At 62.1% G+C, this 44,810-nt stretch carries 36 protein-coding genes (1 of these 36 only partly in view); 13 read left to right on the top strand and 23 right to left on the bottom strand.

Annotated features, from left to right (window positions below; genetic code table 11):
• Window positions 1–57: 57 nt before the first annotated feature.
• Window positions 58–1,260: a serine hydrolase domain-containing protein gene (locus RBA40_RS24440; protein ID WP_306650694.1), complete on the bottom strand. Its 1,203-nt coding sequence runs from the start codon at window positions 1,258–1,260 to the stop codon at window positions 58–60.
• Between the two features lie 247 nt (window positions 1,261–1,507).
• Here RBA40_RS24440 and RBA40_RS24435 point away from each other — a divergent pair, with 247 nt between their 5' ends.
• The 4 genes from RBA40_RS24435 to RBA40_RS24420 all read left to right on the top strand — a co-directional run bounded on the left by RBA40_RS24435 (window position 1,508) and on the right by RBA40_RS24420 (window position 5,905).
• Window positions 1,508–2,974 (top strand): sigma-54-dependent transcriptional regulator, encoded by a 1,467-nt coding sequence (locus RBA40_RS24435; protein ID WP_306650692.1) that lies wholly within the window; start codon window positions 1,508–1,510, stop codon window positions 2,972–2,974.
• A 59-nt stretch (window positions 2,975–3,033) separates the two neighbouring features.
• Window positions 3,034–3,723 (top strand): hypothetical protein, encoded by a 690-nt coding sequence (locus RBA40_RS24430; protein ID WP_306650690.1) that lies wholly within the window; start codon window positions 3,034–3,036, stop codon window positions 3,721–3,723.
• Between the two features lie 101 nt (window positions 3,724–3,824).
• Window positions 3,825–4,565 carry a response regulator gene (locus tag RBA40_RS24425; RefSeq protein WP_306650688.1) on the top strand — a complete coding sequence of 247 codons (741 nt, stop codon included), beginning with the start codon at window positions 3,825–3,827 and terminating at the stop codon, window positions 4,563–4,565.
• Window positions 4,532–5,905 carry an ATP-binding protein gene (locus tag RBA40_RS24420; RefSeq protein ID WP_306650686.1) on the top strand — a complete coding sequence of 458 codons (1,374 nt, stop codon included), beginning with the start codon at window positions 4,532–4,534 and terminating at the stop codon, window positions 5,903–5,905. The genes RBA40_RS24425 and RBA40_RS24420 overlap by 34 nt, the downstream gene beginning before the upstream one ends.
• Before the next feature lie 26 nt (window positions 5,906–5,931).
• On the opposite strand, the gene RBA40_RS24415 is transcribed toward RBA40_RS24420, so the two are convergent.
• The 4 genes from RBA40_RS24415 to RBA40_RS24400 all read right to left on the bottom strand — a co-directional run bounded on the left by RBA40_RS24415 (window position 5,932) and on the right by RBA40_RS24400 (window position 9,850).
• Window positions 5,932–7,008 (bottom strand): thioredoxin family protein, encoded by a 1,077-nt coding sequence (locus tag RBA40_RS24415; protein ID WP_306650684.1) that lies wholly within the window; start codon window positions 7,006–7,008, stop codon window positions 5,932–5,934.
• A gap of 20 nt (window positions 7,009–7,028) precedes the next feature.
• On the bottom strand, window positions 7,029–7,460 hold the full coding sequence (locus RBA40_RS24410; protein ID WP_306650682.1) for a cupin domain-containing protein: 432 nt from the start codon (window positions 7,458–7,460) through the stop codon (window positions 7,029–7,031).
• 190 nt (window positions 7,461–7,650) lie between these two features.
• Window positions 7,651–8,781, bottom strand: a complete 1,131-nt coding sequence (locus tag RBA40_RS24405; protein WP_306650680.1) for a sensor histidine kinase — start codon at window positions 8,779–8,781, stop codon at window positions 7,651–7,653.
• Between the two features lie 58 nt (window positions 8,782–8,839).
• Window positions 8,840–9,850, bottom strand: a complete 1,011-nt coding sequence (locus tag RBA40_RS24400) for a formylglycine-generating enzyme family protein (RefSeq protein ID WP_306650679.1) — start codon at window positions 9,848–9,850, stop codon at window positions 8,840–8,842.
• Between the two features lie 221 nt (window positions 9,851–10,071).
• Here RBA40_RS24400 and RBA40_RS24395 point away from each other — a divergent pair, with 221 nt between their 5' ends.
• On the top strand, window positions 10,072–10,815 hold the full coding sequence (locus RBA40_RS24395) for a LytR/AlgR family response regulator transcription factor (protein WP_306650699.1): 744 nt from the start codon (window positions 10,072–10,074) through the stop codon (window positions 10,813–10,815).
• Between the two features lie 390 nt (window positions 10,816–11,205).
• Here RBA40_RS24395 and RBA40_RS24390 read toward each other — a convergent pair whose 3' ends face one another.
• A complete protein-coding gene (locus RBA40_RS24390) occupies window positions 11,206–12,840 on the bottom strand; it encodes an ATP-binding domain-containing protein (RefSeq protein ID WP_306650678.1) in 1,635 nt (544 codons plus the stop codon).
• Window positions 12,841–13,074: 234 nt separating this feature from the next.
• Here RBA40_RS24390 and RBA40_RS24385 point away from each other — a divergent pair, with 234 nt between their 5' ends.
• Window positions 13,075–13,626 carry a PEP-CTERM sorting domain-containing protein gene (locus RBA40_RS24385; protein WP_306650677.1) on the top strand — a complete coding sequence of 184 codons (552 nt, stop codon included), beginning with the start codon at window positions 13,075–13,077 and terminating at the stop codon, window positions 13,624–13,626.
• A 121-nt stretch (window positions 13,627–13,747) separates the two neighbouring features.
• On the opposite strand, the gene RBA40_RS24380 is transcribed toward RBA40_RS24385, so the two are convergent.
• The 3 genes from RBA40_RS24380 to RBA40_RS24370 form a co-directional block, all read right to left on the bottom strand.
• Window positions 13,748–14,434 carry a response regulator gene (locus RBA40_RS24380; protein WP_306650675.1) on the bottom strand — a complete coding sequence of 229 codons (687 nt, stop codon included), beginning with the start codon at window positions 14,432–14,434 and terminating at the stop codon, window positions 13,748–13,750.
• A complete protein-coding gene (locus RBA40_RS24375) occupies window positions 14,431–16,071 on the bottom strand; it encodes a 7TM diverse intracellular signaling domain-containing protein (RefSeq protein ID WP_306650673.1) in 1,641 nt (546 codons plus the stop codon). The genes RBA40_RS24380 and RBA40_RS24375 overlap by 4 nt, the downstream gene beginning before the upstream one ends.
• Window positions 16,072–16,164: 93 nt before the next feature.
• A complete protein-coding gene (locus RBA40_RS24370; protein WP_306650672.1) occupies window positions 16,165–16,590 on the bottom strand; it encodes a 7TMR-DISMED2 domain-containing protein in 426 nt (141 codons plus the stop codon).
• 516 nt (window positions 16,591–17,106) lie between these two features.
• Here RBA40_RS24370 and RBA40_RS24365 point away from each other — a divergent pair.
• A complete protein-coding gene (locus RBA40_RS24365; RefSeq protein WP_306650670.1) occupies window positions 17,107–18,894 on the top strand; it encodes a S8 family peptidase in 1,788 nt (595 codons plus the stop codon).
• A 224-nt stretch (window positions 18,895–19,118) separates the two neighbouring features.
• Here the strand turns inward: RBA40_RS24365 and tnpC are convergent, their stop codons facing one another.
• The 8 genes from tnpC to RBA40_RS24325 all read right to left on the bottom strand — a co-directional run bounded on the left by tnpC (window position 19,119) and on the right by RBA40_RS24325 (window position 32,046).
• Window positions 19,119–20,666 (bottom strand): IS66 family transposase, encoded by a 1,548-nt coding sequence (gene tnpC / locus RBA40_RS24360; protein ID WP_374710545.1) that lies wholly within the window; start codon window positions 20,664–20,666, stop codon window positions 19,119–19,121.
• Window positions 20,667–21,054: 388 nt separating this feature from the next.
• Window positions 21,055–21,423, bottom strand: coding sequence for an immunity protein Imm33 domain-containing protein (locus RBA40_RS24355; RefSeq protein WP_306650669.1), 369 nt, complete (start codon window positions 21,421–21,423; stop codon window positions 21,055–21,057).
• Window positions 21,424–21,425: 2 nt separating this feature from the next.
• The gene (locus RBA40_RS24350; RefSeq protein ID WP_306650668.1) at window positions 21,426–25,769 is read right to left on the bottom strand and encodes an RHS repeat-associated core domain-containing protein; all 4,344 of its coding nucleotides are present in this window, start codon (window positions 25,767–25,769) and stop codon (window positions 21,426–21,428) included.
• 19 nt (window positions 25,770–25,788) lie between these two features.
• Window positions 25,789–26,856 (bottom strand): hypothetical protein, encoded by a 1,068-nt coding sequence (locus RBA40_RS24345; protein ID WP_306650667.1) that lies wholly within the window; start codon window positions 26,854–26,856, stop codon window positions 25,789–25,791.
• 48 nt (window positions 26,857–26,904) lie between these two features.
• Window positions 26,905–28,239: a hypothetical protein gene (locus RBA40_RS24340; protein ID WP_306650665.1), complete on the bottom strand. Its 1,335-nt coding sequence runs from the start codon at window positions 28,237–28,239 to the stop codon at window positions 26,905–26,907.
• Window positions 28,226–28,684 carry a hypothetical protein gene (locus RBA40_RS24335; protein ID WP_306650663.1) on the bottom strand — a complete coding sequence of 153 codons (459 nt, stop codon included), beginning with the start codon at window positions 28,682–28,684 and terminating at the stop codon, window positions 28,226–28,228. Before RBA40_RS24335 ends, RBA40_RS24340 begins: the two co-directional genes overlap by 14 nt.
• A 28-nt stretch (window positions 28,685–28,712) precedes the next feature.
• On the bottom strand, window positions 28,713–29,720 hold the full coding sequence (locus RBA40_RS24330) for a DUF2169 family type VI secretion system accessory protein (RefSeq protein ID WP_306650662.1): 1,008 nt from the start codon (window positions 29,718–29,720) through the stop codon (window positions 28,713–28,715).
• A gap of 91 nt (window positions 29,721–29,811) precedes the next feature.
• Window positions 29,812–32,046: a type VI secretion system Vgr family protein gene (locus RBA40_RS24325; protein WP_306650661.1), complete on the bottom strand. Its 2,235-nt coding sequence runs from the start codon at window positions 32,044–32,046 to the stop codon at window positions 29,812–29,814.
• 475 nt (window positions 32,047–32,521) lie between these two features.
• Between RBA40_RS24325 and RBA40_RS24320 the strand changes: the two genes are divergently transcribed.
• The 5 genes from RBA40_RS24320 (at window position 32,522) to RBA40_RS24300 (ending at window position 37,410) form a co-directional block, all read left to right on the top strand.
• On the top strand, window positions 32,522–33,184 hold the full coding sequence (locus tag RBA40_RS24320; protein ID WP_306650660.1) for a TetR/AcrR family transcriptional regulator: 663 nt from the start codon (window positions 32,522–32,524) through the stop codon (window positions 33,182–33,184).
• A gap of 162 nt (window positions 33,185–33,346) precedes the next feature.
• Window positions 33,347–34,000 (top strand): protein-L-isoaspartate O-methyltransferase family protein, encoded by a 654-nt coding sequence (locus tag RBA40_RS24315; RefSeq protein ID WP_306650658.1) that lies wholly within the window; start codon window positions 33,347–33,349, stop codon window positions 33,998–34,000.
• A 12-nt stretch (window positions 34,001–34,012) separates the two neighbouring features.
• Complete coding sequence (locus RBA40_RS24310) at window positions 34,013–34,336, top strand: rhodanese-like domain-containing protein (RefSeq protein WP_099874913.1); 324 nt, start codon at window positions 34,013–34,015, stop codon at window positions 34,334–34,336.
• Window positions 34,337–34,429: 93 nt separating this feature from the next.
• A complete protein-coding gene (locus tag RBA40_RS24305) occupies window positions 34,430–35,788 on the top strand; it encodes a TolC family outer membrane protein (RefSeq protein ID WP_306650657.1) in 1,359 nt (452 codons plus the stop codon).
• Between the two features lie 71 nt (window positions 35,789–35,859).
• Complete coding sequence (locus RBA40_RS24300) at window positions 35,860–37,410, top strand: DUF8224 domain-containing phage-derived protein (protein WP_306650656.1); 1,551 nt, start codon at window positions 35,860–35,862, stop codon at window positions 37,408–37,410.
• A 72-nt stretch (window positions 37,411–37,482) separates the two neighbouring features.
• Here the strand turns inward: RBA40_RS24300 and RBA40_RS24295 are convergent, their stop codons facing one another.
• Window positions 37,483–37,941: a hypothetical protein gene (locus RBA40_RS24295; protein WP_306650655.1), complete on the bottom strand. Its 459-nt coding sequence runs from the start codon at window positions 37,939–37,941 to the stop codon at window positions 37,483–37,485.
• Between the two features lie 203 nt (window positions 37,942–38,144).
• On the opposite strand from RBA40_RS24295, the gene RBA40_RS24290 reads away from it, so the two are divergent.
• Window positions 38,145–39,290, top strand: a complete 1,146-nt coding sequence (locus tag RBA40_RS24290; protein WP_306650653.1) for a sensor histidine kinase — start codon at window positions 38,145–38,147, stop codon at window positions 39,288–39,290.
• A gap of 69 nt (window positions 39,291–39,359) precedes the next feature.
• Here the strand turns inward: RBA40_RS24290 and gloA are convergent, their stop codons facing one another.
• The 5 genes from gloA to RBA40_RS24265 all read right to left on the bottom strand — a co-directional run.
• Entirely contained in the window at window positions 39,360–39,773 is a 414-nt protein-coding gene (gene gloA / locus RBA40_RS24285) for a lactoylglutathione lyase (protein ID WP_167090087.1), read from the bottom strand.
• A gap of 98 nt (window positions 39,774–39,871) precedes the next feature.
• A complete protein-coding gene (locus RBA40_RS24280) occupies window positions 39,872–42,445 on the bottom strand; it encodes a TonB-dependent receptor plug domain-containing protein (protein ID WP_306650652.1) in 2,574 nt (857 codons plus the stop codon).
• A gap of 358 nt (window positions 42,446–42,803) precedes the next feature.
• Complete coding sequence (locus RBA40_RS24275) at window positions 42,804–43,232, bottom strand: OsmC family protein (RefSeq protein WP_306650650.1); 429 nt, start codon at window positions 43,230–43,232, stop codon at window positions 42,804–42,806.
• 108 nt (window positions 43,233–43,340) lie between these two features.
• The gene (locus RBA40_RS24270; RefSeq protein WP_306650648.1) at window positions 43,341–44,642 is read right to left on the bottom strand and encodes a PQQ-dependent sugar dehydrogenase; all 1,302 of its coding nucleotides are present in this window, start codon (window positions 44,640–44,642) and stop codon (window positions 43,341–43,343) included.
• Window positions 44,639–44,810: the 3' portion of a hypothetical protein gene (locus RBA40_RS24265; protein ID WP_306650646.1), read on the bottom strand. Its footprint extends 137 nt past the window's final position; only the last 172 of its 309 coding nucleotides appear in the window; the start codon falls outside the window, past its right edge — the gene reads right to left on this strand; it ends in the stop codon at window positions 44,639–44,641. Before RBA40_RS24265 ends, RBA40_RS24270 begins: the two co-directional genes overlap by 4 nt.

Here is a 44,810-nt window from a genome sequence, read left to right as displayed (position 1 = left end):
TAAGCGGCATCTTAAGCGGATAGTTGCCTCTCCTGTACGGCCATCGGTTCTCCCCGGCTAACGATCAAGCGCCGACCAGATGGCCTTGAATTTCGTCATTGCGCGCGGTGAACTGTCCTCGTTCGCGTCGCCGAAATCGCTGTTCGTCAGGAAGATCTTTCCCGTCCCTCGTACCGGATCGAACGCCATGAACGTCGTCACGCCCGGATCGCTGCCCGAGTGCCCGATCTGCCCGTTGGCCTTGTGGCGCCAGAAGATGCCGCCATTCGGTTCGCCTTTTGGACTGCCGGCCGGAATGGCATCGTCGGCGAACTGCTTGTCGAACAGCAGCCGGAACGACGCTTTGCCGAGCAAGGCCGACTCGCCCCGGTACCCCTTGATCATTTCCACCAGGAAGATGGCCAGGTCGTCGGCGGAAGTGATCAGGCCGCCATCCGGATACGTGATGAGCGAATACAGCGGATATGCCTGTTTGCTGGTGTTGTACAGCCGGGCATGGCGCGCAGCGAGCCCCGCATCGATGGACCATCCCGTATGGCGCATGCCCAGCGGCTGGAAAATATGGGTCTGGCAGAACGCATCGAAGCGCTGTCCGCTCTTGAGTTCGACCAGATAGGCGGCCAGCGCCGCGCCGATGTTGGAATACTCGTAGGTGCTGCCGCTCGGCACCGCGCTGAAATTGCTCGCCTTGAAGTCGCGCCCGCCGGCCGCCAGGTAGTTCCGAAGAAAACCACCGAGCGACGCATCGGCCCGTCCCGGCACGGTGAACTCCTGTGTGAAACGCTTGAACAAGGGACTGCGGCGGTCCGAATAGGCGTTCAGGTAGTACGAGTGTCCGTAAGTCTCATCGTCGTCGACGATGCCCGAGGTATGCGTGACCAGATGCCTGATCGTGATCGGTCCGGCGTCCGCATGGGGATTGTCCACGCGAAAGGGCAGTACCGCATTGATCTCGGTATCGAGGGTGAAGTAACCCAGCTCGATCGCCTTGGCCAGCGCCACCCCCACGAAGGTCTTGCTGACCGAACCGACGTTTTGCACGGTATCGGTCCGGTACGGCCGCCTGGCGCCCAGGTCGGCGTAGCCGAAGCCGTGCCGGTACGTCACCCCATCCGTGTTGACGGTGGCCACCGCAAACCCGGGAAAGCCCGCGTCCCGATGCAGCGCCTGCAGCCGGGCGGTCAGCGCCTTGCCGTCCGGCTGCGCCTGCGCCACGGCGCAGCAGGCCAGCATGATGGCCAGTAGTACTCGTCGTCTCATTTGCATCCACCTTCTTGTTCAAGTAGCGCATTTTCACATTTCCTGTCAGGCCGTGCCGATGCGATTTGGCGTGACGCCGTTTCGGGGTGGCTCGGCCGCCGTGCGGTCATCGACGCGCATGGCGGTAGAATCGAGGCTGGCGCGCCGCAGGCGAACACCTCGGCGCCCGCTCCGGAACCTGCCCCCCCCTTGATACGCCCGATGACCAATTGCTCTTCCACCGTCCCGATGCCGGGCTAGCCCGCACGTGATCCATTCCCTCATCGACGCCGAAAACACCCTGGCCTCACCGGTCTGCGCGCTCGCCGGCCGTGCCGCGCAGCGGCTGGCGCTGACCATCCTGTGGCACCCGCAGCCGCAGCGTATCGGCGACCAGTTCATCGCCGCGCCGGGCAGCGGCGACATGGAGCTCAACCGCTTCGCGCCGCTGTTTTGCGGCCCCGCGGCCAGCGCCGCGCCGCTCGGCCACCGTCGCATCGCGCGCGATTCGTTGCGGCTGCGGCGCCATCGCGACCATGGCGTGAGCCTGCTGCTGCCGCAAAGCCGCATGCGGGTGGAATTGAACGGCGCCGTGCTGGCCGGCGCGGGCACGCGCTGCACAGCCGAACAGGTGGACGCGGGCCTGGTCATCGGCCTCGGTGGCGTGGTGCTGCTGTGCGTGCACTGGGTGGACCGCCTGCCGCAGCACAGCGCCATCGCCTCCGTGCGCGGGGTAAGCAGCGCCGCGACCCGCGTGCGTGAGCTGATCCGGCAGGTGTCCGCCACCGACCTGCCGGTGCTGCTGCTGGGCGAAGCCGGCAGCGGCAAGGAACTCGCCGCGCAGGCGATCCATCAAGCCAGCGCGCGCGGCCACGGCCCGATGGCGACGGTGAACATGGCGACCCTGGGCGAAACGCAGGCGGTGGCCGACCTGTTCGGCGCGCAAACGGGCGCCTTCGCGCGGGCCGGCGGCGGCACCCTGTTTCTCGACAAGATAGGCACGGCGCCGCGGGCGGTGCAGGCGATGCTGCTGCGCGTGCTGCAGACCGGCGAGTACCGCCCGCCCGGCGCGCGCGTGAAGGAGGCGGCGCGGGTGCGCCTGATCGGCGCCAGCGACCACGATCTGCAGCACGGCGGCTTTCATCAGGGCTTGCTGCGCCGCCTCGAAGCGCTGGTGGTGCACCTGCCGCCCCTGCGCGAGCGGCGCTGCGATATCGGTGTGCTGGCGCTGCATTTCATGCAGGCGTGGAGGGCGCGCACCGGCAGCGCCGCCGAACTGCCGCTGGCCTTCATCAGCCAGTTGTGCAACTACGACTGGCCCGGCAATGTGCGCCAGCTCGGCAGCGTGGTGCAGCGCGCCCTGAGCGCCGCGCAGGCGGGCGAGCCGCTGGCCTTCGATGCGCTGGTGCCGGGCGTGGCGGCTGGAGTGGCGAGCCGGCCGGCGCGCGTCAGGCTGGGCAAGGTGAGCGGACAGGCGGTGCTGGACGCGCTGGAGGCGAACGGCTGGCTGATCCGCAATGCGGCGCTGGCGCTGGGAGTGTCGCGCCCATCGATGTACAAGCTGATCGAGGCGCATCCCGCCATCCGCCAGGTCGACGCGATCGCACCGGCCGAGATCGAGGCGGCGCTGGCGGCCAGCGGCGGCGACGCCGGACGCTGCGCCGCCGCGCTCAAGACGCCCAGCGAAGCGCTACGGCGTTACCTGCGCCGGCGTGCCGCAGGCAAGGTGTCGTGAAGCGGGGATGGGGCGTTGGCGTAGAATGCTGCTTCGATAATTGAAATGGAAACATTGCCATGCGCACCCTTCCGCTCCTGTCCGCTCTCGTCCTGGCCACGGCCAGCCTGACGTCGTTCGCCGCACCGCCCGACATCAACGAACTTCCCGGGAATTACTTTCTGCAAGGGGTGAGGGAAGTCGGTTCGGAGCTCTGGCTGGGCAAGAACGGCAAATTCCAGTTCATGCTCATCTACGGCTCGCAAGACGATGGCACCGAGGGCGTCTGGGAGATCAAGAACGAGCTCATCGTACTCACGCCGGTAAAGAATCCGATGGTATTCCGCCTCGAGACCGACAGCGAGTTCAAGGCGAAGAAGGAACCCGGGGCCGGCACCTGGGTGGCGGTCGCCAGCACGGCGGACATTTTGTTGAAGAACATCGAAGTCAAGTTTGAAGCGGCGTCGGGCAAGAGCGCGGTGGCCAATACCAACCCAAGGAATGGCGAGGCGACCGTGACCATGCCGGCCGGCGAAGTCTGGGCCCGTACCGGCCTGCGCCGCAGTAACAGCCAGGAAGAGTGGCAATGGCTGGCGGTGACGCCCGAGCGCGCCAAAGCCCGCATCGCCGGTTTCCGCCTGACCAACCCCATCTCGGCCATGACCGCGTTCGAGTCGCTGGAATTGAAGGTGGGCAAGGATGGCCTGGTGGTCGCCGATGAAAAGTCCGCCCTGGCGGACGGCGTATACAAAAAAGCGAAAGCGCGCTGAGCGCACATGCCCGGCATCGGTTCAGCAATCAGGCTGGCACACCTGGCAGCACGGCGCACGCCGGCTCGCTGCCGCCACTAAGCCACCAAAGGAGAAAAAGCGTGGGAGAGACCGATCATGTCCTCATCGTGGACGACGACCGGGACATTCGTGAGTTGCTCAGTACCTATCTTGAAAAACAGGGCCTGTGCTGTACGGCGGTGGCCGACGGCCGCGAGATGCGGGCGGCACTTCAACGGTCGACGCCGGACGTCATCGTTCTCGACATCATGCTCCCTGGCGACGACGGGCTCGTCCTGTGCCGCGAAATCAGGGCGGGCAAGCACCGCGCCATTCCGATCCTGATGCTCACCGCGCGCGACGATGAAACCGATCGCGTTGTCGGCCTCGAGCTGGGCGCCGACGACTATATGGCCAAGCCGTTCGCGGCGCGCGAACTGCTGGCGCGCATCAGGGCGGTGCTGCGCCGCACGCGGATGCTTCCTCCCAACATGCAGGTGACCGAGTCGGCGCGCCTGATCGGCTTCGGAGCGTGGCGGCTCGACGTCGTGGCACGCCATCTGCTCGCCGATGACGATGTCGCGGTCGCGCTGAGCACTGCGGAATACCGGCTGCTGCGGGTCTTCCTCGACCATCCCCAACGTGTCCTGACACGCGATCAGTTGCTGGAGCTGACCCACGGCCACGATGCGCAGGCATTCGACCGCTCCATCGACATTCTTGTCAGCCGCCTGCGCCAGCGTCTGCGCGACGATCCGCGCGAGCCGCGCTACATCAAGACGCTGCGCAGCGAAGGGTATGTGCTGTCATGCCCGGTCACGCCGCTCGCGGGCGCGATGTGAGCCGCGTCATCGCCTTTCTGCGCAGGCTGGCGCCGGCCAGCCTGTTTGCGCGCCTGTCGTTCATTCTGCTGGCGGGACTGGCCGCGGCCCAGTTCCTTTCCGCCCATCTGACGATTGAAGAACGCAACGACGCGAGCATGGGGGCGATGATCGATTACGTCGAGTCCGACGTGCGCACCGCCGTTGCCCTGATCGACCGCTTGCCCCACACGGAGCGGGCGGCCTGGCTGCCGCGCCTTGCCCGCGGCGGCTACCGTTTTGTGTCCGGCACCGGCAGCGACGGGCCACCGGTTCGCGCGCCGCACTCGGCACGCTTGCTGGCGTCGGTCACGCGCGCGCTGACACCCGGCTACGCATTCACCGCGCGTGCGGTCGAAGGCGGACCCGAACGATTCCAGGTGCACGTGCAGCTGTCGGACGGGCAGCCGCTGACAATCGATTTCCGCCCGCGCCGCGGCCTGCCCCTTTCACCACGCCTGCCCTACATGCTGGCGGGGCAGCTGGCATTGGTCGCGCTGGCCTGCTGGCTGGCGGTACGGCTGGCAATGAAGCCGCTGCGTACTCTCGCCCAGGCCGCCGACGCGCTCGGGCCCGACCTGCGCCCGGTCCCGATGCCGGAACAAGGACCGTCGGAGGTCGTGCGCGCGGCCCGTGCCTTCAATGCCATGCAGCGGCGCATCGCCGCCTACGTCGACGAACGGCTGCGCATCCTGGCGGCGATATCGCACGATTTGCAAACGCCGATCACGCGCATGCGCCTGCGCGTCGACCTGATGGACGAATCGCCGCAGCAGCAACGCCTCATCGAGGATCTTCAGCAGCTCGAAGACCTGGCGCGGCAAGGGATCGGCTATGCGCGCGCCATGCACGGCCTGCTCGAGCCGGCGCGCGCGATCGACCCCAACGACCTGCTCGACGCCATCACGCTCGACTATCTCGACAGCGGCGCCGACGTCGTGTTCAACAGCCAGCCCGGCGAGCCGTTCGTCACGCGCCCCGGCGCCCTGCGCCGCGTCGTCACGAACCTGGTCGATAATTGCCTCAAGTATGCAGGCCAGGCACGGATCGTGATGGAGCGCTCCGGAGACGCGCTCATCATGATCCGGGTACTGGACCAGGGCCCGGGCATTCCGGACACGGCGCTGGAGGCGGTGTTCGAGCCGTTTTATCGGATCGAAAGCTCGCGCAGCCGCGACACCGGCGGCACTGGCCTGGGGCTTGCCATCGCACGCCAGCTGGCGCTCACGCTCGGGGGGGCACTGACCCTGCACAACCGCCCCGAAGGCGGCCTGGAAGCGCGGCTGGTGCTGCGCGCCCTGGAGTCGCCGCCCGCGCCATGACCGGGCAGGCGCGCTGCCGCTTGCCGTTATCCGAAGGTAAAGGCATACACGTCGGCCCCGCTGTCGAGGAAACGGATCTCGACGCGCCGCTGGCGTACGGTTCCGGACTGCCGGATCAGCTGGTAGAGGCGGGTGTCCGTGACGAGGCCGTTTCCGTCGGCATCGATGTCGGCCCCGTGGTCCGCGCCCGGAGCGCGGCCATCGATGCTGACCTTGATGCGCGCACGGCGCCCGGGTGCGCCGGCGCCCATCACAAGGTGCAGGTCACGGGCGCTGAACTGGTGGACAACGCCGCTTCCGGCTTGTGCGGCCACCGCGGATTCGGCATTCACGGTCCAGCGTCCGGACAGACCCCACTGGTTCAGGCCGAGTGAGCCGACCGAGTAGTCGTGCGGCACGCCGGAGCGGACCCGTTCAGGCGAGCGGAAGTTCGTGGCCCGGCTGTATCCGACATAGGTCTCGGCCGAATCGAGCTGGCGCAGGTCGGGCGCGAGCTGCTCGGCGGGCATGGGGGGAGCGACCAGCGTGGTATCGACCGGGCCGCCGCGCGCTTCTGCCAGCAGGGACTGGATCGCCCGCTCCAGCTTGTCGTATCCACCTTCCCCCAATTGGCGGTAGCGGATCTTGCCGTTCGCATCGACCAGATACCAGGCGGGCCAGGCGCGGTTGCCCCAGGCCTGCCAGATACGATGGTCACTGTCGACCGCAACGGGAAAATCGATCTGGAAGCGCGCGACGGCGGCACTCACGTTGGTCAGGTCCTCTTCAAACTTGAACTCGGGGGTATGCACCCCCACCACGGCCAGGCCCTGCCCCCGATACTTGTCGGCCCAGGCGCGCACATACGGCACGGTGCGGATGCAGTTGATGCAGGAATAGGTCCAGAAATCGACCAGCACCACCTTGCCGCGCAGTTGTGCCGGCGTCAGCGGCGCGCTGTTGAGCCACGTGAGCGCGCCGTCGAAACCCGGCATGGCGCCCTGTACCGGCAAGTTGCTGCTGTAGGGCCCGGCGTTGGCGGCACGGCTGCCGGCCGGCATCGAGAGTGTCGCCACGCCGAGCGTGACGGCGATTGCGAGCGCGGCCATGGAATATCGGTTCATGTTGCTTCCTTGGCAGAATCTTATTTATCGAGAACGACGATGGGTTTGTTCTTTTCCACCAGGTAGGTTGCCAGTTCCGCGCTCACGCCGGCCGCGACATTCTTCGCCGAATGCATGGCGCCGGCCGGAATGTACAGCGACTCGCCGGCCTGGAGCCGGATGGTCTCGCCATTCATCTCGTACTCGACCGTGCCGCTGAGGACGTAGGCGATTTCAACGCCAGGGTGGGCGTGTTTCGGGAACGAGGCGCCGGGTGCGAAATCGACGCGCACCTGGATCGCTTCCCGTTTGCTGTCGAACTCGTGGCGTACGGTTTCCGTGCGGGCGATGCCGTTGGGACCGAACTTTTGTGCGCTTGCGGCCGACGACAGCAAGCCGGCTCCCGCCATCAGCATGATGCCTGCTGCGGTTCGTACAAGCGATTTGGCGGTGCGGATTCGAATTGCGTTCATATGTTCTCCTGTGAGTTAGCGTTGTCGTGGCCCGCCGGGATGGCAAGCTGGGTCAACGAGGACTCATTAGACCGCGCCGGTGTTTCGGTGCGATGTCGGGAATGCGCCTGAAATCGCGGTCAACGTTTCCAAACGGGTACTGGAAACAATGCGACACAAAAGAACTTGCCGGGTGCTCCGTGGACGCTGGTCAGGAGGCTGGACCCGGGGCCTTCGCGGTTTCCTGGGCTGCCGGCCGGAACGGCAAGGTCATCGTCGCCCGGGTTCCTGGCGCCAGTGGCTCGATGACCAGTGCCGCCCTTGCGGCGAAACGGGTTTCCAGGCGCGTGCGGATATTGATCAGCGCCACGCCGTTGCCGTCGCGCATGCTGCGGCGCGCGTGGCCGATGCCGATGCCATCGTCGTCGACCACGATCTCCAGCGCGCCATCGCGCACGCTGGCGCTGAGACTGACATGGCCGCCTTCGAGCCTGGGGCCGACGCCGTGGTGCACCGCATTTTCGACCAGCGGCTGCAACAGCAGCGGCGGCAGCAGGGCTTGCCGCAAGGTCTCGTCCGCCTCGATGGAGAAGGTCAGGCGGCTTCCCATGCGGATCTGCATCAGCAGCAGATAGTTATGGGCGGTTTCCAGCTCCGCTCCCAGCGTGCTGTCGCTGGCGCGCATCTGCCCGAGACTGGCGCGCAGGTAATCGGTGAACGTTTCGAGCATCAGCTGGGCGCGCGGTGCGTCGGTGGCGATCAGGCTCTGGACGTTGGCAAGGGTGTTGAACAGGAAGTGCGGCTCGATCTGCGCCTGCAGCATGCGCAACTGCGATTCGGCGGCCTGCTGCGCCAGGGCTTTTTCCTTGGCCCGGAACTGCCACCAGACCCAGTTGGCTGCCAAAATCAGCGCTGCGAAGATGGCGAACTTGAGCTGCACCATGGGTGCGCCCGACAGTTTTTTCCACATGTCGTAGGCGTAGAGTTGTCCCAGCACCACGTAGCCGGCGCGCACGCCCAGCGCCGCGCCCGCGAACAGGATCGCGCTCATCAGTGCGAGCGGGCGCCAGTCGGGTCCTGCTGACAGGGCGCTTAGCCACGCCTGCGGCAGCAGCCATTCGCAGACGCGCATGAGCAGCAACATGGCGGCAGCGGCGCAGATGCCGAGCAAGAGGTTGTTGGTGAGCGAACTGGTCCACCAGCTCATCTCGGCCTTCGCCATCAGGAAGACCGAGGCCAGCATCAGCACCAGCGCCACCGCGAGCGCCAGCGCGGCGCCGACCACCAGGCGCGCCCAGAGGGGCTCCTCGCGCCGCTTTTTCAAGATCAAAAAACTGCGCAAGGCCTGCTTCAATGTGTGGCGAATATCCATGGGAAAATAGTGTAGCAGCTTCGCTGGCTCATCCTTTCGGGCGCGGGATGTCGGCAATCGCGGCGCGGCGCGCGCGTTCGGCCTGCTGCGCCTGCGCCAGTTCCAGATCGAAGGGACTCGGTTTGGTCTCGGCGGGCGCCGGCGCAACGATATCTTCGGCCACCCGGAAGCCTTCCAGCGCGCCGATGAAATCGGGCGGCATGGCGCCGCGGTGGCTGGCGTGAAAGCCGCGCCAGTGCCAGCTGCCGCCGCGCAGGGAGCGCGCCTTGCACTGTGGATCGGCCCAGGCGCTGCCGTCGGTGGGGGCGCCGGCGTAGGTGTCGTGCTCGCAGTCCTGGACGAACTCCGCGATATTGCCGAGCGTGTCGTGCAAGCCGAAGGCGTTCGGCTCGTACATGCCGACGATGCTGGCGTAGCCCGCCTTGTCGTCGCAGGGCATCACGCCCACGTGCTCGCGCGATTCGAGCCCGTCGAAGTCGCGCCGGATCGCCGCCTCGGCGGAGCGGTCGGCCAGGTTGGCGTAGCGGCAGGCCTGGGTTTCCTCATTGCCGAAAAAGTAGCGGCCGCTGCCGCCGGCGCGGCTCGCGTATTCCCATTCGGCTTCGCTCGGCAGGCGGTATTTCTTGCCGGTTTCCTTGGCCAGCCACTTCACGTAGGCGTCGGCGCCATTCCAGCCGATGCAGGTGGCCGGTTCGAACTTGCTGAGCGAGTGCAGGGTGGCGGCGTCGACGAACTCGTTGGGCACGCTGGCGAACCAGCGCTTCGACGCCATTTGCAGGCACATGCGCGGCGCCTTGTATTTGGTCGCTTCGGCGAAGCGCTGGAATTCGGCCGCCGTGACTTCGTATTTGCCGATCCTGAAGGCCTTGAGCGTCACGCTGTGCACCGGCTGGGTATTGGCGGCGCGCGCGCTGCCCATCATGAATTGGCCAGCCTTGATGGTGACCATCTGCGGCTCGATCGGCGCCAGATCGGGCGCCGCCAGCGCGTCGATCGGGAACAGGGAAAGGGAAGCGGCCAGCGTGCGTCGGATGAACATGGAATGCCTGCGTGTGGTTGGGGTGGCCGCAGGATGGCAGGCGGCGCCGGCCAGCACAGCCGCCGGGCGACGGATCGACAAGCGCAACGACGAATCGACAAACGTGGCGACGAACGGGAGGCCGCCCGTCGCACCGTGCGTCGATTCGTCGCATGGTGCTGGCGATGGCGCGCCCGACGCCACTACAATGGCGCCATGACTTCTTCTCTATCGCCTATCCCATGCGCGCCCTGATCGCCGACGACGAACCGCATCTGGCGCTTTACCTGCGCCAGCAGCTGGCCATGCTGTGGCCGGAACTGGAGATCGTGCAGGTGGCCGTGAACGGCGTCGAGGCGGCGCACGGCATTGCTACCTTGCAACCGGAGCTGGCCTTTCTCGATATCCAGATGCCGGGACTGACCGGACTGGAGGTGGCGCAGGGCATCGAAGGGCCGACCAGGGTCGTCTTCGTGACGGCCTACGACAGCCATGCGGTCGAAGCGTTCGAGCATGCGGCGCTCGATTACATCCTCAAACCGGTGAAAACGGAGCGCCTGGCGCGCACGCTGGAGCGCATCCGGGCCGCCTGTGCGCCAGCGGAGGACGATGCCCGGCTGTCACGCGCGCTGGCGCGCCTGCTGGCCACGCCCGCGCAGCCGCGCCTGCGCTATATCCGCGCCGGACAGGGGGAATTGACGTTCCTGATCGCGGTGGAGGACGTGCTGTTCTTCCACGCCGACGACAAATACACGGTGGTGGCGACCAAGGCGGGCGAACACCTGATCCGCACGCCGCTCACCGAACTGGCGGCGCAGCTCGACCCGGAGCTGTTCTGGCAGGTGCACCGTTCCACCCTGGTCAACCTGGCGTTCCTGGACGGCACCCGGCGCGATGAGAGCGGGCGCCTGTTTTTACGGATCAGGGGCCACCAGCGCGAGCTGCCGGTCAGCCGCGCCTTCGTGCACCTGTTCAAGGCGATGTAGGGCGGTGCCGCGTCCGGCGGCCGTCTTACGGCGGCCTTGTCGGCTCACACATCGGCACGGACGTCTCCTTCGGGGCGTGCGTGCAAAAATTGCGCTTGGGCGTAAAGGCCGTGAAACAGGCGCTGGTCGACACCAGCATGGCCGCCATCGCCAGCGCGCTATTTGTGATACGGTTTTTTGGCGTACTGCTTCTCCCGTGTAGTTGCGCGGTTCAGTGATGCACATGCAGGCATGCGCCACGACACTACAGGAGGGCGGGCCGCACGGCTGCCCATGCATTGCAAGCGGCCGCGCAGCTGCCGGCTTGGGCAGTGAAAACTATATCATAAAGAACAACTTGTTGTGAAAATGAACATAATTTCCCGCAATAGCGCTTGCGCGGCGCTGGCGTCAGATCCGGTCCAGCAACTGCTGCTCGGCGCGCTCGCTGAGCACCAGCACGAGCTTGAGCCTGGCGCGGGTCATCCCCACGAATAGCTTGCGCAACACCAGTTCGTCGATCCGGGCGAAATCGATCTCGGTGAAGATCACCGCGGGCGCGGACTGGCCCTTGAAGCGGTACACCGATTCGGCCAGCAAGCCGCCGTCCCGGTAGATCGGATTGCCGAACAGGTCGTACTGGCCGGTGAACGATTTGAGCGTGTGGGCGTCGCTGAGTTTGTCGAGCCGGAGGATGGCCGACTTTTCGCGTCCGCGAAACGATGCGATGGCAATATCGTGCCGGGCGAACCCGGCGCCAAGGCACAAGGTGACCGCGCGCCGCGTCTGCGCCAGCATGGCTTCGGTGTCGCCCTCGGGATACATCAGTTCCTCGATGTCGGCGCCTTTGAACGGGCTGCCGGCTTCCACCGGCGGATGCACCGCGCCGATCGAGGCCAGCATGTCGACGATCTGGCGCGGGCTGCGAAAATTGGTGTCGGAATGCAGCTTGACCCAGCCCGGCAGCGGCACCGCGGGGCGGCCGTACAGGTTCTGGTTGGGGTCTTCCAGCCAGATGGCGCGGCCATCGTCCTTGAGCATGCGCAGCAGGATGTCGCGCCAGGCAAGCGAGAAATCCTGCCCCTCGTCGACGATCAGCACATCGTATTTCCAGGTTTCCGGCAGCTCGGCGCCGGCCATGCGCGCTTCGATCTCGTCCCACACGCCGGGCGCGGCGTAGTTGGGGATGTGGCCCTGGGCGCGCAGGAATGCGTCGCTGAGCATGTGGAAGGTGGCGACGCGTCCGCCGGGAGGGACCAGCCGCTCGATGTGATCGGCCAGGGGCCGGTTGTAGCACACGTACAGGGGCGACAGGCCGGCATCGATGGCGGCGGCGTATTCGGCCAGTGCCAGCTGGGTCTTGCCGCTGCCGGCGGTGCCGACCACGCGCAGCCGGAACGGGGTGAATTCCAGCCGCCGTGCCCAGGTGGCCAGGCCGCCGGACAGGCGCGTGACCATGGCGGCGGCATTGCCGATCATGGCGCTGGGATCGGGGCGCAAGCTGAGCATGTTGCCGAGAAAACGCGTCACCTTCTCGAACTGCTCGCCAGGGGCGGTATCGGTCATGGGCAGGATGTCGCGGATCACTTTCGCCAGCCGGTCCTTGTTGGTGGCGTCGATGATGTGGCGCGGGTCGATGCCCGCCAGGTGCGGGTTGCGCACGATGTAATCGGGGCAGTACAGCAGGTAATCGATGGATAGCTCGCCGCCGAAGCGTTCCGTGAGGCCCTTGATGGAGCGCATCAGGTGGTTGGCGACCTTGCGCGGCTTGCCCTCGTAATGCTTGACCAGGCCATCGGCCGTTTCGTTCAGCAGGCCCGATTTCTGCTCGATCAGCAGCACCCGTCCGCTGGGCGCGACGATGATGAAATCGATCTCGCCAAAGGCGGAAAAGCCATTCTCGACGTTGGTCCAGTGCACGCCGTGGTAGATGCGGTAGGGCGCATCGGCCAGTCTCGTCTCGAGATAGCTCAGCGTGTCGATCTCGCGCACGGCGGTGCCGGTGACCGCCATCTCTTGCCAGCCGGTAGGATGAATGTGGGCCATGGGATCGGGGCGCGCGCGCCGTGGTGGTTAAAACAATATTGTAAACGCTGTACGGGGAAAGACCGCACGCTTGCCATGTCGTCCGGCGCGCCCGGGTTACGTGGGCGCGCCGCTGCCAGCCGTTGTCAAGCCGCCGCGTCGCCAGGCGCCTACTATTTTGTTAACGATGCGGCGTTCACACGACAGTCTGGTGATGTTAATTCGCTAAGATGTAGCTTCCTTCAGGAGACCATCATGTTCAAACCCTCGTTACTTATTGCAGCTGCCGCTGCCGCTGCCGCGCTGGCGACCAGCGCTCATGCGCAGCCGCTCTCCCGTGAATTCACCTATACCGGCTTTTTCCACGAAGAATCGGGGCAGTTCCGGCCCAACGCCAGCCTGTACGGCTACTTCGACAGCGACGATCGCAACGGCGACGGCCGTATCGAGCTCGGCGAGGTCACTTCCTTTATCCTCAACAGCCAGCAATATGTCGGCTGGTGCGGCCCCGAAGTGTTCATGTGCGGGCTGTTCGAATTCTCCTATACCCCGGGCGGCGCCCTCAATTTTTCTACCGCATGGAGCACCGATCCCTGGGGCGAGGGCGTGGCCGGGGGCAGTGTGCGCACCGGCGTCGAAGCGAAGGAGCACTCGTACTGGCCGGGCGGCTCGGCATCGTATACCTTGCGCTGGACCGAGCAGACCGTCCTCAGCATGAGCCCGGTGCCCGAGCCGGCAAGCTACGGCATGCTGGCGCTGGGTTTGGGCGTGCTCGCTCTGAGTGCCCGGCGCCGCTCCCGGTCGTAGCAAGCAGTGTGCCGCGTCTGCTGGCGCGGCACGCCAAGCGTGGCGGCCATGCCGCTGCAGGGGCCTTCCAGCACCTGCTACGTTGCGCAGCGGCCTCCTGATCCCGGAGACGCGCACTTTCTTAGAAATCGCCGAAACGATAACCGACGCCGTAGACGGAGAAAATGAATTCGGTGTCTCCGGTGTACGGTTTGATTTTCTTGCGAATGTTCTTTATATGACTGTCGACGGAGCGGTCATTGACTGCACGCTCAACCCCATCCTTTGCATTGAGCAGGGCTTCTCGTTCAAAAATTCTCCCGGGTTGGGACAGCAGGGTCTTGAATATCCGGTATTCGACTTGAGAAAGCGGTAACACGTTGCCCTGCCACCAAATTCGTTGTGCCGCTTCCTCCACGACAAACCCAAAGGTGTACTGGTCCCTGGTCATCGGCCCGGCGGCCCGGCGCACCTGGGCACGCACGCGAGCAACCACCTCCCGTGGACTCACCGGCTTGCAAAGATAGTCGTCAGCACCGATGTCGAGGCCTTGTATCCGGTCGGCTTCGTCCACGCGAGCCGTCAACATGATAATCGGCACCATCGAAAACCTTCTCACGGCCCGGCAAACCTCGATCCCGTCGAGCCCGGGCAGCATGACATCCAAAATCACAACGCTTGGTGCATATTGCCTGAGGTACGCGACCGCGCTATTCCCGTCAAGGATGTGCGCAGTACGGAAGCCGTCTCGTTGCAGATACTCGGCTAATACCTGCGCAGGTTTTACCTCATCGTCAACAATGACTATTTCGTGCGCTGCAGGGTTCATATTTTATCGGTGGACTTATCGGTGGAACGGGGCAGATCGATTCGGATTGCCAGGCCGCCCATCGGCGACGGCTCGGCAGTGATGTTCCCAAAGTGGGCATATATGATGGCCTGACATATCGACAGTCCGAGCCCGCTTCCACCGGCGCGGCGGCTGCGTGCGATATCGGCTCTGTAGAGCGGCTCGAACAGGTGCTTTGCGTCAGCCGGATCGATTCCGGGCGAGGTGTCCTCGAGGGTGATGTACACCCGCTGCGGCCCGGCCTTGATCGACAGCGCCACAGCGCCCGGCGCATCCGTATAGCTGATGCTGTTTTGAACCAGGTTATCGAGCAGTTGCTCGAAGCGACCCTTATCCCATGTGACGAACAAGGCGGCGGCCGGCATCTCCACGCTAAAGCGCAGACCTTTTTCCTGCGCGAATCGCACATATTCGTGTTCTTTCTTCATCAACAGCGCCTCAAGTTGCCAGCTTGTGAAAGTACATGGCAGAGGACGGAGATAGGTCAACGCCACTTCATGCAAGTCCGACACCAGTCGGGATAGCCGTATCACTTCTTCATGGATGGACGCGATGGCGCGCTTATTGATCGTTCTTACTCCGTCCAGCAAGGCCTCGGTTTCGCAGAGCAGGGAAAAGAGGGGGATGCGCAGTTCGTGGCTGATATCGGCAATCCACCGTTTGCGGGCGCCTTCAAGGCGGGACAGCGACTCGGCCATCACGTTGACATTAGTGGCTAGGTCAGCCAGCTCTGGCGACTCCCCCGGAGCCAGGCGCACACCGAATTCGCCATTGGCAATGCGGCCAGTTGTCGTTTTCACGGCAGCCATGAATTCAGTGCGCTGTTGCGCTTCCCGTAGCTGGCAAGTGCGTTGTTCAAGTTGTTTGGCCAACTCGGCGTTATTGATCTGCAGCGCTGTGTTGTACTTCTGTTCGAACGCCGATTTTTCGCGTTGCAGAATGCGCACCCTGTCCTGCTGCGCCACCCCGAGGAGCACCAGTTCCGCGATAAAGGCCAGCTGGCAGTAGAAAAAATAATTTTCATAACTGAGTTCCGCAAACCGGACCCCGGCAATTCCGATGAGCAGGGCCGCGTTGTACACCAGCTGCGCAACCAGATACCAGCGCGTGAAAACCGCGCGTCCTCTCAGGGAGAGTATCGCCACCACGGGGGCAATGGCATGCGTCAATAACAAGACAATGGTCACCTGGATCACCGCAACCTGAAGGCCCAGTGCGCGCAAAACGATGCCTGCGATGGCAAGAATGATGACACCGCCAAAATACTTGTCGAAACGAGGCATGAACCGCTTGGTCTGCAGGAACTCTCGCACGAACATACAGTTGGCAATTGTCGCAAGCAGGAAAAATACGACCAGCATGAAGTTCGCGATGTCCGGCTTGTCGACAAAGACGTACTCGGCCAATTGTCCATTTATTCCCAGCCACGAACCCATGATGGCGAGGACATAGCCTGCGTAGACCAGGCTGCTGGGGGTTCCGTTGATGAACCATCCACAGAGCGCATACACGACCAGGGCGCAGGGAATCCCGTAAAAAACGCCCATCAATAGCTGGTCGTTTGAAATTTTTCGTAAAAACGTCACTTCATCGGACAGTGCGAAGACTAAATGCATCGGTGCCGCCTGTTTGTTCCGCAAACGTATGTAGACCTCCGATACTTGACCCGCTTCCGACGTGTGGCGAACGCTCGCGATGCGATATGGGATCTACCGATCCGACATCAAGGTCCGGTCGCCACCTGTGGCGTGGGTAACCAGCGCGCCATTTGTAAAAATCCAGTAATCGACATAGTCGGTGACCGGCATGGGATGCCGCAGCACCCACGTCATGCTGGCTTTGGATGCGTTATGGACCGATGTCTTGAGCCAGTAGTCACCACGCTGGAAACGCTGATTGACATCGCGCTGGCGCACCACTGAAAACTGCCCCTCCGGCAGTTTTCTCAGCTCACCAATCGTCAGGGTCTGCCGTGTGTCACGCAGATAGCGCAGGCCGAGCGTTTCACCGGATAGATCGCGGGACTGCTTCAGGCTGACCGAAGCAACACTGTCCGTGGCGTCGGCCGAAAAGCACATCAAAACGAATGTGGCGAACAGAACAAGATGGCGTATTGCGTGGAGGGAGAACAACATAGAACGCTAAAGGTTGAACCGTTGAAGCGACGCCAGGACAGTTGATTATGCTTCTCGTGGGAAGTGTCGGGAATGTCATGCGCGCGAGGTCTTGTCAGGCAGTAGTGGATCGCATCCGTAAGCGCTGATCGACCATGATTGTGCATGGATTGTACGCTCGCTTCCAGTTACGGTGCGGCATTTTTCGAGAGTGTGCAAGGTCAGGAAATGGTTAGCGAAGAATCCACAATTCATCCACATTTTCCTTTCATACTTTGGCGCCTGGGAACCGAACGCGTCATGAACGCGTTGCGGGCGGCCGCCACTCGCGCGGCAAATTGCGCATGAAGTGAGGCTCGATGACCGGTTCCAACATGACCTGCGGTGAACCGCATGGGCAGGTAAGAAACCGGGAAAACTGCCGCATTTCAACCAGATCACGCGCCAACGACCTTGGCGCGTCGCTTTGCCATGACCAATCAGAAAATTCTCAAAAAATCGATTGAACAACGTGCCCATGTGGCGCAGGAGACTTATATGCATCGCCATCCCCGTTTTTACCTTGCCTGTACCGCATCCGTTATTGCCGTGGCCGCTGCTCTGGCTTCGGCCGCGCAGGCTGCCCCCGCAGCGCCGGCCGCACACGCCCTGTCCATTGACGAGCTGCGCGCCATGGAAGGTTTGCAGCGCTTCGACCGCACGCGTCTGATCGTCAAGTTCCGCAGCGACGCGACCGAGGCCGACAAGGAGCAGGCAATGCGTGCCATCACGCCGACCAGCCGTAAACGCTTGCACGGCGGGCGCCACGGTCGCAGCCTGGCCAGCGCCACGGATTTCAGCCTGGCCGGCGCCGCGGATCGCGCCCGCACGCGCGGCATGGATCGCTACGAACTGGTCAATCTGAACCGTTTGTGGAGCGTGCCATCGGCGATCGCGCAACTGCGCCGCAACCCCTTGGTGGAAGATGTCCAGCCGGACTGGATGCTGGAGTTGCAAGATACCGCGCCGTCCAACGATGCGGCATTTAACAACCTGTGGGGCGTGCACGGCGCCACCACCACTCCCGCCAACCCGTTCGGCACCGGCGTGGCCGCGCTCTGGCAGCAAGGCTATGCATGCAAGACGACACAGCCTGCGTACGTGGCGGTGCTCGATACCGGTGTACGCAGCACGCACGAAGACTTGAAGGACAACATGTTTACCAATGGCGGCGAAAAAGCCGGCGATGGTATCGATAACGATGGCAATGGATTCATCGACGACGTCAGGGGCTGGAATTTCTATAGCCACACCAATAACGCGGAGGATGATCACTCGCACGGCACGCACGTGGCCGGAACGATCGCCGCGCGCCGCAACAACAGCCTGGGCGTAGCAGGCATCTGCGGCGACGGCGGGGTAAAGATCATTCCCGTCAAGGTATGCAGCGCCGGCGGCAGCTGTCCCTCGAGCGCGGTGATGGAAGCGCTCAGCTATCTGGTGGACCTGAAAACCAAGCGCGGCATTAACGTGGTGGCAGTGAACCTCTCGCTGGGAGGCTTGTCCGGTACCGTCAACAACAACGGTATCGAATACTTTCAGGCTGCGCGCGACGCCAACATCATGGTGGCCGCCGCGGCCGGCAATAACGGGACCAATACGGACGAGAAATTCATGTGGCCGGCGAACCTGGACGTGGAGAACGTCATCGCGGTGGGCAATCTGAAGCAGGACGGTATCTTGTCGTCGACGTCCAATTTTGGCGTCACGTCGGTGGATATCGCTGCGCCGGGAACCGGCATTTATTCCACCGTGATCAATTCGGACAGCGCCTACAGCTGGAAGAACGGTACTTCGATGGCGTCGCCGCACGTCGCTGGCGCGCTCGGACTGTATCGCGTGCTGAACCCGACGGCCACCGTACAGCAAACGCGCAATGCCTTGCTGTCCAGCGCGGCGGTGGAACCCTTGTTGAACGGCAAGATAGCAGGGGCGCGCAGGCTGGACGTGTCGCGTTGGGCTTGGGGGAAAACCACCAGCTTCCAGGCACAATGCGGTGCCAGTCTGACGAACCGGGTGGGTTTGTGGATCCGCACGACGGCGTACAGCGATGGCTCGCTGCGCACACCGCTTGCACAGATGGGTGTCGCGTTGACTTTCACCAATGCACAAGGCGGCTTGATGGGCAGCTACGCCCGCAAGACCGACGCCAACGGCCAGGTGCTGTGGTCGTTCAGCGGCACGCAGTTCCCATGGGGATCGCAGTTCTCGGTCAATGTCCGCACCGACGATGGCGGCAGCCGCACCTACACCAGCGCTGAGCTTGGTTGTTATGGCGTCCGCTGAGCGCGGATGAGATAAGCCGGAGGGATGCGGACGGGCTTGCGCCGCAGGGCGTGGTCACGGGGGAAGTATCAGGATGGTTGTGGGCGCTGTCTCGACAACCTTTCCTGCCCCGTGATTTCCGTCCGATCCCTGCGGCGTGTATCGTTGGACGACACATCCGGTTGCACGGCTGGGTTTGCTAAATCAGCGACTTGGGGTAAGCGGTAACTGAACGGCGTCGTAGATCAGCCGTTAAATCTGTGCAGGTCCGAGCGTAGCGGATTGTCGGCGCAATGCTGTTTCCACAGTCGCGGGGTGAGCTGTTCGACCTTGGAAGCGGGATGCTCGCTGATACGCTGGAGCACATCGACCAGGTAGTCATACGGATCGATGTCGTGCAAGCGACAGGTGACGACCAGGGACTGGATCACGCCGACGTACTCGGCGCCAATTTCCGTCCAGCAGAAATTCCAGTTCTTCCGGCCCATTGGAATGACGCGCAAGGCGCGTTCCAAATGATTGGTGTCGGCGGGCAGGTCTGAATCGTCGAGAAACACTTCGAGTCCGGCACGCCGCTCGCGCGCGTAAGCAATCGCCTTGGTCAAGGGACTGCTGGGCAGCAGCCCCTGATGGTCGAACTGGACGCCGATCCACACAAAGAACTGCGTCACCAGTGGCCTGGCATGCTGGACACGCCAGGCGCGCTTGGCCGGTCCGCGCAAATCGCGCTCGCGGATCTGCGCCTCGACCTGGTGGATTTTGCCGATCAGATCGAGCGCGTGCGCGGCGCGCTCCGGTTCGATCTTTTGCGCCTCGAAGAATAGTCTTCTGGTATGCGTCCAGCACTGGGCATGGGTGATTGCCGTCTTACGTGCGTAGCTGCTGTAGACGCTGTATCCGTCGCTGAGCAGGACCGCCCTTTCCGGCGGCGACAAGCCCGGCGCATCCTCGATATTGCTGGCGGCGCGCGTGGGGAAGTACAGGAACGACACCTCATCGCGCTCGCCATAGAGTGGCCAGAAATACGCGCTGCGCAGCTTGCCAGGGCCGGTGCGCCCGGCCGTGATCGGGGTCTCGTCCATGGCCTTGACCCTGGACTGGCGGATCGAGTCGAGCTGCGCCGCATGGATGGGCACCAGCAGATCGATCGCGGCATGCGTGAGTTGCGTCAGCCAGCCCCGGCTGACCTTGATGCCCCGGTCAGACAGCCGCAGGTGCAGGCGATACAGCGGCTGATGATAGGCGAACTTATCGACCAGCATGCCGGCCACGAAGCTGACGTCGGCGCGGCTGCCATCGAGCACCCCTTGCGGCGCCAGCGGGCAGGAAATGGCTGCCGTGTCGCGCCGCTTGATCACCGGGCGCACGTACTTAAGAATCACATAGCTGCCAGGGCGCTGGGCCAGCCGATGGCTCACTTTCTCGCCGATGACCTGGTACTCGTCGGGGCCGAGACCGTCGGTCTCGGGGTTCGGCACGGCGATGACTTCGACCGGCACCTGCTTGTCGTCGAAGAAGAGCTTGGATCCATCGCTGTCTGCGCCGGCCGGCGCCTTGGCGCGCCGGGTGTGCGCGGCCACTGTCTTGCCCGGCGCGGCCGCGTCTTCGGCGGCGGCCGGCAATTCCATCAGGTTCAGCTGTGAGCCATCGGCTTCGCATGGCCGGCGCTCGCTTTTCTTGCCGAATATCTGGCGCCGGAACCATTCCAGTTGATGCTTGAGGTCGGCGATTTCGGTGCGCAGAACACTGTTCGCATGGACCAGGCTGGCCACCTGGTCGGCGCTCGCGGACATGGATGAAATGTTCTGGCTCATGCAGACGCGGGCGACGCGCTCGAGAGTCAGTTTTCAAACGGCAGCCGGAGCCTCCATGGCCTCCCCGCCAGCAAGAGCGAACGCAGAATTAATGCGTCTAAAGCAAATCACCCACGTTTTTGCCAAATTTTGGACAAACCTTCATGCAAATCGACGTTCCGCGCTCAAGTAGCGCTCAGCTGGAAAAGATATGTATAACGAGATGATCTCAGTTCTGCACCGCATTGGCCGGCTGGCCGCGATCTAACAGCAGGGGCCGAACTGGACCGGCCGCAATGGCTGGCGCTGAGCCAGCGCCAGCAACATCGGCGGAACTGAGCATCAGGCGGCTCCCCGATGGAAATCGTCAGTGAAATACTGAATCCGATCAGAACGGTTCCAGGAGCGATGCGTCAAACCACACGTCCTCATAGCCTTCGTTATCGATCATGAATTTAAATCCCGGAGCAAGAGCAAGATAGGGCACAACTTGCGGAGCAAACTCGCCGATATGGCTAAGGTGCAGCGGCTGATAAAATTCTGTTTCGGATGAGTGATCGCCGCCCCAAATGTACCAGCCATCGGTGCCATTTTCCGGCATGCAGCGCACTCCGGTGATCGGCATTTTCGACAGGCTGTCGATCGCAATGCCAATCTTGAGGTGAGGATCCGGCAGAACCACGTCCGATGAATACTGCTGACATACTTCTTTTTGGCGAGCGACGACCTCTGGGGATTTCAAATCGACGATAGTCATGGCTAAATTTTAGTCTTCATGCATTTGGAAAAAGCTGACGCCATACCACCCTGTTGGCTTGAACAGCGAGGACAGTGTGGCTGAACGGCAGCGACGCTTGATTGATGTGCAATATCGTTGGTGCCGGTGCGGTAGTGTTCGACCGCAAGGCCATCGATGTGATCAGCAACCATTCGAGGGGCGATTGTACCGCAAACTACGCACGGACGACCCTGAACCGACGCTTTTTGTGCCGTAAACGGACCACAACTGGACAAACGTTTGTAGCTTGAAATACCCTGTTTCGGGGTAAATAGGTTCTTATCGGGAATTCCATGACTATTCGTGGGAATCGAGGCCCCTGTTGCGTCGAGGCTCGTACCCGCGAGGCCAAACGGATCGATGTATCGTAATGGGTTCGGCGCGTAGCTAAATAAGTTGAAGCCTCCATCCAGTCCGATCGGGTCCAGGCTGACAAAACGGCCCACAGCGGGATCGTAGTAGCGGAACCGGTTGTAGTGCAATCCCGTTTCCTCGTCAAACTGCTGCCCCTGAAAACGGAACGGCTGACTGACCGAATGCTCGCTGGTAAGTCCTACGAGCGAAGCGCTCGCCCCGGCATGCTCGCCGAGTTTTTGCGTTCGGGCCTCGCCCCAGACCTTATAGTCTGCAGACCAGGCAATCCTGCCATTCGCATCCGTGAGTTCTTGCGGTACACCGGCCTGATCATTTTGGTACCAGTAGGTCTTCTGGTTTTGAATGGTGGCCAAGGGGACAAACGAGTCAGGCTCAAACACAAATAGTTCGTTTTTACTGCCGCGTCGGCTTTCGAGAAGAAGGTCGCCATCCCACAGGAACTCCGTGACGCCGAATGTGTCGGACTTTCGGGTGCGCCGGCCCAATGCGTCGTACTCGAATCCCGTCGTCTGGGTCACTCCATGACGCACGACGGTTGCACGCTGCAGTTGATGCAGGGCGTTCCAGCTAAATTCGGCTCGTTCATGCGCACCTTTGGCCCGCGTGCTGACGTTTCCATAGGAATCGTAGGTGTAACGAAGATCCTGATACACACTCAGCCGGTTGCCGCGGACGGTGCCGGCCGCTGCAGGCTGCTGAATGTTGCCAGCTGGGTCGAAGGCAAAAGATTCTTGACGTTCACCTGTCGCTGCCAAAATGCGGCCAACCGGGTCGTACAGGTAGTGCATCTGGTCGCGCAGGCTGTCGGTCTTAGTGATGAGCTTGCCTGACGCGTCATAGCGATAGGTCCGCTCGATGGCGGCACCAGTGAGCGTTTCCAGATCGTTGCCATTCCCTTTGACGGACCCCACACGATGGCGCGACAGACGTCCCATCGGGTCGTATTGGTAGGCGCTTTCGAGCGCGCCCTGACTGCGCGCGGTTTCCCGGTGCAGCGCGTCACGCTCGATATCAGCAATAACTTGCCGCTGTCCCTTTTCCTCCAAGCCGATCTGATGCAAGTGGCCCGAACCATAGTACAACCAATCAAGCACGCGCTCGTCCGGCAGTGCAGTGCGGGTTCGGTTACCGATCATGTCGTAGCTGTGCGCCAGTTCGCGTGGTGCGCCGCCCGCCAGAGTCTGGCATTCCCCGGTTAACTGTCCGCTTGCATCGTACGAAAAGGCGATCCGCGCTGCAGCATTGTCTGCGGCGATCAAGCGCCCAACGGCGTCGAAGCGGAAGTAGGCATGGCAGTCTGGTTCGCCTTGGGGTAATTTCGCCACCACCCGGCCAAGCGGGTCGCGATCAAAGAAAGTGACTTTGCCCGGGCCAGCATCAGTGCCCCCCGCCTCGACCAGATGAGTCAGCTCACCCAGGCAGTTGTAGCAATAGCGCTGGTGGCGACCGTCAAAACCGATCTCATCGGATAGGCGGTCGGAAAGATCGTAAATGAAGGTGGTGCTCTCACCGTTTTCGTTGGTTAGACTGGTGAGGCGGCCAATCGCATCATAGCCATAGGTTAAATGATGGCCATTTGCATCGGTTCGTTGGATCAGCTCGGTATGGGTATTGTAACGGTAGGTGGTACGAGCGCCGCAGGCATCGGTGTAGGCTAACAAGTGCCCCTCAGCGGTCCAACTATATTCCTGTACACCGCCCGCAGCATCGATCAGCTTGGCCAGTCGACCCACTCGATCCCATTCATATCTTGTAGCTTGGCCCAGCGCATCGCGACGGCACAGTACGCGTCCGAGGCGGTCGTACTCGAACGTCGTAACGTTGCCGGAGCAATCGGTAAAACTGGCTAGTTCGCCTGCGCGAGTCCATTCCAGCGCGGTGGAACCACCGCGCGCATCGGTGATCGCCGAGGGCAGCCCGCGACTGTTATTGTTGTAATAGGCGATGCGTTCGAGTGGATCAATGACGGCAACAATATTGCCGCGGATATCGTATTGGCGCCGCCAGCCGTGCTGTAAAGGGTCGGTCAGCTTGACCGGCAGATCAAGCTGGTCATATTCGATGGACGTGCGGGCACCTGTTGCATCGACAAATTCGATCAGGTTGCCGCGCCCGTCATAGCGATAGTGACTTTGTCTACCCAAGGCATCGGCAGCGCCACGCTGGTTGCCATTTGCGTCGGTCGGAGTCTCCACGCGCACGCCATCGGGCCCGGTAGTGGCGATAATTTCCTTGCGTTCGTCATACTCATAGAGCGTGGTGCGCCCAATACCATCAGTGATACGGGTCATGCGGGCACGGTCGAGGTATTCGAAGGTCAGCCCGCGACCATCGACGGCGGCGTAGGAGCGCACCACCCGGCCGAATGTCGAGTACTCGTCGTACTCGGCACAGTAGCGTGCACCGTCCGGCTCGGTGTACGCGACAAGAATGTGATTGTGCCACTCGTACTCGCGGCGGCCGTTTTGCGCATCCGTGTGGGAGATGAGGTCGCCCTGGGCACTATACGCGTAGCGGGCTAACACATGACTTTCCTCGTTTTCCACGGGAAGCAAGGTCACCGAGGTCAGCATGCTGGCCGCATTCCATGCGAGGTGCAAGCGCCGCCCGGCGCTGTCAGTAATCAACTGCGGACGCTGTGATTCGAACGGGTCGTCATGGGATGCAGGATATTGAAGGCTAATGGTATTGCCATTGCGATCGACGATTGAAGCCAGCGGCAAGATAAAAAAATCTTCGCGCTCGCGCCGGAACTGCAGTGTTTGCCCATCCTTAAAAATAATTTCCCACACATCTACCGACGGTCGACGTACGGTCAATTGTTCGTATGCGTCAAATAGTTCAGCGCCGCAAGCGACCGAAGGCAGCCGCACTGCGCGTCCGCCGGCATCGTGATACGCAATGCCATCTGCAGCCAAGTGCAGTGTCACCCCGAGCGGGGTACTCCATCCTTGGCCGAACCAAGCGCTGGATGCATCGCCCGAGCGATAGGTTCGATTCCATTCGATTTGTAACGTGCCGGGGAGGGAAAAATCGACTTGAGAAAGCGATTTTTCTCCGGTCGCGATGATAACCGGCTTACCCCTGACGCACAGCTTGCAGGTACCCTTAGGCAAAGCCGCTTGGCCGACAACTACTGGCTGCGTCGAGTTTTCCTTCCCTTTCGAACGGGCGGACAGCTTCGCACTCGCCTTGCCAAGCGCGGCCAGCAGGGCAGAGACGCCGACCCGGATCAGAAACGAGGCCAGCTTCTTTCTTTCGGCGGCGATTTGCGCTGGGCTCATGGGTTTGCTCCAACGGTCCACCATGCCCTTCAATTCGTCCGCCGCGCCGTCGACGGCCGAGATGGCGCCCTTTATACGCTGAACCGCCGCCGCGCCACCCGCAAGTTGGCCCACGACAGGAACCGCAGACACCGCCATCAGTGCGGCAGTCTGTGCCAGGGCCATCACCGTGTCCTTTGACATCAAGGCGTCAAGCATGGCTTGGGCGTCGTCTTTCGCGGCGTCGCCAAAATCCTTCAGGGTCATGCCAGAAGCAATCTGGCCGCCGTTCTGAATGGCGGTTTTCAGAGCCGGCGGTAACATGCTCCACAACGAATTGACGCCGGTCTTGACGCCATGCATGACCGCGTTACGCTTCTCGATGTAGACATTTTTCATCCACGACAAAAAGCCATTGTCCCCATCGACCTGCGCTGTATTGCGCCCGACAATGACGATCGGGACATGCTTGCCTTGCCCCATATAGCTTTCGCTATGGGCCACACGCGTTTTGTGATCGTAAACGGTGCCTGCCGGGTTGTTGATCTTGGTACTGATATTAAAATGGGGCGCGATACCGGGATCCCCCTTTGGCTTGAGGAACACTGGATCAGCCGGTTGCGCTGCCACGCCCTTCGAGTGCTGGCTCACCAAATCGTTATTGTCAGTCCGTACGTTTGTTGGCATGGCGTCTAGGGTTTCGAAGTCAGTTGGGGGAGCGTTCGAGCACGCAGGCGGCGGCCTCGCCGCTTGGCGAGATCGACCAGTTCAGGACCGTATTGATGTGCTCTATTTGCTGTTGATGCAAGCTGGCCGGCAGTAGCCAGCCGATAATCCCGCCCGCCGCGCCAGTTTGTCCCAGCAAGGTCGCTGGCCGCCATTGCGGCAAGGCGGTGGTTTGACTGAATATCACCCGGCTCAAGGCCGTCGACTCCAGATGGGCACGCCAGTCCGAACCATCCATATCGCTTTCAAGATGACTGATGTTGGAAGGCTCCATGCCAGCGGCTGCCAGTGCGCCGCTGAGCGCTTGACTGAGTGGACTCGCGTCCGGCTTCGTGGCGCAGGGTCCCCAGTGTTCGTCCGCGTTGAAAAAAGCGGGGCGGTGCAATGCAAAGTCGCCAGCTGGCAGCTCACTGATGGAATCGGCGCGCTGCAGCAGCACACAGGCCGCTGCTTCTCCCGGTACATATCCTTCCGCATTGCCGGGCCGGTGTAGCCAGTCTGCGGCCGCTGCCTGCTGCAGGAGCTCAGGCGTGCACGCCGAGTCGACCGCCGCGATCATGACATGCTGCAGGCGCGGGTTGGTGGCGAGCGAGCGGTAGGCATACTCGAGTCCGAGCCAGGCGCCGCTGGCTCCGGCCGGCACGATGAGCCTGGAACGGGGGCGATCAACCCAGCCCTTGTAACGAAGGAGCATCGCGCCCAACTCGGTGGCCAGGCGCTTGCCATCAGCCGGGTTGAGCCAACGCGGCAGGACGACGATTTCCATACATTCGTCCTCCAGCTGCTGAGTCAGGTAATCGGCGTCGTCCATCGCTTCGGCTACTGCCGGGAATAGCAGCGCCGCAAGGCGCTCAACGGGTGCCAGTTGCGCGGTCACACTGTGGCAGTCGGCAATGGTAAACGGGTCGGCGAAGCCGTCCAGGTCAACCCGGCGCATGCGGCGGGCCTGGGTCAGCCAGGAAGAGGTGGTTTGTAGCGTTGAGTTGCCGATAGCAGTTACCAGTCCGCTGGAGCGGATTGCCAATACAGGTGAGGGGAAAGTGCTCATATTCGGTTTCTATAGTTAGCTGGAAGGCGTCGGTACGACGCCTTGAAGTCAAATTGCGCTCATCTCGTCGGAAAATGCGGCGACCATCATTGCTGACTGCTGGCGGCGCGTGACGTCGAAAGGCGACAGTGGCAGCGCATGCTGCGCAAGCGCTGCGCGCTCGATGTACAACCATTTGCGCAATCCGTGGCTGACCTCCATCAGCCCACTGTCCCACACCGGTACCGGCGTCACTAGTGGGGCGCCATTGCGCAAGCGCATACTTGCGGCTTGGGTAGGCGTTGCCAGAATTTCCTGGATGTCCCATTCGCAGACATCGGCATCGTTGCTCAAGGTCAGGTGAGCACGCCGGCAAGCACGCAGTAATGCCGCACGCATCGCAACTGACTTGGCGCGCTTGTCATTCGGCGCGCAACGCGCTTCGACCGGCACTTCGCCCAGCGTCAACTGCAAAATGTCGGCCTCAAATGCGCTGATGGGGCCATCGGCCTGCGCCATGATGGCGCAAGCCTCAATAACCCCATCGACAAAGCCAGTCAGCGCCACGATGCGCGCGCGCAGCGGCGACGCAAGGTCAGCACGGAGCGCCGCATGGTTGGCCATCGCGCGCGCGTCGCGTGCGATGGCAATTGCCCAAGCTTGCTCGACGTACGCGGGGTCTAGCGGCAAGGCCAACTGCAGAAAGGCGTCGTCGGCAATGCTCGGGTCTTCGCCGATGAGTGTCATTGCCGTTGCACAGTGCGTCGGTTCGCCTGCGGCCAAGCTGTCGCGGGCGAAGCGCTGGGTCGCGTCAGTGGCCGCGCCCATGCGGGTCAATGCAATGTGCGCCGAGGCACTCAAGCTCGTATCGTCAAGAAGATCGGCAATCTGCGCGTGCAAGCTTTTGACGTCGCGCAGTCCGGCCATTTCCACGGCAAATTGCCGTAGTTGGCCAGCGCCGTCGGCGCTGTTGAATAACTGAACGATGTGGGAGTTGTCATCAGTAAGGACCCCGCTGGTGACAGGATAGAACCAGCATGCATCGCGCACTGCCTGTGGAAAGTCGCTGAGATAGCGTACGGCTAGTTGGGCCAGTGTAGCGTCGCGCAGTTGCACCGCCAGCGCGACACGCACGAATACCGCTGCATCTTTTGCCGCTCCATCCAGCGACCCAATTAAATCATCGGCCGCAGCAACTGCCTGCTGGCCGTATATCGCGGCGCCCTGAACCAGTTGATCCAAGGCCTCGTCAGGAACGCGCAAAGCCATCAGATTGAGAGACGCATTGTTGGCCATCATAACGCGCCGGCGACGGGCACGCAGCGCCTGGCCCAGCATGTCGTCCAGCAGGCCGGGCAACGGCGGAAGGCGGCGGCTTATGCTTGGCAATTCAGTTGAGGTCAATGCTGGCTCCTTCGATGCGATTAGCGCCAATGGCCGCCGAGAGAACTTCGGCCCCCTCGATCCGCGCCTTGCCGTCGAGGGTCAGGCGTATGAGCGCTTCACCGCAGCGCAATTCCAGCGTGGCCAGCGCCGCCAGATTCAGGCGGGCGGCACGAATATGCAGTGTGCCGGTGTCAGCGTCAAATCTGAGCGGCGGCTCAATCTGCTGCTGATGTAGCGGCCAGGCGGCGACGATCAGCAGCGGTGCGGCCTGCCCGCCATCCAGGACGGCTACCTGCTGGCCGGCGGCGACCGACAGGATATGCGTCGCCAGGACAGCGTCTGCGATCACCCCATCAATATCGATCGCGCATCGCGCGCCATCGACTGTCCTGACGGTGGCGCTGCGATAGCTCATCGACGCCGCTGGGGCGCGTTGTGAAACGGAATGGCCAAATGATTGCATATGCGTCTTCCAAAAATGGGTGGCTGCGTCATGCGGCCGGGTTGGCGGTTTTAAACAAGCGCACCGAGCGAACTGCGTCTGCTTGCTGGCCACTTGGCACGAGAGCGCGCCATACTATCGACAGCCTGTCGTGGTCGGGTTCGATAATGATGGTGTCGGCGGTCATCGCGGTTGGCGCAGGCATATGGCCGGCCGCCGTGCGCGCTTGCACCGCCAAGGCGAGCGCTGGAAACGTGCAATCGATGATGGCTTGCCGAGCCAGGTGGACCAGCCGAATTGCTGTGCCGGCCTGCGGGGCGCGCACCAGCTGCAACTCCGGGTGGGCTGCATTGTAGAATCGCGGATCGAAGTCGGTTGGCAGATCAGGCGAACGCTCGCGTAGCCAGGCGTCGTCGAAAGTGCCTGAATGCTTGCTGCGATGCACGGCATTTTCGGGCCAAAAGCCGAATCCGGCGGGAACCCGCGCGTGGCTACGGCGTCGACTGTCCGCGTGAAGGGCCTCGATCCAGGGTAGATAGGCAGTCTCGTCGCCCTGTTCGATGGCAAATCCGGATGGCCAGTCCGCAAATGCGTAGCTGAGCGGCACACGCTGCACCGTAGTCGCTAGTGCTTTGGCCTTGTGACCCAGCCAACCATCTTGCCAGAAGCGCGGAGCAAACGCGCGCAGTCCACTGCTTTTGTCGCCAATGCGCACTCCCGCGTCTATAAATGGGTGAGGGTGGTCAAACGGGGCGGTGGCGTACCCGGCCACCATCACGTCACATGCGGGTTTTGGCGGCGCCAAGTCGTGGTCGAGCCAGATCACTTCATCCTGCAGGCGCGCATGCAGCGCCGCGCGTTGCGCCGGCGCCAGCTCGAGATCGCCAATGCGGCGCTTGACCGGCTGCATGTGAAGACCGACTTGCTGCTCGGCCGGCGCCATGCGGCCAGTGCTGAGCAGCCACGCCCCTTTGGCAATCACCAGGATATGCGATTGTCCCAGGTGATCGCGGTGGGCGCGCGCCAACGCTGGCAAAGGAGTTTGATTAGTCAACATGCGCGCTGTCGCAGAAACTGCCAAGTGCGCACTGCGCATGCAGAATCACATTCTGGTGGAGCGTCATGTGTCACCCATACTCTTTCGGCGCTTAGTTGTTATGGATATTCGGGCTGACCAGCGTCACGTTGTCACTACCCGCGATCGTTAATTTTTCGCCTGTAATCTCGATTTCACCCGATTTTTTCATCGTGATCGAGGATTTTCCGATGGTCAATGTGATACTTTCGCCATCCATCTCCAGCACACTTCCGCTATCGCCGCCGGCGCTGAGCGAGTAGCTGGTGCCGGCCGTGTTGGAGTAATCGGCCCCGACCTTGGTGATTTTGTTCGCGCCCACCACGGTGGACATAATCGCACCGACGTTCAGGCTATAGCCCAAGCCAACGTTTTCCAACCGTCCCAAGCCGACGTTCTGCATGGACGCCATGCCGATCGTCTCGGTTTTCATTTTGGCGACCTTGATGGACCAGTTCTTACCGATCATGTCCTTCTCGTTCTTGTCCACGGTCTTGCTGCGGTTAGCGCCGATATGAATGGTTTCGTCCTTGCCAACATCTTCAGTACGATTATCGCCAATACTGATTTTTTCATCATGATCCACCCGTTCGGTACGGTTATTGTGGATCGTAATGGTTTCATCACGGTCCACAGTTTCCTTGCGGTCCCGTTTAATGTGGTTGGTCTCGTCGCGGTCGATTGTCTTACGGCGATCGTTGCCAACCCATTTGTCTTCATCGTGCTCGACCTCGGTGAGCTGATCCTTTTCCGCGTGCAACCACAGCTGCTCCTGCCCCTTCTTGTCTTCGAAGCGTAATGCGTTGGCATTGTCGTAGCTGCCCTTTGGTGTGGAGCGTGTCAGGATGCCGCTCTGAGTCTTGTTCGCCGGAAGCGTCCATGGTGGCATCGTATTGGCATTCGGGACCATTCCAGTGATTACCGGACGGTTAGGATTGCCATCAAGAAACTGAACGAGTACCTCAGTCCCGATGCGGGGGATGAAAGTCATGCCAAAATTTGGTCCCGCCCAGGGGGTCGCGACACGGATCCACGCCGAACTCTTCTCATCATTACTGCCTGCGCGGTCCCAATGAAACTGGACGCGAACCCGGCCATATTCGTCAGTATGGATCTCCTCACCAGCGGGACCGACTACAGTTGCCGTCTGTATTCCGTGGATCTTTGTTTCGACGCTGTTGTGATCGCGTCCTGCGCGGAAGGGAATGATCTTACGGATACACGACAAACGATTCTCGTAATATGATTCTGATGTATTTTTGACGTGATAGTTATTCGACGCGCTGTGCGTCACCTCCGTGATCAGGAACTCGCGCGCTTGATCGTCGCCTCCGCTGCTACTGGCATCGAAGTGGCCAGTCAGTCGGAACCAGCGCCCCGGCATCACAGTGCGGCAATTACCGCTGCCATCGAACTGCTTGCCGGCCGCCTCGACTTCTTCCATGCGGAGCTGGGCCAGGGAACGGCCGCCGCCGCTTTTAAACCCTAAGGCGCCGGTGTACTCGTATGACTCGATATTCGGCACGTCGCCTTGCTGATTGACGCTGGGCAGCGAAGTCAGCGCGGGGTGGGGCGCTTTGAAGTCAAACGACGCTAAGGCTACGCTACCAGTCACGATCTGGCGGCCTGGCGACCATTCCCCCAACCCGTCTTCGTGCGCCGAACCGGCATGCCGCTGAAACGGCACCTCAGGATTTCCATCGATTGGCGCAGTGGCCGTTGAATCGTCGGAGAGGACGAGCTTGTGTCCTGTGGCAGTGTGCTCGAACCAGTAGAAAATTCCCGCGGCGACCCAGCGCCTTTCGAGGAAATTGCGATCGCTTTCGTCGAATTGGCAGCAATCCGTGAACACGTCAGTTGCACCTTGAACACGCCAGTCCCAGTCGGCCAGCCCGCCATAATCACTGAAGATGCTGGCAGTCTGGTCGTACATTGTAGTGTAATGAAACAGAAAATTATCTTTACGCATGGTCAGATATTTGTACCACGGACTAAGTTTGGCTTCGTAAAACGACACTCCTCCATCCACCGTTTTTAGCCCAAATCCAAAGACGCGTCCGGTAAAATAACGCATGGAACCGTCGCGCCGCACCAGCTCGACGCACATCATTTTGCCTTGTAGCTCCTTCAGAGCGACGTTTGGATCGTCAGAAAGCAGTTCGACGGTGAACTCGAATGGTCGTGACAGAGCCTCAAAGGCATCGATCCGATTTACCAGCAGGGTTGACGAAGGTCCGTCGCCGTTCGGAAACGACAATCGCAGTAAGCGGTCGTGCTGACGGTTACTAACCAATTCCTGTAAGCTCATGCGTTCGCTCCTGATGAGTGTTAAAACATCAATGAAACACATCCCCAGTTGGGATGGCAGCGAACCCGAGGTTGTCAATGAGCTCACAATTTTATTGACATATTATAACATAATATAACATATTACTAACATTACTTTTGTGGAACATTTGCCACAACTGCGATTTTTGTCGACATTCTTGTCTTTCGTCTCGGGCGGGCCGACATATGGATGTCATGCGTGGAAATTAATTCCACGAAAAGCGAACCGCTGTGATCATTCTGATTTTAAATTAGCAACATTGCTAAAAACTGCCATGAACGTCGTATGCAGCCCATAACCAGATTACAACACACGCCAGACCGCATCGGGATATATCGCATTCCACATGCAATCGCTGGGTATGTGCGTTACTAACGCATATGCATGCAAACTTGACGGGTTGAAACCATCGGTCTATATTAATGACTCGCAAGTAAGTTACGGAATAGACCCCATGCAATGTCCCCTTGAGATGAAGCCGCGCTGGGAGCGCCGTAAAGACGCGCGACCCCAGGAATTGCTCGCCGCCGCCCTCGACCTGTTCGTCGAGCGCGGTTTCGCCTCCACGCGGCTGGAAGACGTGGCCAAGCGCGCCGGCGTCTCGAAGGGCACCCTGTACCTGTATTTCACCAATAAGGAAGAGCTGTTCAAGGCCGTCGTGCGCGACACCATCGTGCCGGCCCTGGGCGCGGCCGAAGACATGATCGCCAGTTTCGAGGGCCATAGCGCCGACCTGCTGCGCGCCGTCATGATGGCCTGGTGGGAAAACGCCGGCGCCACCAAGTCCTCCGGCATGATCAAGCTGGTCATGGCCGAATCGAACAACTTCCCCGATATTGCTGTCTTCTACCGCGAAGAAGTCATCCAGCGCGGCAGTATCATGATCAGCGGCATGCTCGAGCGCGCCGTCGAACGCGGCCACTTCCGCCCGCTCGACGTCTTCCTCACCACCCAGATCCTGATCGCGCCGATGCTCATGCTGATGCTGTGGAAGCATTCGGTCGGCCCCTGCGACATGGCCGAGCTCGACCCCGTGGCCTTCATCGATTCCTTCCTCACCATGACCCTCAACGGCTTGCTGCCGCGTGCGCCGGAGCCGGGCGCGGCCGCGCCGTGACTTGTCAAAAGCGCCAGAGCGGCGTTTTGGGGCGTTCATTCCCTCTAAACTGCAGACTGTCGCAATTTATCGCGATCCGGGGCCTCAGATCGTTAAGATGTGTGTTCTGAGGCCGTTCAACGATAAAATATCGGATTATTATTTTTCCTCACCGAGCACAAGATGAACATCGAACAAGCCCGTTTTAACATGATTGAACAGCAGATCCGTCCCTGGAACGTGCTGGACCAGGACGTGCTCGATCTGCTGGTGGTGGTCAAGCGCGAAGATTTCGTGCCCGCTGCCTACAAGACGCTGGCCTTTGTCGATACCGAAATCCCGCTGCGAGGCGGCGAATCGATGTTTACGCCGAAGATCGAAGCGCGCATCTTGCAAGAGGTAGCCGTCAAGAAGCACGAAAATGTGCTGGAAATCGGCGCAGGATCGGGTTACATGGCAGCGTTGCTGGCGCACAAGGCGCGCCACGTCACCACCGTCGAGATCAATCCTGAACTGAGGGAACTGGCCGCGAAGAACCTGGCCAATGCCGGCCTGAGCAACGTCACCGTCGAACTGGGCAATGGCGCCGAAGGCTGGGAAAAGGGCGCGCCGTTCGACGTCATCGTCATCTCGGGTGGCCTGGAAACCCTGCCGGAAGTATTTATGAAGCAGGTCAAGGTCGGCGGGCGCATCGCCGCCATCCTCGGCCAGGCGCCGGTCATGACGGCGCACGTGATCACGCGTGTGTCCGAGACCGCGTACGACACGGTCAAGGTGTTCGAAACCAACGTCAAGCTGCTGTCGACGTCGGTCAAGACCTCGCATTTCACTTTTTAAAGCGGGGACGCCATGCAACACGTCACCGCCCCCGAGCTGGCAGCCTGGCTGGCCGACCCGTCGCGCCCGCGCCCGCTATTGCTGGACGTGCGCGAAAACTGGGAGTTTGAAACCTGCAAGATCGAGGGATCGACCCAGATTCCGATGAACACGATTCCGGCGCGCATCGAGGAGCTCGACGAGGAAGCCGAGATCGTCTGCATCTGCCACCACGGCGCGCGCAGCATGCAGGTCGCGGCCTTCTTGGAGCGCAACGGTTTTACGAACATGACCAATCTGACCGGCGGCATCCACGCTTGGGCGGTGCAGGTCGACGGCAGCATGCCGAAGTACTGATTCCAAGTAATAGATACACGCGCGGCGGCGGTGTCGGCCACCACCGGGCTGCAGGTTTTTTTAACTTTTTTGATGACTCCAATGGAGAATGCAATGCAGAAACCCCTCATGGCCGTGCTGATTGCCAGCGCATTTTTTTCCTTGAATGCACAGGCGGCGGACCTGATCCAGGTCTACCAGCAAGCGCTGGCCAATGACGCCGCGTTTGCCAGCGCGCGCGCGGCCCTGGCCGCCGGCATGGAGCGGGTTCCGCAAGGCCGCTCGCAGCTCTTGCCGACCGTGGGCTTGAACGGCAGCATCGTCAAGAACGATGGCGAATCGACGCCATGGAATATCGGCCAGACCGTGACCCTGCCCAACGGCGGTACGGTTCCGGTCACCAGCGGCGGCGCCAACGAGCGCACCACCACGCACACCCTGTCGCTGACCCAGCCGCTGTTTCGCTGGGCTAACTGGCAATCGTACGAACAGAGCAAGCTGCAGCAAGCCCAGGCCGAAGCGCAGTTTGCCCAGGCCCAGCAAGACCTGATCACGCGCGTGGCGCAAGCCTACTTCGATGTGCTGGCCGCGCAGGACACCCTGGAACTGAGCCGCGCCCAGAAAACCGCTACCACCGAGCAGCTCGCCTCGGCCAAGCGCAACTTCGAAGTCGGCACCCAGACCATCACCGACACCCACGAAGCCCAGGCCGCCTACGACCTGGTGGTGGCGCAGGAGTTTGCCGCCATCAACGACCTGGAAAACAAGCGCAGCGCGCTGCAAGCCATCATCGGCACCGCGCCGGCCAGCCTGGCGACGCTGAAACCGGGCGTGTTGCTCGCTACCCCCGAGCCGGCCGTGATCGACCCGTGGGTCGCGTCCGCGGAAAGCCAGAATTACGGCGTCGTCGGCGCCCAGCTGAACTACGAACTGTCCAAGCGCGAAATCCAGAAAAGCCGCGCCGGCCATTATCCGACCCTGGACCTGACCGCCAACGTCCGCCGCCAGAGCATGACGGGCCAGACCCAGCAGTCGGGCAGGTCGACCGACAAGGGCATCGGCATCGCTTACAACGTGCCTATCTTTAACGGTTTTGCCGTCACCAGCCGCGTGCGCGAAACCATCGCGCTCGAAGACAAGGCCCGTAACGACCTCGAAGCGACACGCCGCAACGCGGCCAACACGGCGCGCCAGGCTTTCCTGGGCGTGAACAGCGGGCTGGCACAGGTCAGGGCGCTGCAGGCGGCGGAAGTGTCGGGCAACTCGGCGCTGGAATCGAACAAGCTCGGCTACCAAGTGGGCGTGCGCATCAATATCGATGTGCTCAATGCGCAGCGCCAGCTGTATTCGACCCGCCGCGACCTGTCGCGTGCGCGTTACGACACCATCCTCAACGGCCTGCGCCTGAAATCGGCGGCCGGTTCGCTGCGCGAAGCGGACCTGGCGCCAGTCAACGATTTGCTGGTCAAGTAAGCTGGACGCACAGATGGGCGGGAGCGCCGCCATGCACGCCCGCCCGTGCCTGCCCATCGCACAGGGGGCGCATGGCCGCGGATAAGGTTCATGCGATGCGCCACGCCGACGGCTATGGAGCGCTGGTCCAGGCCATCAACGCGCGTTTCAACTCCCTGGCCGGCCCGGTCTTCCGGACCGACGCCAGCGGCCTGTACGAAACTTACCTGGCTTCCTTCACCGATCCCGGCGTTCGCCAGCAGCACAGCTGCGCCTGCTGCCGCACCTTCATCGAGCGCTTCGGCGGCCTGGCGACGGTCGGCGATGACGGTGTGCCGGTGTCCGCCATCTGGGATCCCGATGCGGCGCCGGCGGCTTACCGCGCAGTGGTCGATACGCTGGGGCGCCGGGTGAGCCAGGCCCGCCTTTCCATGCTGTTCCTGTCGAGCGAGACCCGCTACGGCAAGCAGGCCAGCGGCCCATGGCAGCACCTGGCCATCGAACCGGCAGCCGTGTTCAAGAGCGCCGGCCTGCATAACGCCTGGCAGACGGCCTGCGCCAGGCGCGAAGCGTACGCGTCGGTGCTGCGCGCCTTGCGCCAGTACAGCGCGCCAGTCTGTGCGGCGGCGCTGCGCCTGCTCAAGGGGGATACTCTGTTGACGCCGGAAGCGGCGCTGGGCCAGGCCCGCTTCCTGGTCGAGCTGCACGCTGCGCGCGACGCGGTCAGTGGCCAGCAGCAGGACAACCTGACGTACCGCATGGTGGCAACGGCGCCGATGGGCTTTTGCCATCCACGTTCGAGCATGATCGCCACCTTGCTCGACGATATCATCGCCGGCAAAAGCAGCGCGGAGACCGCCGCCGGCTGGGCCGCCAGGATGGATGTGCTGCAGTATCAGCGGCCGCAGGCGGCGCCGACGGCGGGAGCCGTCAAGGCAGCCGAGGCTGCGTTCGAGAAGCTGGGCGTCGTCCCGGCGCTGCAACGCCGCCTTGCCACCATGGCCGATGTCCAGGAAACCGTCTGGCTGCCGCGCGCGCCAGCGCCCAGCCCCATGCCGAACGATGCAACGCCGCCCGCCGCGCCGATCGTGATGACGCTCGAGGCATTCCGGTGCACCGTGTTGCCGGCGGCCGGGCGCATCGAGATGGCGGCGCCCGCCGGAAAACAGCCATTCGTTGCCTTCACCTCGGCAGTGCATGCGGATGCCCGTCCTATCCTGCAATGGGATACGCCAGAGCGGCGCAACCCGGTCGCCTGGTATACCTATTCGGCCGGCTCCTTGCCGGCCGAATTCAATTTGTCCGGCAGCTATTACGAAGTGACGGCGATCATTCTGCCGCCCTGGGCATGGGCAGGCCGGAACCATCCCCAACTCGGCGAACATCTTGTATTCCTGCTCAAGGACGCGCGCGATCTGCGCGGATGCGAGGAGCATTCCGCGATGTTTCCCGTGAATATGAAAAGCGAATTGCGTGAGTTCAGGTCCATCATCGAAGCCTATAGCAAGGCGAATGCACTGGCAGGTTTCGGGGAAGACAACGTGGCAGGCCTGGCGCTGACCAAGGGCCATCCGTGCGACGTCCGCCTGCGCGTGACATCCAACGGCCAGGCCAGCGAATATCAACTCAATCGCTGGGCCTGAGCTATTCCGGACGGGCGTGGCGCCGGGTTGCCTGTGCACTCCGATCGCGGCTGCGCCGGACGCGGCGGCTCCTCACGCCTCGCTCTGCGGCAGCGGAAACTCGAAGCAAATCGACTTGACCGGCATGCTCGCGTGCGCGGCCGTATCCCATTTCTTGCTGTAGTCCGCCGAGTCGGCCAAATCCTCGACGAAGACCGTGATTTCGGACGCCTGCCCACCCTTGAACATGTCCAGCAATGAGCTGAAGCGCTCGGGCGACTGATGGATGTCGATCACGCATTGCGATTTGCCCGCGCGCGCCGAGTAATTCATCCAACCGGGTGGTTCGGTGGGCGCGGGGATGCCCGGCTTGTGGCGCCGGATCGTCATGCTCCAGGCGGCATGGTTGATCATGAACGAATCCGAAGCGTAGATTTTCGGTCCACCCGTCAGCTCCAGCTGCAGTGCAATGACGGGATCAAGCTCGACGGTCCCCTCCTGGCGCAACACGTGGTAGCTCAGCCTACTCTCGAACACTAATTCGGCAGTCATCAGCTCTCCTCTTCAAGGCACTTTGGACAATGTTACTCGCTACTGTGCTCAGGTGTGGGCCATATTGCGTCCAAGTCACAGGAATTGGGTATGGCCGCCAGAACATGGCAAGCATGAAACAGGCGTAGACTGTGTCCACGAGGATCGCTTGGTTAAATGATTCAGTCCATCAAGAATGTACCTGTTCGCCTTATCGGGATGTCATGCGCCTTTCTAAATTCATCAGTGAAAATATCGAAGTGATCCTGCAGGAGTGGGAAGACTTCGCCGGCACGCTGCATCCGCTCAACTCCGCCACCAAAGTACAGTTGCGGGACCACGCGAAAGCCATCCTCGGTGTGATTTACCTTGACCTCGATGCCGACCAGAGCGTTGAGGCAGGTATCGAAAAATCGAAGGGAAAAGGCCCTGACGTTGCTGACGAAACGGCAGCCGAGGCCCATGCCGTCGATCGCTTGCAGGCCGGTTTTACTGTCGAGGAATTGATGGCCGAATTCCGCGCCTTGCGCGCCAGCGTGCTCAGGCTCTGGCAAGCCAGGGTAAAACAAGCCAACGAATCCGACCTGCAAGACATGCTGCGCTTCAACGAGGCGATCGATCAGTCGCTGACGGAGTCGTTGGCACACTTTTCCGCCATGCTGCGCGATTCCCAGAACGTCTTTCTCGCCATTCTCGGCCATGACGTGCGCAATCCGCTGGGGGCGATCAGCATGGGAACCCAGATGATCCTGCAGGACACCACATTGGCGCCGCGGCACCTCAAGGTGGCCGCGCAGATCCTGCGCAGTACCCAAAGGGTCACGGACATTGTCTCGGACCTGCTGGACTACTCCACCAGCCACCTGGGAGGAGGCATTCCGGTCACGCTGGCGGAATACGACTTATCGATCGAATGCCGGTCGGTCGCCCAGGAAATGAAATTGTTTCATCCGGAGCGCGACGTCAAGGTCGACGTCGAGGACGGCATCACCGTTGTCTGGGACCGCGCCCGCATGAGCCAGGCCCTGTCGAACCTGATGGCGAACGCGGTACAGCATGGAGCGGCGACCAGTCCGGTCTGGGTGACGGTCAGCCCCCAGGGGACCGATGTGGTGATGGTGGTCCAGAACGAAGGCGACATCATTTCACCATCCAGGCTCAGGGTCATGTTCGATCCCGGCAAGAGCTTTGTCATGAAGAGTACCAGCGAGCGCAGCGCCAGCCAGACCAGCAATCTCGGCCTCGGTCTCTATATAACGCATGAGATCGTTATCGCCCATGGTGGAAAAATCTGGGTGACCTCGACCGAATTGGAAGGCACCACCGTCAAGGTGCAGATTCCCATGGTCGCGACAGGGAAGGCCGAATAAGCCTGCGCGCTAACGAACAAACGCGTCTTGCGAGGCGTTATTCTTGAACGTCGGCGGCGTGCCGCAGCCTTACTCGTTCAAGCCATTCGCGCGCACGCCATCCTTGCGCTCGATCAGTTCGATCTTGTAGCCGTCCGGATCGGTCACGAACGCAATCACCGTGCTGCCGCCCTTGACCGGGCCCGGCTCGCGCGTGACGTTGCCGCCATTGGCGCGCGCCGCATCGCATGCGGCCACGATGTCGTCGGCCGAGATGGCCAGGTGGCCGTAGGCGCTGCCCAGCTCGTACTTGTCCACGCCCCAGTTGTAGGTCAGTTCCAGTTCCGCATGCTCCGGATTGCTGCCGTAGCCGACGAACGCCAGGGTGTATTTGTACTCCGCGTTTTCGCTGGTGCGCAGCAGCGTCATGCCCAGCACCTTGGTATAGAAATCGATCGAGCGCTGCAGGTCGCCGACCCGTAACATGGTGTGCAAAATACGCATCGTAGTCCTTGGTAATCAAATCAAGCCACGATTTTAAGCGCTCCACCGATTCTCTGCCGGCCACGCCCGCGTGCGGCAGGCGCGGCCGGTCATCAAGCTCAGGAACCGAAGTGGTAGTTGAGCTCGAGCCAGATCTGGCGTCCGACCGGGCTGTAGTTGCCGACCGGGTAGTTCGGCCAGCCGCCGGTGGTGTCGCGCTTGATGCGGTTGTTGACGTTATTGACCGCCACCGACACCGTGGCGCGCTCGCTGACCTTGTACACGCTCGACAGGTTGACCAGGGTGGTCGGCGACAGGAAGGCCGTCTGCCCGGCATTGGGCACCTTGCCGTAGCGCTGCGCGAACACGGTATTGGACCAGTTGCCCACGTTCCAGTTCAGGCTGGCGTTGAGCTTGTCGCGCCAGTCCTGGTTGGACAGGTCGTCCAGTTCATCCTTGAGCACGTCGCCGGCGAACTGGCGCGAGTTCTTGCTGAACGACTTGGAGTAATTGCCCTTGAGCGTGAATTTGCCCCAGTCCGCCATACGCAGCGCATAGCGTGCGCTCAGGTCGATCCCGTCGGCATCCTGGTAGGCGGCATTGATCGGATTGACCCGGATTTCGCGGATCTCGCCCGGCTTGTTCAGCGCCGTCAGCGCATAGCGCTGGATGCGGCCGACGGTGTCGAGGCAGGTCGGCGACGTCAGGTCGCCCTTGATGCGGCAGGCCGCTTCGTCGCGCAGCAAGGTGTCGGCGCTCAGGTTGGTGACCAGATCGTCGATCTTGATGTTCCAGTAATCGACCGATACGTCGAAGTCCGCGCTGGGCGACCACACCGCGCCCAGCCCGTACGACTTGCCTTTTTCCGAGCGCAAGTCCTTGCTGCCGGTCTGGACGTAGTCGCTGCCCGGCGACACGTTGGCGAACTCGCAGGTCTCGATGCTCTTGCCGGCCTGGGCGCAACGGTAGTAATCGGTGCTCGACGAGTAATAGCCGGCGCCGCGCGCCTTGAAGATGTAGTTCATGTCCGGGGCGCGGAAGCTGGTGGCATAGTTGCCGCGCACCAGCAGCGGCTTGAGCGGACGCCATTCGATGCCGGCGTTGTAGGTCAGCTTGCCTTCATTGCGGCCGGCAAAGTTGTAGCGGTCGTAGCGGCCGGCCAGGGTCGAGTTCAAGTCCTTGAGCAGCGGCACGTTCGCTTCCACGCCCAGCGCATAGCGGCGGCGCGAGCCTTCCGTGATATCGCTTTTCGCCAGGGTATTGAACACGCCCTGGTTGATGCGCGGGTCGGGCTTGTTGGCGAAGCGCTGGTGGCCGGCTTCGGCAATCGTCGCCAGCTTGACCGGGCCGGCCGGCAGTGCGAACAGTTCGCCCGTGGCGACCATGCTCAGGGTCTGGTTGCGCGAAGTATCGTCGCTGTCGGCCTGGCCGGTGATGCTGTTGAATTGCTCGGGCGTGAGGCGCTGGGTCAGGCGCGCCTGATTTGGCGCGTAGATGGCGATGCCGTCCTTGTCGACGCCCAGTTTCGGTCCCAGGAAAAAGCTGTCGATATTGGCCAGCGCGCGCTGCACATGGCCTTCGCTCTTGTAGAACGAGGCGCTGTAGCCGGCTTCATAGCGCCAGCTGGTGCCCGGAATATCGCCCTTGGCGCCCAGCGAGACCGAGCTGGCCTGGTCATCCCAGGTGCGGTTGTAGCGCTGCACGCCGCCCATTTCCTCCGGCGAAATATATTTCGTCCAGGCTTCGTACACGCCGCTGTTCTTGTTGAAGAAATAGCTGTTGTCGGCCGAGGACGAGGTCCACGTCGGGCCGCGCGTGTTGTTGGCCGTCTTGTTTTGGCCGAGCAGGAATTCGGCGAACAGGTCGGTCGACGGCGACAGTGCATAGTTGGCGCTGCCAAACAGATTGGTGCTGCGGTTCTTGGTCTGGGTGGTCCAGTAGGTCGGGCTGACCTTGTTGCTGGCGCAGTAGCTGCCTTTTTTGACGGTATGCTTGAACTGGCTGCCGCCGAACAGGTCGCCAAGCGCATTGCAGGCGTCGCCCAGGTCATGGAAATTGCCGGTGTTGACGTTCTTGCGCGACAGGGTATTGGTCGGCGTGCCCTCGCGCACGGCCATGAAGTCGCGCTGGTTGCTCCACAGCGGTTCGCGGTCGAGCACTTCCAGGCTGAACACGGTGTTGAGCTTCTCGAAGCTGCGTCCGCCGCTGATCTGCAGGCGGCGGTCGCCCCCGCCGCCGCGCGAGGTGGTGCCGGCCTTGAGGTTGACGTCGACCCCGTCGGCTTTCTTCTTGAGGATGATGTTGACCACGCCGGCGATGGCGTCCGAGCCGTACACGGCGGAGGCGCCGCCGCTGAGGATTTCCACGCGTTCGACGATGCTCGACGGGATGTTGGCCAGGTTGGTGAAGTTGATCGCGCCTTCATAGGCGGTCGGGAAGTCGGCCAGGCGGCGCCCGTTCAGCAGGATCAGCGTGTGGTTCGGTCCCAGGCCGCGCAGGCTGATGGTGTTGGCTGACGGGGTGTGGGTATTGCCGAAATCGGCGCCGGTGGTAAAGCCGCTGTTCTGCGCCTGGTTGTTGAGGGCATCGAACAGGTTCTTGTAGCCTTGCTTGGTGATTTCCTCGCCGGTGATGACGACCACGGCGGACGGGCCTTCGACGCTGGCGCGCGCGATGCGCGAGCCCGTGACCACGACCGAGGTGGGGGTGGCTTGTTAGCCGGCGCTGGCGGTTTGCGCCTGCGCCTGCTGTGCCGAGCCGCAGAGCAAGGTGATTGCCGCTGCCGCCAGGGGCGTCAATTTCAAATTTGTGATTTTCATTGAGGTGCTTTTGGTAGTCAAAAACCAATGATACCAACCAAAAATCACCTGCTGAACGATTGTTTTTGCGTTTATATATGCGAAATTGCACAATCGTGGTGCAAGCCTGGCCGAGCCGCCAGTGGTGCCGCGCTTGCCAGTCCTGGACGGAACGACGAAGCTGGATAGGGACGGCGGCGGGGCAGGTGGGAGGAAGCCGGTTCCGCCAATGGCGGGACCGGCGTGCCGGCTGTTACTCTTCCAGGCGCGCGTCGAGCGTAATCGCCGCGTTCAGCAGCTTCGATACCGGGCAATTGTTTTTCGCGCGCAGTACCGCCGCTTCGAACGCTTCCTGGTTGGCACCCGGAATGGTCGCCACCAGGTTCAGGTGCACGGCCGAGATCGTGAAGCCATCATCGGTCTTGTCCAGCGACACGGTCGCCGTGGTCATCAGCTTTTGCGCGGTCATGCCGGCTTCGCCCAACTGCCCCGACAGGGCCATCGTGAAGCAGCCGGCATGCGCCGCGCCGATCAGCTCTTCCGGATTGGTCCCCGGGCCATTCTCGAACCGCGTATTGAAACCGTACTGAGTATTGTCGAGCGCGCCGCTCTGGGTCGAAATGCTGCCTTTGCCATCCTTGATGGCGCCGCTCCAGACGGCACTTCCTGAACGTTTGATCATGGTGTTTCTCCTAAAATTTATTTAAGTTCAATTAAGCCATCATGCGCTGCGACCACCGGTCCATCTGTTCGCCAGCGCACCATGAGCTATAGCAATGCTGCGGTGCAGCTATTTTCCTGTTGGCGTGATGCGCCAGACCGTATTGCCGACGTCGTCAGCGACCAGAATGCCGCCGCCCTGATCGACCGCCACGCCGGCGGGACGCCCGAACGCTTGCCCCTCGGCACTGAGAAATCCGGTCAGCACGTCTTGCGGCGGACCGCTCGGCTTGCCATCGGTGAACGGCACGTAGATCACCTTGTAGCCCGAATACGGCTTGCGGTTCCACGATCCGTGCTGGCCGATCAGCGCGCCATTCTTAAACGCCGGCATCAGGTCGGCGTTATAGAACGCCAGCCCGAGCGACGCGGTATGCGCGCCCAGCGCGTAATCGGGCGTGAGCGCCTTGGCCACCAGGTCGGGACGCGCCGGTTCGACCCGCGCATCGACATGCTGGCCGAAGTAGCTGTAAGGCCAGCCGTAGAAGCCGCCATCCTTCACCGAGGTCATGTAGTCGGGCACGAGGTCGTTGCCCAGTTCGTCGCGTTCGTTCACGCTGGTCCACAGCGCCCCGCTTTGCGGCTGGAAACCCATGCCGACCGGATTACGCAAGCCCGTGGCGAACAGGCGCGACTTGCCGTCGGCCGGATTGAATTCCCAGATCGCGGCGCGGCCTTCTTCCTTGTCCAGGCCGTTTTCGCCGACGTTGCTGTTCGAGCCGACCGAAACGTACAGGCGCGTGCCGTCGGGGCTGGCCACCACGTTCTTGGTCCAGTGGTGATTGATACCGGCCGGCAGGTCCATCACCTTGACGCCCTTGGCGTTGATTCTGGTCTGCCCTTCCTGGTACGGAAAGCGCAGCAGCGCGTCGGCATTGGCCACGTACAGGTCGTTGCCCACCAGCGCCATGCCGAACGGCGAGAACAGGCCGTCGAGAAACACCGAGCGGTTGGCCGCCTCGCCATTCGGACCAGCCCCGCGCAGCAGGGTGATGCGGTTGGCGGACGGGACGGCCGCGCCGGCCTTTTTCATTGCGTGCTTCATCACCATGCCGCGCAGGCTGAAGCCTTCGTCGGGCTTGGGCGGCTTGTTCGATTCGGCCACCAGCACGTCGCCATTGGGCAGCACGTACAGCCAGCGCGGATGCTCCAGCCCGCTGGCATAGGCCGCCACCGCCAGGCCCTGCGCCACCGCCGGCTTCGTGCCCTTGGGCCAGGGATCGGCCGGGGCGATGTTCATGGTCGGCAGCAGCGAGCGCGATGGCGCCGGCAGCGCCGGATTCGGGCCGAAGCCGGGCGGCATGGTCTGCGCGTGCGGGCTCAGCGCGGCCGCGGCCAGGCCGAGCGCCAGCACCAGGCGCGACCGCCTCATGCTTCGTCCTTGCCCTTGGTCACGTCGGACGGTTCGTGATGGCGCATGCCGCTGCCGGCGTCCGCCTTGGGCCGGGCCTGGCCCGAGCCGCTGGTGGGCGCGACTTCCTCGACGCCGCGCATGCCATGCATGTCGGTATCGACCAGGCCCTGGGCCAGATCGTCGGCG

Origin of the sequence: Massilia pseudoviolaceinigra (assembly GCF_030846505.1) — a bacterium.
Classification (GTDB): domain Bacteria; phylum Pseudomonadota; class Gammaproteobacteria; order Burkholderiales; family Burkholderiaceae_D; genus Telluria_A; species Telluria_A violaceinigra.
This window is presented reverse-complemented; position numbering and strand designations above follow the sequence as displayed.

Excerpts from the sequence above, each read along its gene's own strand:
- RBA40_RS24440 (WP_306650694.1), bottom strand. The coding sequence starts at position 1,260 with ATGAGACGACGAGTACTACTGGCCATCATGCTGGCCTGCTGCGCCGTG.
- RBA40_RS24430 (WP_306650690.1), top strand. The coding sequence starts at position 3,034 with ATGCGCACCCTTCCGCTCCTGTCCGCTCTCGTCCTGGCCACGGCCAGC.
- RBA40_RS24420 (WP_306650686.1), top strand. The coding sequence starts at position 4,532 with ATGCCCGGTCACGCCGCTCGCGGGCGCGATGTGAGCCGCGTCATCGCC.
- RBA40_RS24415 (WP_306650684.1), bottom strand. The coding sequence starts at position 7,008 with ATGAACCGATATTCCATGGCCGCGCTCGCAATCGCCGTCACGCTCGGC.
- RBA40_RS24410 (WP_306650682.1), bottom strand. The coding sequence starts at position 7,460 with ATGAACGCAATTCGAATCCGCACCGCCAAATCGCTTGTACGAACCGCA.
- RBA40_RS24400 (WP_306650679.1), bottom strand. The coding sequence starts at position 9,850 with ATGTTCATCCGACGCACGCTGGCCGCTTCCCTTTCCCTGTTCCCGATC.
- RBA40_RS24395 (WP_306650699.1), top strand. The coding sequence starts at position 10,072 with ATGCGCGCCCTGATCGCCGACGACGAACCGCATCTGGCGCTTTACCTG.
- RBA40_RS24390 (WP_306650678.1), bottom strand. The coding sequence starts at position 12,840 with ATGGCCCACATTCATCCTACCGGCTGGCAAGAGATGGCGGTCACCGGC.
- RBA40_RS24385 (WP_306650677.1), top strand. The coding sequence starts at position 13,075 with ATGTTCAAACCCTCGTTACTTATTGCAGCTGCCGCTGCCGCTGCCGCG.
- RBA40_RS24380 (WP_306650675.1), bottom strand. The coding sequence starts at position 14,434 with ATGAACCCTGCAGCGCACGAAATAGTCATTGTTGACGATGAGGTAAAA.
- RBA40_RS24375 (WP_306650673.1), bottom strand. The coding sequence starts at position 16,071 with ATGCATTTAGTCTTCGCACTGTCCGATGAAGTGACGTTTTTACGAAAA.
- RBA40_RS24370 (WP_306650672.1), bottom strand. The coding sequence starts at position 16,590 with ATGTTGTTCTCCCTCCACGCAATACGCCATCTTGTTCTGTTCGCCACA.
- RBA40_RS24365 (WP_306650670.1), top strand. The coding sequence starts at position 17,107 with ATGCATCGCCATCCCCGTTTTTACCTTGCCTGTACCGCATCCGTTATT.
- tnpC (WP_374710545.1), bottom strand. The coding sequence starts at position 20,666 with ATGTCCGCGAGCGCCGACCAGGTGGCCAGCCTGGTCCATGCGAACAGT.
- RBA40_RS24355 (WP_306650669.1), bottom strand. The coding sequence starts at position 21,423 with ATGACTATCGTCGATTTGAAATCCCCAGAGGTCGTCGCTCGCCAAAAA.
- RBA40_RS24350 (WP_306650668.1), bottom strand. The coding sequence starts at position 25,769 with ATGCCAACAAACGTACGGACTGACAATAACGATTTGGTGAGCCAGCAC.
- RBA40_RS24345 (WP_306650667.1), bottom strand. The coding sequence starts at position 26,856 with ATGAGCACTTTCCCCTCACCTGTATTGGCAATCCGCTCCAGCGGACTG.
- RBA40_RS24335 (WP_306650663.1), bottom strand. The coding sequence starts at position 28,684 with ATGCAATCATTTGGCCATTCCGTTTCACAACGCGCCCCAGCGGCGTCG.
- RBA40_RS24330 (WP_306650662.1), bottom strand. The coding sequence starts at position 29,720 with ATGTTGACTAATCAAACTCCTTTGCCAGCGTTGGCGCGCGCCCACCGC.
- RBA40_RS24325 (WP_306650661.1), bottom strand. The coding sequence starts at position 32,046 with ATGAGCTTACAGGAATTGGTTAGTAACCGTCAGCACGACCGCTTACTG.
- RBA40_RS24320 (WP_306650660.1), top strand. The coding sequence starts at position 32,522 with ATGCAATGTCCCCTTGAGATGAAGCCGCGCTGGGAGCGCCGTAAAGAC.
- RBA40_RS24315 (WP_306650658.1), top strand. The coding sequence starts at position 33,347 with ATGAACATCGAACAAGCCCGTTTTAACATGATTGAACAGCAGATCCGT.
- RBA40_RS24310 (WP_099874913.1), top strand. The coding sequence starts at position 34,013 with ATGCAACACGTCACCGCCCCCGAGCTGGCAGCCTGGCTGGCCGACCCG.
- RBA40_RS24305 (WP_306650657.1), top strand. The coding sequence starts at position 34,430 with ATGCAGAAACCCCTCATGGCCGTGCTGATTGCCAGCGCATTTTTTTCC.
- RBA40_RS24300 (WP_306650656.1), top strand. The coding sequence starts at position 35,860 with ATGGCCGCGGATAAGGTTCATGCGATGCGCCACGCCGACGGCTATGGA.
- RBA40_RS24295 (WP_306650655.1), bottom strand. The coding sequence starts at position 37,941 with ATGACTGCCGAATTAGTGTTCGAGAGTAGGCTGAGCTACCACGTGTTG.
- RBA40_RS24290 (WP_306650653.1), top strand. The coding sequence starts at position 38,145 with ATGCGCCTTTCTAAATTCATCAGTGAAAATATCGAAGTGATCCTGCAG.
- gloA (WP_167090087.1), bottom strand. The coding sequence starts at position 39,773 with ATGCGTATTTTGCACACCATGTTACGGGTCGGCGACCTGCAGCGCTCG.
- RBA40_RS24275 (WP_306650650.1), bottom strand. The coding sequence starts at position 43,232 with ATGATCAAACGTTCAGGAAGTGCCGTCTGGAGCGGCGCCATCAAGGAT.
- RBA40_RS24270 (WP_306650648.1), bottom strand. The coding sequence starts at position 44,642 with ATGAGGCGGTCGCGCCTGGTGCTGGCGCTCGGCCTGGCCGCGGCCGCG.